We start from the raw sequence: 57,671 nt of genomic DNA, 5'->3' as shown, positions 1-57,671 counted from the left end.
AGGTCGAGATGGGTCAGCGGGTGATCGACAAAATCACCAGGCTGGCACCGAATTTCGAACGCAGCATCATCCGGCACACCACCTTTACGCCCAAGCACATGGGAACCATGTTCGGTGCGCCCGGAGGCGACTATTGCCATGGGCTGCTGAACCCCGACCAGATCGGTCCCAACCGGCCTGGCCCGAAAGGGTATCTCGGGCAGCCGATCCCGATCGAGGGGCTGTACCTCGGTAGCGCGGGATGTCACGGCGGACCGGGGATCACGTTCATCCCGGGCTATAACGCCGCCCATCAAGCGCTGGCAGACGCGGGCCGCTAGTGCCGGAGCAGCTCGTCGAGCAGCGCGGTGAACTCGTCCGGGCGCTCCGGTGTGAACGCGGGGCTGGGCCGGGTGCCCAACACGTCGAGCGTGATCAACGTCGACTTGAACGGCCGGCGCACGTCCAGCGGCAACCAGCGGCGCAGATCCGAGCTGCCCCAGATCCGGAACCGGTGCATGAACAGCCCCAGCGGCTCAGCCTTGTACCCGCGGACCTTGTTCAGCGCGATGACCTTCGAGGTGCCCGAAGGAAAGTGGTAGCGGCGCAAAGTAATTGCCTCCCGATCCAACTGGACCAGGCCGTCGTCGTAGCGCTGTTGCGTGCTCACAGCCGCGAGCACCGCAGTTCGTGGCCGCGCGCGGTGAGGCAGCGACCGTTCTCCAGGTTCCATTGCCAACCGTGCAGGTTGCAGGTCAGTGTATTACCTTCCACCACACCGAACTTCGACAGATCGGCCTTCAAATGCGGGCAGCGTCGCTGCATCTCCCAGCCGTCCAAGGTGATTGACGCGGTGTCGTCGTGGGTTTCGGCGAACCAGCCGTCGGCGTAGGCGATGCGTTCGTCGGTCAGGCATTTGAAGAACGTGTACAGGTACTCGTTGTAGCCGCCGACCCGCCACGCCTTGAACCGGGTGGACAAGAAGATGGTGTTGACCCAGTCGGGTTCGTTGTCGCGCAGCACGGTGCGCACCAATTCCGGTGGGATCTCGAAGCCGTAGCGGAACTTCTCGTCGGGAACCGCTTCGCGCACAGTGCGTTTCGGGAAATCGAGCACGACGGTTTGCGGGCCGAGTCTCAGTTCGACGGAATAGCCGATGCCGTCGCAGATCTCGTCGCTGGCCAGCATGATCGGCTCGAACGCCGCGCGCAGCGGTTCCAGCAGCGGCTCCCCGGCGGCCGGCGCCCAGCGGGCCTTCTCCGCCGCCAGCACCGGTGCCATCCGCGCCGCGTAGTCGGCGATGTAGTCCGCTTTGCCGGTGGTGAAGATCGCCTCGACTTCCTCGGTGGGCAGTGGGTGACGCAACGAATTCAACTGTGTGCCAGAGAAATCCGCGGTCGAGCCGGGCATCATCAGCAGTCCGCGGTCGTGGCCGTGGACCCGCATCTGGTCGAGGAACACCATCTGGTCGGGGAAAATGTTGGCCGGATCGCCGTGGTCGTCGTTGAGGTGGCGCAGTTCAGGATCCAAAAAGCACGGCGGCCCGGCGGACGGGATCACCCAGGTGGCGTCGACCTGCGCGATGTACTGGCGAGCGCGGTCCATCTGGCGTTGCCGCTTCTGGGTGCCGAAGGCCTCCTTGGCCCGCGCCGGCATGTCGTAGACCATCGGGTACCAGATCGCCCCGGAGTACTGCAGCATGTGCACGTCGACGTGCCCGAACGCCGAATGCAACACGTCGAGATCCACCGGCCGGGCGTCGTTCATGTTGAACACCGTCGTCTCGCCGTCGGACACCACCAGCGCCGAGTCGCCGATCGGTCCGTCGGCGGGCGCCCGCAAGGCGATGATCATGATGTCGAGGCCGCCCTTCGGTCCGCCGACCCGGTGTACTTGCGAGTCGGTGGTTTCGAAGAACCGGTGAAATCCCAGCTTTGCCAACTCATCCCGCAAGTCCGGCACCGGATACTCGGGCAGCAGCACCACGGCGTCTTTGTTGACGTGCTCGGCGAGCAGCCTGGCGTCGAAGTGGTCCTTGTGCAGATGCGAGACATAGAGGTAGTCGCAGTCGCCCAGCGCGTCCCAGTCCAGCCCGCTGTTGTCGGGGAACGGGAACCACGACGCGAAGTAGGCCGGATTGACCCACGGGTCGCACAGAATGCTGCCCGCCCGGGTCTCGATCCGAAAGCCGGCGTGGCCGACACTGGTGACCTGCATCGCGGACCAAGCCTAATCGGAATCGTAAGCTCGGCGAAGCCGGGCGCGACGGGTCGCCGCCATCAACCCAGCGGCGATCGTAAGCTCGGCGAAGCCGGGCGCGACGGGTCGCCGCCATCAACCCAGCGGCGATCGCCGGCTGCCCGGCCGACCCTCTTTTTCGAGCAGGCCGCGCGCCGGCAACCGAAACACTAGGGTTGACGGCGTGGAGCCGGTGTACGGAACTGTCATTCAGCTTGCCCGCCTGACGTGGCGATTGCAGGGTTTGCGGTTCACCGTCAGCGGGGTGGAGCACCTGCCGGAGACCGGCGGAGCCGTCATCGCGATCAACCACACCAGCTACTTCGACTTCACCTTCGCCGGGCTGCCCGCCTACAAGCAGGGTCTCGGCCGCAAGGTGCGGTTCATGGCCAAGCAGGAAGTGTTCGACCACAAGGTTTCCGGCCCGATCATGCGCGGCTGCCGGCACATCCCGGTCGACCGGGAAAGCGGCGCTGCCTCGTTCGAGGCGGCGGTAGCCGCTCTCAAGGCCGGTGAACTGGTCGGGGTGTACCCGGAGGCGACGATCAGCCGGAGCTTCGAGATCAAAGAGCTCAAGTCCGGCGCCGCCCGGATGGCCATCGCGGCCGGCGTGCCGATCATCCCGCACATTGTGTGGGGCGCCCAGCGGATCTGGACCAAGGACCACCCGAAGAAGCTGTTGCGGCCCAAGGTGCCGATCGAGGTGGCGGTCGGTGAGCCGATCCAGCCCACCTTGCCGGCGCCGGAGTTGACGAAATTGCTGCATTCCCGGATGCAGCATTTGCTGGAGCGGGTGCAAGACGCCTACGGACCGCATCCGGCAGGCGAGTTCTGGGTTCCGCACCGGCTGGGCGGCGGCGCCCCGTCGCTGGCCGAGGCCGCCCGGCTGGACGCCGAAGAAGCCACTCGGCGCGCCGCCGCCAAGGCGGCTCGCCTGCGGCCCGATGCGGGGGCTGCGCCGGAGTAGCTGTATGGAACCGGTATTCCGCGCGCTCGAGATCACCGCAAAAGCGGTCATCAAGGCCGTCGGCAGCCCGATCTCCTTCGAGGGCCTGGAGAACATTCCGCGCAGCGGCGGCGCCGTGATCGCGATCAACCACACCAGCTATGTCGACTGGCTGCCCGCCGCCCTGGCCGTGCACCACCGCGGTCGCCGGATCCGCTACATGATCAAGGCCGAGATGCAGGACGTGCGGGTAGTCAATTTCCTGATCAAGCACACCAAGACCATTCCGGTGAACCGCCAGGCCGGGGGAGAAGCGTATGCGGTGGCCGTCCAACGGCTGCGCGAGGGGGAAGTGGTGGGGTTGATGCCGGAGGCGACGATCAGCCGCAGCTTCGAGCTCAAGGAGTTCAAGACCGGCGCCGCCCGCATGGCCCTGGAGGCGCAGGTGCCGATCGTGCCGCTGATCGTCTGGGGCGCGCACCGCATCTGGACCAAGGACCACCCGCGAAACGTCGGCCGCAAAAAAATTCCGATCACAGTGGCTGCCGGTGCGCCGCTTGCGCCGCGCGGCGACGTCGAGCAGCTCGAAGCCCAGTTGCACGACCAGATGACGTCGTTGTTGCACCGGGTGCAGGAGGAATATCCGCATCCCGAGGGCGCGTTCTGGGTGCCGCGGCGACTCGGTGGCAGCGCACCTACCCTGGCAGAGGCCAAAGTTCTCGAGGAGGCCGAACGCGCCGCGCGGGCCCGCAAGCGCGCGGAGCAAGAGTTGTGAGAACCAGCGGCCGGCCGGTTAACAGGAGCATGGAATGGCAGAACCGTTCTTCCGGATGATGGAGATCGTCGTCCCGCCGCTGGTCGCGGCGAACGGCACCAAGATCACCTACCAGGGCCTCGAGAACATTCCCGAACGTGGCGGCGCGCTGGTGGCGCTCAACCACACCAGCTACGTCGACTGGCTTCCGGCGTCTATGGCCGCATATCAACGCCGACGGCGGCTGCGGTTCATGATCAAGGCCGAAATGCAGGATGTTCGGGCCGTCAACTACGTCATCAAGCACGCCAAGCTGATTCCGGTGGACCGGAGCCACGGCGCGAACGCCTACGCGGTGGCCGTGCGGGAGCTGAAACGCGGCGAACTCGTCGGCCTACATCCGGAGGCCACGATCAGCCGCAGCTTCGAACTGCGGCCGTTCAAGACCGGGGCGGCCCGGCTGGCGCTGGAGGCGCAGGTGCCGATCATTCCGATGATCGTGTGGGGCGCCCAAAGGATCTGGCCCAAAGACCACCCGCGTCACCTGTTTCGGAACAAGGTCCCGATCACCGTTGCGGTGGGTGCGCCGCTGCAACCGCGGGGCGGCGCCGACGAGCTCAACGCCCGGCTGCGCGACACGATGAAGTCGATGCTGTATCGGGTGCAGGAGGAGTACCCGCATCCCGCAGGCGCCTACTGGGTGCCGCGCCGGCTGGGCGGCAGCGCGCCGACCCCCGACGAGTCCAAGGCGCTGCGGATCGCCGAATTGATGGAGCGGGCCCGCAAAAAGGGTGTGAGCCGCCTGTGACCGCGCCGCCGCCGCTCGGCGGGAACGGCGGATTGCCCAGATGACACTGCCCGCGCTCATTGCCTGCGACGTGGACGGCACCCTGATCGACGACCGTGAACGGATCAGCCCGCGTACTCGGCACGCCGTTCACGCCGCCGTCGAGGCCGGGGCGAAGTTCATCCTGGCGACCGGCCGCCCGCCGCGCTGGGTGCAGCCGGTGGTCGACGAGCTCGGGTTCGCGCCGATGGCGGTGTGCGCCAACGGCGCCGTCGTCTACGACGCGGCCACCGACCGGGTGGTGTCGGCGCACACGCTGGCCGTCGACACCCTCGGCGAGCTGGCCGAGATCGCGACACGCGTCATTCCGGGCGCCGGGCTGGCCGTCGAGCGCATAGGCCGCAGCGCACATGACACCGCGACGCCGCAGTTCATCAGCTCTCCGGGTTACGAGCATGCCTGGCTCAACCCGGACAACACCGAGGTGTCCATCGAAGACCTGCTCAGTGCGCCCGCCGTCAAGCTGTTGATCCGCAAGGCGGGGGCCCGCAGTGACGACATGGCCGCCGAACTGGCCAAGCACATCGGGATCGAGGGAGACATCACCTACTCGACCAACAACGGGCTGATCGAGATCGTGCCGCTGGGCTTCAGCAAGGCCACCGGTATCGACGAGATCGCCCGGCCGCTGGGCATCACCGACGAGGATGTGGTCGCGTTCGGCGACATGCCCAACGACGTGCCGATGCTGTTGCGGGCCGGCCACGGCGTCGCGATGGGCAATGCGCATCCCGAGGCGGTGGCCGCCGCGAACGAAGTCACCGCGCCCAACACCGACGACGGGGTGGCCCGGGTGCTCGAACGTTGGTGGCTTTAAGCGGTTTACGCCGCCGGATGCACCGGCGAGAACCGCTCGAGCTGCACCGGCGGCCCGTCCGGCGCCGGCGGCGGCAGTTCCTGCGCGACACCATCGATGACCCGGGTGACGCGGCCCGTCTCCCGGTCGAAGTTCAGCGTGCCGTGCTGGAAGTTCTGCGTGATCCACTGCGGCTGCTGGATTTCCCCGCTGGTCGGCAGCCCCAGTGCCCCGCGCTCGTAGCCGAGCGAGGCCCAGGCTTCGTAGATCGCACCGGTGACCGGTTCGGCGCCGGTCTCCGGCGACCAGTAGATGGCGCCCTTGTCGAAGGTGGCGTAACGCGCCGAGCCGGCCGCGGTGGCTTCCGGTGAGGTCGGCACGCCCAGGAGGCTTTTCATCCCACCCATCGCCTGCCAGCGGTCGTAGATCGCGCCGCCCTGCAGCGCCGCCGCCAAGTCTTCCGGCCCGGGCGGATCGTTGAAACGCGCTGCGATATCACGGATCTCGTTCATCCGCGCGTAGGCGACGTTACCCGGGCACAGGGTGGCGCCGACGTCGCGGTGGCTGAAAATGCTCGGCAGTGTCGGCGTGGCGCCGGCCGGGAAGTGGGTGTTGGGGCCGCCGGCCGACGTCAGCGTCACGGTGCCGTGCGGATCGACATGGTCGATGCCCAGCCGCCAGCCGAGCAGCCGGCCGACGGTGCGCAGCTGGATCGGGGTCGGTGGCTCGTCGTCGAAGTTTCCGATCATCGCCACACCCCAGGTGTCGCGGTTGAACCCGCCGGTGTGCGACCCCTCGACCGCCCGGCTGATCCCGCCGGCCCGGCCCTCGAACACCTGCCCGTACTTGTCGACCAGCGTGTTGTAGGCGATGTCGCACCAGCCCAGCATTCTGGTGTGGTAGGCGTAGATGGACCGCACGATGGCGGCCGAATCCTGCGGCTCGTAGTCGTTGCTCTCCGCGGTGTGGTGAACCACCGCTGCGCGAATAGCGTTGTCGTACAGGGTATTACCGCATCGTATCGACTCGTCGGCCCCCCACTGTGAGCGGCTGATGATGTTGGGCGGCTGGCCCGGCGCGAGCACCGCCGACGGCGGCGTCCACTGCGTGTCGGCCGGTGCCTGCGGCGGAGAGATCAGTATCGCCGAAATGTTCTGCGGCAGCGGCTGTTCGACGGTCGCCGGCCGGTAGCCCAGCGCAGCCGGTGCGGGGTCCGGCGGCGCCGACGTCACCGGCGCGTCGTGGGGCCGGGTGACCGCGATCTGCACCGTCGTGGTCTTCCCGACGAACACCGGCTCGGTACCGCGCGGAACGGTCGACGCTCCGTCGGAGCCCTCGGACTCGAGTGCCTCGGCGTCACGCCAGGGTCCCCAGGAGCCGTCGGAACGTTTGGCGCGCACCCGTGCCGAGGTGCCGGTCAGATCCCCGCCGGTCAGCGCGACCATGGAAAACGGTGTGGGCTGGCTGATCTCGCGGACGGTTTCACCGCCGCCGACGCCGATCAGCGGCTGGCGGGTCAGCTGGGTGGCGTCGGCGTTGACCGGCTGATCCCGATGTCCGGTGACCGCCCAGGGCAGGATGACGACGGTCGCCGCGATCGCGGTGAACAACATCGTCGGCGGGCGACGGCTGCGCAACACAAGGCGATGTTACTTATGTGGTCTATGTTGCTTCTGTTGCGACACGGTACTACTGGGGACAAAGTTACTCTACCCGTAACGGCACCGCAGAGTTTCGGCGCTGGATCAACCAGCCCCCACTTCTGCGGTGCCGTTGGGTAACAGGATCTACATACCGGTCAGGTGACAGGGGCCGGCGGCGCCGCGGCGGCGGCCGCCGGTGCAGCGGCACCTGCGGCGCCACCTTGGATCGCTTGGGTGATCGACGGCATCACCAGGCCCTTGAGCAGGTCGATCGCCTGGCTGGCGCCGAGCTGGTTGGCGGTGCTCATCAGGTCGCTGACGATCCCGCCGCTACCGCCCGACGTCGGCGCGGCGCCCAGCGAAGGGTCGCCCAGGATCGGGTAGGTGCCACCCGCGCCCGGGTCCAACCCGATCGGTGTGCTGATCGGCACCTCTCCCGGACTGTAGCCAGGGGTCATCGCGCCGGGGTTGATCAGCGACGGGTCGACACCAGCCGGGCTGGTGAGGCCCGGAGTCGTGCCTGTTGGGCTGGTCAGGCCCGGCGTGGCGCCGGCCGGGTTGGTCAGGCTGGGTCCGTCAGGCCCGGGTTGGTCAAGCTGGGGTCGGTCAGCCCCGGGGTAGCGCCAGGAGTGGTCAAACCCGGCGTCGCACCGGGCGTCGTCAAACCCGGCGTCGCACCGGGCGTCGTGAGCCCGGGCGTCGCACCGGGTGTCGTCAGGCCGGGCGTGGTGAGCCCCGGCGTGGCACCCGGCGTCGTCAGACCCGGTGACGTCAGCCCGGGCGAGGTCAATCCGGGGCTGGTCAGACCCGGCGTGGCTGTCGCCCCGCCGCCCGCCAGGCTCGGCACCGGCGGCATGTTGATCCCGAATTGCGACAACCCCTGAGTCAGGGCAGACATCAGCTCATTGGGCAAGTCGCTCATCACCGCGGCCCGGACGAACTCGTGATGCTCGGGAGCCGGCGTGCTGTCGGCGGCCAACTGGCTGACGGTGAGATAGGCAAATGGACTCGCGACCGCCAGAGCGGCGACTGCGCTCATGGCTGTCGAGAGCCTGCGTCGACGTCGGTTCGGCACGGAAGTCTCCTCAATCTGGGCTATATGGTCCTCGGTCGTCCTGCCTGTGCAGCGCAGCAAGATGCCGACGTGATCGATGGTACTGGCGTGACTGCTGTGACTAGTGTGGCGATATCGAATCGTGAACCAATCGCGACATTCGTCACCCGGCGGCCGCCCGAAAGCCACGCCGGCGGCCGCGGGTGCTCGCCAAATACGATCTCGCGAGCTGCCGCCGCGTAACCATTGCGGTTCGGCCGCGCTCCGCCGGAGCCGCCGAGCGGGTTGTGGCCGCGCGGTCGGATACCCTATGCAGTCGATGACCGCTCGTTTCGACCTTTTCGTCGTCGGCTCCGGATTTTTCGGCCTGACGATCGCTGAGCGCGTGGCCAGCCAACTCGGCAAGCGTGTCCTGGTCGTCGAGAAGCGCCCGCACATCGGCGGTAACGCCTACTCCGAATCCGAGCCGCAGACCGGCATCGAAGTGCATAAATACGGTGCTCACCTCTTCCACACCTCCAACAAGCGGGTGTGGGACTACGTGCGGCAGTTCACCGAGTTCACCGGCTACCAGCACCGGGTGTTCGCGCTGCACGACGGGCAGGCCTATCCGATGCCGATGGGGCTGGGCCTGGTCTCGCAGTTCTTCGGCCGCTACTTCAGCCCGGACGAGGCACGCGCGCTGATCGCCGAGCAGTCCGCCGAGATCAAAACCGAGGACGCTCAGAACCTCGAGGAGAAGGCCATCTCGCTGATCGGCCGGCCGCTCTACGAGGCGTTCATCAAGAACTACACCGCCAAGCAGTGGCAGACCGACCCGAAGGAGCTGCCGGCGTCCACCATCACCCGGCTGCCGGTCCGCTACACCTTCGACAACCGCTACTTCAACGACACCTACGAGGGCCTACCGGTCAATGGCTACACCGCGTGGCTGCAGAACATGGCCGCCGACGAGCGCATCGAGGTCCGCACTCACACCGACTGGTTCGACGTGCGAGAGGAACTCCGTGCTGCGCACCCCGGCGCGCCGGTGGTCTACACCGGCCCGCTGGACCGCTACTTCGACTACGCGGAGGGCCACCTGGGTTGGCGCACACTGGATTTCGAGCTCGAGGTGCTGCCGACCGGCGACTTCCAGGGCACCCCGGTGATGAACTACAACGATCCGGACCCGCCCTACACCCGCATCCACGAATTCCGCCATTTCCACCCCGAGCGCGACTACCCCACCGACAAGACGGTGATCATGCGCGAGTACTCGCGGTTCGCCGACGATGACGACGAGCCCTACTACCCGATCAATACCGAAGCCGACCGCGCTCTGCTGGCCGCCTATCGGGCCCGGGCCAAAGCCGAGACCGAGTCGTCGAAGGTGTTGTTCGGCGGCCGGTTGGGCACTTATCAATATCTGGACATGCACATGGCCATCGCCAGCGCACTGAACATGTACGACAACGTTCTGGCGCCACACCTGCGCGAGGGCGCGCCGTTGACGAAAGCATCCGCGGATGAGTGAAACCGCTGTGAGCCTGCTGGCCCGCGTGATCTTGCCGCGCCCGGGCGAGCCGCTCGACGTCCGCAAGCTCTACCTGGAGGAGTCGATCACCAACGCCCGGCGCGCGCATGCGACAACGCGTACGTCGCTGCAGGTCGGCGCCGAATCCGAGGTGTCGTTCGCGACCTATTTCAACGCCTTCCCGGCCAGCTACTGGCGGCGTTGGACGACGCTGACCTCGGTGGTGTTGCGCGCCGAACTGACCGGCGCCGGCCGCGTCGACGTCTACCGGACCAAGGCCACCGGCGCGCGCATCTACATCGACGGCCGCAACTTCGCCGGCAGCGCACAGGTCGTCGAATTAGAGGTGGGACTGCAGCCTTTCGAAGACGGCGGCTGGATCTGGTTCGACATCACCACCGACAGCGACGTGACCTTGCACAGCGCGGGCTGGTATGCGCCGGTCCCGGCGCCCGGCGTCGCCAACATCGCGGTCGGCATCCCGACCTTCAACCGGCCCAGCGACTGTGTCAACGCGTTGCGCGACCTGACCTCGGATCCGTTGGTGGCCGAGGTGATCGGCGCGGTGATCGTGCCCGACCAGGGCACCGCGAAGGTGCGTGACCACCCCGACTTCGCGGAGGCCGCCGCCCCGCTGGGCAACCGGCTGTCCATCCACGACCAGCCCAACCTGGGCGGCTCGGGCGGATACAGCCGGGTGATGTACGAGGCGCTGAAAAACACCGACTGCCAGCAGATCCTGTTCATGGACGACGACATCCGGATCGAGCCCGACTCGATCCTGCGGGTGCTGGCGCTGCATCGCTTCGCCAAGACGCCGATGCTGGTGGGCGGTCAGATGCTCAATCTGCAGGAGCCGTCGCACCTGCACATCATGGGCGAGGTGGTGGACCGGTCGATCTTTATGTGGACCGCCGCGCCGCACGCCGAATACGACCACGACTTCGCCAAATTCCCGTTGAGCGACAACAATGCTCGCAGCAACCTGCTGCACCGTCGCATCGACGTCGACTTCAACGGCTGGTGGACGTGCATGATCCCGCGGCAGGTGGCCGAGGAGCTGGGCCAGCCGCTGCCGCTGTTCATCAAATGGGACGACGCCGACTACGGGCTGCGCGCCGCCGAGCGCGGCTACCCGACCGCGACCCTGCCCGGCGCCGCGATCTGGCACATGGCCTGGAGCGACAAGGACGACGCCATCGACTGGCAGGCCTATTTCCACCTGCGCAACAGGCTGGTGGTGGCCGCCATGCACTGGGACGGCGACATCATCGGCCTGCTCCGCAGCCACCTCAAGGCGACGTTGAAACACCTTGCCTGCCTTGAGTATTCGACTGTAGCGATTCAGAACAAGGCCATCGACGACTTTTTGGCCGGCCCGGAGCACATCTTCTCGATCCTGGAATCCGCGTTGCCTGAGGTGCACCGGATCCGCAAGGCGTATCCGGATGCGGTCGTGTTGCCGGCGGCCAGCGAGTTGCCCGCGCCCTCGCAGAAGAACACCGAGATGAAGCCGCCGGTCAACCCGCTGGCCATCGGCTACCGGCTGGCCCGCGGAATTCTGCACAACGCGACAAAGGCCGACCCGGCGCATCATCAACGGCCCCAACTGAATGTGCCGACCCAGGACGCCCGCTGGTTCAAGCTGTGCACGCTCGACGGCGCCACCGTCACCACTGCCGACGGCCGCGGGGTGGTGTATCGGCAGCGTGACCGGTCGATGATGTTCTCTCTGCTGTGGCAGTCGCTTCGGCGCCAGCGCCGGCTGGCCAGCCGGTTCGACGAGATGCGCCGGGTCTATCGCGAAGCGTTGCCGGTGCTCTCCAGCAAGCAGAAGTGGGAGACCGTCCTGCTGTCCGTAGAAGACAATGGCTGAAACTGCCGCGCCGCGAGGCGAACTGGCCGCGTTGGTGGCGATTCAATCCGCACTGTCCGGGCGCCCCGGCATGCTGGCCGCGGCGCGGGGCCTGTCGTACTTCGGTGAGCACAGCCTCGGCTGGCTGGCGGTCTCGGCCCTGGGCGCGCTGTGGCAGCCCCAGCGCTGGCGGGCCTGGTTGCTGGTCGGCGCCGGGGCGTTCACCGCGCACGCGACGGCCGTTGTGATCAAGCGGCTGGTGCGGCGCGAACGCCCGGATCATCCAGCCGTCGCAGTCAACGTCGGCACCCCGAGCCGGCTGAGCTTCCCGTCGGCGCATGCCACCTCGACTACGGCGGCGGCCATCCTCTTGGCGCGGGTCACCGGGACGCGGCTGCCGGCCCTACTGGTGCCGCCGATGGCGCTGTCGCGGATGCTGCTGGGGGTGCACTATCCCAGCGACGTGGCGGTCGGCGTGATTGTCGGTGCCGGCGTCGCAGCCGGCGCTGTCCGCGTCGAAGGTAGGTGGTGCCGATGAGTGAGGACGTGATGCCGGTGACCGGACCTCCGGCGAACCTGATCGTCGGCCTCGTCAAGGCGATCCGTCCCCGGCAATGGGTGAAGAACATCCTGGTGCTGGCGGCACCGTTGGCGGCATGGGGCACCGACGTCCGGTATGACTACGCCGCCGTGCTGGGCAAGGAGGCCGTCGCGTTCGTGGTGTTCTGCCTGGCCGCCTCGTCGATTTATCTGATCAACGACGTGCGCGATGTCGAGGCCGATCGCGAGCATCCCACCAAGCGGTTCCGGCCGATCGCCGCCGGTGTGGTGCCGGAGTGGCTGGCCTATGTCATCGCCGCGGTACTCGGGGTGGCTTCGCTGGGCATCTCCTGGTGGCTGACCCCGAACCTGGCGGTGGTGATCGCTGTCTACCTCGGCATGCAGTTGGCCTACTGCTTCGGTCTCAAACACCAAGCCGTGATCGACATCTGCATCCTTTCGTCGGCGTATTTGATCCGGGCCATCGGCGGGGGTGCGGCCGCCGATATCTATCTGTCGCAATGGTTCTTGCTGGGAATTGCATTCGCGTCGCTGTTCATGGGGGCCGGAAAGCGCTACGCGGAGCTGCAGGTGGCCGAGCGCACCGGCGCCAAGATCCGCAAATCGCTGGAGAGCTACACCAGCACTTATCTGCGGTTCGTCTGGACCATGTCGGCCACCGCTGTCGTGGTGTGTTACGGACTATGGGCGTTCGAACGCGACCGCTATACGGGCACCTGGTTCGCAGTGTCGATGATCCCGTTCACGATCGCGATCTTGCGCTACGCAGTCGACGTCGACGGCGGGCTGGCCGGCGAGCCCGAGGACATCGCGCTGCGGGACCGGGTGCTGCAGCTGTTGTTCGTGGCCTGGATCGGAACCATTGGTGCTGCGGTTATCCTCGGCTAGCCCTGCTGTCGTCCCGTCCCGTCGGCCCGCGCCAGTACCCGTGGCCCGGCCGGCATTTCCGTACGACGCCACGGTGCGGGTCAGCCTGTGGGTCAGCGCCGCGCTGATCGGCGTGTTGTTCGGCTGGGGTGCCTGGCAGCGGCGCTGGATCGCCGACGACGGCCTGATCGTGTTGCGCACAGTACGAAACCTGTTGGCCGGCAACGGGCCGGTGTTCAATGCGGGCGAGCGGGTAGAGGCCAACACCTCGGTGGTGTGGACCTATGTGGTCTATGCGGGCAGCTGGCTGGCCGGGCCGATGCGCCTGGAGTATGTGGCGCTGGTGCTGGCGCTGGTGCTCAGTGTGGCGGGCGTGGTGCTGCTGATGCTGGGGACCGGGCGGCTGTATGCGCCCAGCCTGCTGGGCCGACGCGCGATCATGCTGCCAGCGGGCGCGCTCGTCTACATCGCCGTCCCTCCGGCGCGTGACTTCGCGACCTCCGGGCTGGAAAGCGGTTTGGCACTGGCCTATCTCGGGTTGCTCTGGTGGATGATGGTCTGCTGGTCGCAGGCGTTGCGGTCGCGTCCGTGCGGCCGGGTATTCATCGGTGCGCTGGCGTTTGTTGCGGGCTGCAGCGTGCTCGTCCGTCCCGAGCTGGCGCTGATCGGCGGGCTGGCGCTGATCATGATGCTGGTCGCCGCACGGGGCTGGCGGCAACGGACGCTGATCGTGGTGGCTGGCGGGCTGCTGCCGGTGGGCTACGAGATTTTCCGAATGGGCTACTACGGGTTGCTGTTTCCCGGCACCGCGCTGGCCAAGGACGCCGCCGGCGACAAGTGGCCGAAGGGCCTGCTGTATCTGTCGAATTTCAACCGGCCCTACGCCATGTGGGTGCCGGTGGTGTTGCTGCTGGCGCTGGGACTGGTGCTGCTGACCACCCGTGCCCGCCCCTGGTGGATACGGCACACGCCGCCGCCCGGCTACGGACGGTGGGCCCGCGCGGTCCAAAGTCCGGCAGCAGTAGTGGCTTTCATCGTGATCAGCGGCCTGCTGCAGGGGTTGTATTGGATCCGTCAGGGCGGCGACTTCATGCACGGCAGGGTCTTACTGGTGCCGCTGTTTTGTTTGCTGGCGCCGGTGGCCGTGGTGCCGGTGGTGTTTCCCGACGGCACCAGATTCTCGCGGGAGACCGGTTATTGGTTGGCGGGCGCGGTTGCCGCGCTGTGGCTGGCAGTGGCGGGCTGGTCGCTATGGGCGGCCAACTCGCCCGGCATGGGCGACGACGCCACCAGGGTCACCTACACGGGGATCGTCGACGAGCGCCGCTTCTACGCGCAGGCGACCGGACACGCTCATCCGCTGACCGCCGCCGACTATCTGGACTACCCGCGGATGCGCGCGGTGCTGGTGGCGCTCAACAACACCCCGGAGGGGTCGCTGTTGCTGCCGTCGGGCAATTACAACCAGTGGGATCTGGTTCCGGTGATCCCGCCGAAACAGCCGCCGGACCCGAACAAGCCCCAAAAGGGGCCGCACGCAGTGTTTTTCACCAACCTCGGCATGCTGGGAATGAACGTCGGCCTGGACATCAGGGTGCTCGACCAAATCGGATTGGCCAATCCGTTGGCCGCGCACACGGCGCGTCTGCAGCACGGCCGGATCGGGCATGACAAGAACCTGTTCCCGGACTGGGTGATCGCCGACGGTCCGTGGGTGAAGTGGTATCCCGGCGTTCCGGGTTACCTCGACGACAAGTGGGTCGCCCAAGCCGTGGCGGCGTTGCAGTGCCCGGCGACCCAGGCGGTGCTGAACTCGGTGCGCAGCCCGATGACACCGCACCGGTTCCTCTCAAACCTGCTGCATTCCTATGAATTCACCAAGTACCGTATCGACCGCGTTCCGCTTTATGAGTTGATCCGGTGCGGCCTGGAGATCCCCGAATCCAGCGGCACGCCTTACACCGGGTTGCCGGCCTCGGGGCCGTAGCGTCTGGGCCGCAGGGGTGAGCGTCCGAATAAATCGACGGAAAATTTTTCACCGCGGCGCCCGACACTCCAACGCCGTGACAGCCCTGTGCTGACAGCAACATGGAACCAGACTGCTTACCGGCGAGAAATCGGTCGTGAGCACATTCGCCGCGAGGCCTGCCCGCCGCCGACAGCAGCCGGCCGCAGCGAACCGTCACCCCCTCCAAAGGGGCGTTCGATGAGAGAGATCGCACCAAGATGTGGTTGACTACACGGGCACTGGTGCGCCCAGCCCGGGGACGATGCAAGCCGCAACGGAGCCGGGCACCTGGACGCAGCGCACGCAGTCCGACCCGAAAGATTGGGCCAACATAAGGATGGGAAAGCACGGATGAAGCTTGTTGACAGGTTTCGTGGCGCGGCGAAGGGGATGCCGCGCCGCCTCGCGTTAGGGGCAGCCGCAGCGGCCCTGGTGCCGGGGCTGATCGGCGTCGTCGGGGGTTCGGCGACCGCCGGGGCATTTTCCCGGCCAGGTCTGCCGGTCGAATACCTGCAGGTGCCGTCGGCGGCGATGGGCCGCGAGATCAAGGTGCAGTTCCAGAGCGGTGGCGCCAACTCGCCGGCGATCTACATGCTCGACGGTCTGCGCGCCCAGGACGACTTCAACGGCTGGGACATCAACACCCCCGCCTTCGAGTGGTACTACCAGTCCGGTCTGTCGATGGTCATGCCGGTCGGCGGCCAGTCCAGCTGGTACACCGACTGGTACAAGCCCGCCTGCGGTAAGGCCGGCTGCTCGACCTACAAGTGGGAGACCTTCCTGACCAGCGAGCTCCCGCAGTACCTGCAGGCCAACAAGCAGGTCAAGCCCAACGGCGGTGCCGCGGTAGGCCTGTCGATGGCCGGTGCGTCGGCGCTGAACCTGGCGAACTACCACCCCGACCAGTTCATCTACGCCGGCGCGATGTCCGGCCTGATGGACCCCTCGCAGGGGATGGGACCGTCGCTGATCAACCTGGCCATGGGCGACGCCGGCGGCTACAAGGCTGCCGACATGTGGGGCCCGAAGGAGGACCCGGCCTGGCAGCGCAACGACCCGCTGCTCAACGTCGGGAAGACGATCGCCAACAACACCCGCCTGTGGATCTACTGCGGTAACGGCAAGCCGTCGGAGCTCGGTGGCGACAACCTGCCGGCGAAGTTCCTGGAGGGCTTCGTGCGGACCAGCAACATCAAGTTCCAGGATGCCTACAACGCGGGCGGCGGTCATAACGCGGTGTTCAACTTCCCGGAGAGCGGCACGCACAGCTGGGAGTACTGGGGCGCGCAGTTGAACGCGATGAAGCCGGACCTGCAGCGGACGCTGGGCGCGGCGCCCGGCGGTGGCGGCGGCGAGGCTTCCGCAAGCAACGCGGCCGCGCAGAACAACCCGGCGAGCCAGACGACGCCGAACCCTCAGGGTAGCCAGGGCACCCCGGTCAGCCAGGGCACCCCGGCGGCTCCGGCCGCTCCGGCCAGCCCGGGCAGCCCGGCCAGCCAGGGCACCCCGGCTGCCGCGCAAAGCGGCCACTAGGCCGATGGTGGCGACCCGCAGCGCCCGGCTGTGCCGCGCTTGCGATCGCCACTAGACCACAAGCAACGACGACTGGCGGCGGCGACCTTCTACAGGTCGCCGCCGTTAGTCGTTTCCACCCATCCTGGCGCGTCCGGTGTGGTTCACTACCTTCCGGGACGGGGCTTTTCGGGGGAATGCGGATCGATACCGAGTGAGGTGGACATGAGGGGCGTCTCGTTGCTGCTGCGGGTGTTGTGCGCTGCTGTGCTCGCAGCCGGCTTAGGTGGTGTCAGCCGACCCGCCCACGCGGCTGGCTACGAGACCCTGATGGTGCCGTCGGCGGCGATGGGCCGCGACATCCCGGTGGCCTTCCTGGCCGGCGGCCCGCACGCGGTGTACCTGCTCGACCCGTTCGACGCCGGCCCGGATGTCAGCAACTGGGTCACCGCGGGCAACGCGATGAACACGCTGGGCGGTAAGGGCATCTCGGTGGCCGCGCCCGCGGGCGGTGCCTTCAGCATGTACACCAACTGGGAGCAGGACGGCAGCAAGCAGTGGGAGACGTTCCTGTCCAGCGAGCTGCCGGACTGGCTGGCCGCCAACAAGGGCCTGGCGCCCGGTGGCCACGCCGTCGTCGGCGCGTCGCAGGGCGGGTACGGGGCCATGGCGCTGGCCTGCTTCCACCCGGACCGGTTCGGCTTCGCGGGTTCGCTGTCGGGTTTCCTGTACCCGTCGAACACCACCGAGAACGGCGCCATCACCGCCGGTATGGCGCAGTTCGGCGGCGTCGACACCCAAGGCATGTGGGGCGCAGCGCAATTGGGCCGCTGGAAGTGGCACGACCCGTATGTGCACGCCGGGTTGCTGGCGGCCAACAACACCCGGGTGTGGGTGGTCAACCCCACCGGCGGCGCGAGCGACCCGGCGGCGATGATCGGCCAGGAGGCCGAGGCAACCGGGAGCGGCCACTTCTTCTACCAGCAGTACCGCAACGTCGGCGGCCACAACGGGCACTTCGAGTTCCCCGGCGGCGACAACGGCTGGGGGTCGTGGGGCCCGGAGCTGGGCGCGATGTCCGGCGACATCGTCGGCGCCATTCGCTAGCGATCGCCCGCGGGACCCGGTGCCGGGAACCGGTACCGTAAAGCAGGGTGCGACGGGCGCTGCACGGCACGCGATGTGCAAGACGCGACGTCGGGTGTGCAATGACCAACTCTGCTGGCAGGAGACATGGCTGTGAAGAAGGGCGCCAAATCGCGGCGCAGGCGGCACCGCATCCTGGCGCTGATCGCCGCCGGCGCAACGGCGCTCGTGGTGGCGCTGGTTCTGGTGTTCGTGGTGACATACCTGCGCAAACCGGAGACCCCGCCCAGCGCGGTGCCGCCCAGCATCGTGCCGCCGACCAGCAGCTCGGCCCGCCCGCACAAGCCGCGCCCGGCGTTCCAAGACGCCAGCTGCCCCGACGTGCAACTCGTCTCTATACCCGGCACCTGGGAGTCGTCGCTGCAGGACAACCCGCTCAACCCGGTCGAGTTTCCGAAAGCCTTGCTGCTCAACGTCACTCGGCCGATCAGCCAGCAGTTCGACGCCAGCCGGGTCGAGGTCTACACCGTTCCCTACACCGCGCAGTTCCACAATCCGCTCTCCGGCGACAACCAGATGTCGTACAACCAGAGCCGCAAAGAAGGCACCGAGGGCGCAGTCAAGGCGATCACGGACATGAACGCCAAGTGCCCGCTGACCAGCTATGTGCTGATCGGTTTCTCGCAGGGCGCGGTGATCGCCGGCGACATCGCCAGCGACATCGGCAACGGCCGCGGGCCGGTCGACGAGGACCTGGTGCTCGGTGTGACGCTGATCGCCGACGGCCGCCGCCAGGAAGGGGTGGGCCAGGACATCGGCCCCAACCCGCCGGGCCAGGGCGCCGAGATCACCCTGCACGAGGTGCCGGTGCTGTCGACCATGGGTTTGACCATGACCGGCAAGCGGCCCGGCGGATTCGGCGACCTCAACAACCGGACCAACGAGATCTGCGGCCAGGGCGACCTGATCTGCGCGGCGCCGCAGGAAGCGTTCAGCATCACCAACCTGCCCACCACGCTCGACACGCTCGCCGGCGGCGCCGGCCAACCCGTGCACGCGCTGTATGCCACCACCCAGTTCTGGAGTCTGGACGGGCAGTCGGCCACGGAGTGGACCCTCAATTGGGCCCGGGGTCTGATCGAAAACGCGCCGCATCCCAAGCACGGGTAACGGTTCCGTCAAGCCGCCCGCGGTGATTTGGTCCGCGGCGCACCGGCCCTTAACATTAAGAAAAAAATAAGAACGGCTGTGGTTGGCCCGCCGGGTCGATGCAGTGCCGGATGTTACGCGCCCTTCTGTACGATCTGTGAGGTTTAGGGTTCGCGACGAACGGCGCAGGCGAAAGATTCCGGCGTCCCGCCGACCGACCCGAGTCGGGCGCAGCCGTCCGCATAGCTCTAGAGATTTGACCTTCAGACATGTGGTGACAGGAGACAGTGGCAATGGCGTACCACAACCCGTTCGTCGTGAACGGAAAGATCAGGTTCCCGGAAAACGCTAACCTGGTCCGTCACGTCGAGCGGTGGGCGGCGGTGCGCGGCGACAAGCTCGCCTACCGGTTCCTGGACTTCTCGACCGAGCGCGACGGCATCGCGCGCGACATTTCCTGGGCCGAGTTCGGTGCGCGCAACCGGGCGATCGGCGCCCGTCTGCAGCAGGTCACCCAGCCGGGCGATCGGGTCGCCATCCTGTGCCCGCAGAACCTCGACTACCTGACCGGGTTTTTCGGCATCCTCTACTCCGGGCGGATCGCGGTCCCGTTGTTCGACCCGAGCGAGCCCGGCCACGTCGGTCGCCTGCACGCGGTGCTCGACGACTGCAGCCCGTCGGCGATCCTGACCACCAGCGACTCCGCCGAGGGGGTCCGCAAGTTCTTCCGCAGCCGCCCCGCCAAGGAGCGGCCGCGTGTCATCGCCGTCGACGCGGTCCCCAACGAAGTCGCCGCCACCTGGGAAATGCCCGTCGAGACTCCGGATACGATCGCCTACCTGCAATACACCTCGGGCTCGACGCGCACGCCGACCGGTGTGGAGATCACCGCGCTGAACCTGGCCCACAACGTCGTCCAGGTGCTCAACGCGTTCGAGGGCAAGGAGGGCGACCGCGGGGTCACCTGGCTGCCGTTCTTCCACGACATGGGCCTGATCGCGATCATGCTGTCGCCGGTGCTCGGCTATCACAACACGTTCATGACGCCGGCGGCGTTCGTGCGCCGGCCGATCCGCTGGATACGGGAGATGGCGCGCAAGCCCGGCGAGACCGGCGAGGTCTACTCGGTGGCGCCCAACTTCGCCTACGAGCATGCCGCGGTACGCGGCGTGCCCAAGGACGACGAGGAGCCGCTGGACCTGTCGAATGTGAAGGCGCTGCTCAACGGCAGTGAGCCGGTCTCGGTGGCGTCGATGCGCAAATTCCACGACGCGTTCCGTCCGTTCGGCTTGCGCGACACCGTGATGAAGCCGTGCTACGGGCTGGCCGAGGCGACGCTGTTCGTCTCGATCACCCCGATGTCCGAGGGTCCGACGGTGATCCACGTCGACCGTGAGGCGCTCAACAATCATCGGTTCGTCGAGGTGGCCCCGGATGCGCCCAACGCGGTCACCCAGGTGTCTGCCGGCCTGATCGGTGTCGACGAGTGGGCGGTCATCGTCGACGTCGAGTCGGCCTCCGAACTGCCCGACGGGCAGATCGGCGAGATCTGGCTGCACGGCACGAACATGGGGATGGGCTACTGGAACCGCGAAGAGGAGACGCAGGAGACCTTTAAGAACATCCTCAAGTCGCGGACCAGCCCGTCGCACGCCGAGGGTGCTCCCGACGACGGACTGTGGGTACGCACCGGCGACTACGGCACCTATTACAAGGGCCACCTCTACATCACCGGCCGGGTCAAGGATCTCGTCATCATCGACGGCCGCAATCACTACCCGCAGGACCTGGAGTACTCGGCGCAGGAGGCCAGCCGCGCGCTGCGCACCGGTTATGTGGCCGCGTTCTCGGTGCCCGCCAACCAGCTGCCGCGCGAGGTGTTCGACAACCCGCACGCCGGGCTGAAGTACGACCCCGACGACACCTCCGAACAGCTGGTGATCGTCGCCGAACGGGCGCCGGGCGCGCACAAGCTGGACTACCAGCCCATCGCCGACGACATCCGGGCGGCCATCGCCGTGCGGCACGGAGTCACCGTGCGCGACGTGCTGCTGGTGCAGGCCGGCTCGGTTCCGCGCACCTCCAGCGGCAAGATCGGCCGGCGCGCCTGTCGCACCGCCTACCTCGACGGCAGCCTGCGCAGCGGCACCGCTTCGCCCAACGCCTTCCCCGACCAGGTGGATTGAGCCGTATGACTGAAACAGACACCGACACGCAACCAGCGGACGGCGCCGTCAAGCCCGCCCGTACCGACATGACCGTCGCCGAGGTGCGCCAGTGGCTGCGCGAGTGGGTCGCCAAAGCCACCGGGCGGTCGCCCGACGCGGTCGACGAGGCCACCCCGTTGGTGGAGCTGGGCCTGTCGTCGCGCGACGCCGTCGCGATGGCCGCCGACATCGAGGACCGCACCGGCGTGACGGTGTCGATCGCGGCCGCTTTCGAGCATCCGACCATCGAATCGCTGGCGACCTGGATCGTCGAGGGTGACCCGGAGGACACTACCGCCGGCGACGACGACGTTGACTGGACGCGAAGCGGGCCCGTCGAACGGGTCGACATCGCCGTGGTGGGCCTGGCCACCCGCTTCCCCGGCGACATGAACACCCCGGAGGAGACCTGGCAGGCGCTGCTCGAGGGCCGCGACGGGATCACCGACTTGCCCGAGGGCCGCTGGTCGGAGTTCATGGAGGAGCCGCGGATTGCCGAGCGGGTCAAAAAAGCGCGCACCCGCGGGGGCTACCTCAAGGACATCAAGGGCTTCGATTCGGAGTTCTTCGCGCTCTCCAAGACCGAGGCCGACAACATCGATCCGCAGCAGCGGATGGCGCTCGAGCTGACCTGGGAGGCGCTCGAGCATGCCCGCATCCCGGCGTCGAGCCTGCGCGGTGAGGCCGTCGGCGTCTACATCGGCACCTCGGTCGCCGACTACAGCTTCCTGGCGATGTCGGACCCGACCGTCGCGCACCCGTATGCGATCACCGGCACCGCGAGTTCGATTGTCGCCAACCGCGTTTCGTACTTCTACGACTTTCACGGCCCGTCGGTGGCTGTCGACACCGCGTGCTCGAGCTCGCTGGTCGCCACGCACCAGGCGGTGCAGGCGCTGCGCAGCGGCGAGTGCGACGTGGCCGTCGCCGGCGGCGTCAACGCGCTGATCACCCCGGTGGTCACCCTCGGGTTCGACGAGATCGGCCAGGTGCTGGCGCCCGACGGCCGGATCAAGTCGTTCTCCTCCGACGCCGACGGCTACACCCGCTCCGAGGGCGGCGGCATGCTGGTGCTCAAGCGGGTCGACGACGCTCGCCGCGACGGCGACCAGATCCTGGCCGTGATCGCCGGCAGCGCCGTCAACCACGACGGCCGGTCCAACGGCCTGATCGCCCCCAACCCGGACGCCCAGGCCGACGTGCTGCGCCGGGCCTACAAGGACGCCGGCATCAACCCGCGCACCGTGGACTACATCGAGGCCCACGGCACCGGCACCGTGCTGGGCGACCCGATCGAAGCCCAGGCGCTGGGCCGCGTCGTCGGCCGCGGCCGGCCCGCCGACAAGCCGGCCCTGCTGGGCGCGATCAAGACCAACATCGGTCACCTGGAGTCGGCCGCCGGCGCGGCCAGCCTGGCCAAGATGGTGCTGGCGCTGCAGCACGACAAGCTGCCGCCGTCGATCAACTACGCCGGGCCCAATCCGTACATCGATTTCGACGGGGCACACCTGAAAGTGCTTGACACCGTGGCAGATTGGCCGCGCTACGGCGGTTACGCGGTGGCCGGGGTGTCCAGCTTCGGCTTCGGCGGCGCCAACGCGCATGTGGTGCTGCGCGAGGTATTGCCGCGCGACGTCGTCGAGCGGGAGCCGGAGCCCGTGGAGGAAGCGACGTCCACCGAGGAGCAGCCCGTCGAGCATGTGCGCTTCGACGAGTACGGCGAGTTCATCGGTGACAACGGCGCACCGGCCGTCGAAGAAGAACCCGAACTGCCCGGCCTCACCGAGGAAGCCAGGCGGCTCAAAGAGGCTGCGGCAGAAGAGCTCGCGGCATCCGAGCAGCAGGGCCCGCTGGTGCCGCTGGCGGTGTCGGCGTTTCTGACGTCCCGCAAGAAGGCCGCGGCCGCCGAGCTGGCCGACTGGATGGAAAGCCCGGAAGGGCGGGCGTCGTCGCTGGAGTCGATCGGCCGGTCGCTGTCGCGGCGCAACCACGGCCGTTCTCGCGCAGTGGTTTTGGCCCGCGACCACGACGAGGCCATCAAGGGCCTGCGCGCGATCGCCGAGGGCAAGCAGCGGCCCAACGTGTTTTCCGCCGACGGCCCGGTGACCAATGGGCCGGTGTGGGTGCTCGCCGGTTTCGGTGCACAACACCGCAAGATGGGCAAGAGCCTTTACCTGCGCGACCCGATCTTCGCGGAGTGGATCGACAAGATCGACGCCTTGATCCAAGACGAGCGCGGCGTCTCCATTCTCGAAATGATCCTCGACGATGCGGTGGACTACACCGGCGATACCGTCGAATATCCCATCGAGGCCGTCCAACTGGTGATCTTCGCAATCCAGATCGCGCTTGGCGAGGTGCTCAAAGCGCACGGCGCAAAGCCGGCCGCGGTGATAGGCCAGTCGCTGGGCGAGCCGGGGGCCGCCTACTTCGCCGGCGGGCTCTCGCTGCGCGACACCGTCCGTATCATCGTCCCGCGCGCCCGGCTGATGGGCGAGGGCGAGGCGATGCTGTTCGGTGAGTACATCCGCCTGATGGCGCTGGTGGAGTACTCCGCCGAGGAGATCAAGACGGTCTTCGCCGACTTCCCCGACCTGGAGGTGTGCGTCTACGCCGCACCGAACCAGACGGTCATCGGCGGTCCGCCCGAACAGGTCGACGCGATCATCGCCCGCTGTGAAGCCGAGGGGAAGTTCGCCCGTAAGTTCCAGACGAAGGGCCCCAGCCACACCGCGCAGATGGACCCGCTGCTGGGCGAGTTCACCGCGGAGCTGCAGGGCATCCACCCCATGCCGCTGGCCTGCGGCTACTTCTCCACCGTGCACGAGGGCACCTACATCCGGCCCGGGGGGGAGCCGATCCACGACGTGGACTACTGGAAGAAGGGGCTGCGCCATTCGGTGTACTTCACCCAGGGCGTCCGCAACGCCGTCGAGTCCGGGTACACCACGTTTTTGGAGCTGGCGCCCAACCCGGTGGCGCTGATGCAGGTTGGCTTGACCACCGCCGCCGCGGGATTGCCCGACGCGCAACTGATTTCGACGCTGGCCCGCAAGGTCGACGAAGTCGACGCGATGACCACGGCGATGGCGCAGTTGTTCGTCTACGGCCACGACCTCGACATGCGCACGTTGTTCACCCGTGCCGCCGGGCCGGAGGACTACGCCAACATCCCGCCGACCCGGTTCCGCCGCAAGGAGCACTGGCTCGACGCACACTTCTCCGGCGACGCGTCGGTGATGATGCCGGGCAACCACGTGGCGTTGCCCGACGGCCGGCACGTGTGGGAGTACGCGCCGCGCGGCGAGACCGACCTGGCCGCTCTGGTGAAAGCCGCTGCGGCTGCGGTGATTCCGGATGCGCAGCTGACGGCGTCCGAGCAGCGGGCGGTGCCCGCCGAGAACGCCCGGCTGGTGACGACGCTGACCCGCCATCCCGGCGGCGCCGCGGTTCAGGTGCATGCGCGCATCGACGAGTCGTTCACGTTGGTCTACGACGCGCTGGTGTCCCGGGGCGGGCAAGCGGCGGTGTTGCCGACGGCGGTCGGCGCCGGTGCCGCAGTGGCTGCACCCGTCACCGCAGCGCCAACCAACGGCGCACCTGCTGCCGAGGCTGCCGAAGCCGAACCGGATGCCGAGGTCCTGCATGACAGCTTGACCGCGCGCCAGACCGGCGACTTGCGCAAGTGGTCGCCGGATTCCGGCGAGACGGTGCACGACCGGCTGGCGACGATCGTGTCGATGGCGATGGGTTACGAACCCGAGGATCTGCCGTGGGAGGTCCCGCTGATCGAGCTCGGCCTGGATTCGCTGATGGCGGTGCGGATCAAGAACCGCGTCGAGTACGACTTCGACTTGCCGCCGATCCAGTTGCAGGCGGTCCGCGACGCCAACCTGTACAACATCGAGGAACTCATCAAGTACGCGATCGAGCACCGCGACGAGGTGCAGGAGCTGCACGAGCACCAGAAGACGCTGACCGCAGAGGAGATCGCCAAGGAGCAGGCGGCATTGCTGTCCGGCGCAACGCCGGCCAGCGTGACGCAGGCTCCCGATCCGCAAGCGGAGCCGGAAACCCAAGCGGCGCCGCCGGTTTCCGATGTGCCGGTCCCGCCGCCGCCCACCGACCCCGCTGGCCCGTCGGCGCAGCCCAACCTGGCGGGGGCCGCGGCCGCGCTCAACCAGCAGGCGGTCGCGGAGGCGCTGGGTTCCGACGTGCCGCCGCGTGATGCCGCCGAGCGGGTCACGTTCGCCACCTGGGCGATCGTCACCGGAAAGTCGCCGGGTGGCATCTTCAACCCGTTGCCGACGCTCGACGACGACGCGGCCGCCAAGATGGCCCAACGGCTTTCCGAGCGCGCCGAGGGCCCGATCAGCGCCGAGGACGTCAAGTCCGCGCAGACCATCGAGGAGCTCGCCACCACGGTGCGCGAGTACCTGGAGGCAGGCCAGATCGACGGCTTCGTGCGCATCCTGCGGGCCCGGCCGGAAGGCTCCGCCAAGGTCCCGGTGTTCGTGTTCCACGCCGCCGGCGGGTCGACGGTGGTCTACGAGCCGCTGCTGAAGCGGCTGCCGGCCGACACGCCGATGTACGGATTCGAGCGCGTCGAGGGCACCATCGAGGAGCGGGCCGCGCAGTACGTGCCCAAACTCCTTGAACTGCAAGGCAATGGGCCCTTTGTGCTGGCCGGATGGTCGCTGGGTGGGGCGCTGGCCTACGCCTGCGCGATCGGCCTGCGGCAGCAGGGCGCCGACGTGCCGTTCGTCGGGTTGATCGACGCGGTGCGCCCGGGCGAGGAGATCCCGCAGACCAAGGAGGAGACCCGCAAGCGCTGGGAGCGTTACGCCCGCTTCGCCGAGCGCACCTTCAACGTGCAGATCCCTGAAATCCCTTACGAGCAGCTGGAAGAACTCGACGACGAGGGCCAGGTGCGCTTTGTCCTCGAGGCGGTCAAACAGAGCGGCGTGCAGATTCCGGGCGGCATCATCGAGCACCAGCGCACGTCGTATCTGGACCAGCGGGCCATCGACACCGCCCAGATCCAGCCCTACGACGGGCATGTCACGCTCTACATGGCCGACCGCTATCACGACGACGCGATCATGTTCGAGCCGCGCTACGCCACCCGTAAACCCGACGGCGGGTGGGGCGAGTACGTTTCGGACCTCGAGGTGGTGCCGGTGGGCGGTGAACACATCCAGGTGATCGACGAGCCGATCATCGCCAAGGTCGGCGCACATATGACCCAGGTGCTCAACAGGATCGAAGCTGAGGAGAAGGCGCGCAAGTGACCACCAAGACGACCGCCGAACTGCTGGCCGAACTCCGGGAAAAGCTGGAGCTGGCCAAGGAACCCGGCGATCCGAAGGCAATCGCCAGGCGCGACAAGAAGGGCCTCCCGAGCGCCCGCTCCCGCGTCTATGAACTGTTGGATCCGGGCAGCTTCCTCGAGACCGGCGCGCTGGCCCGCACTCCGGGCGATCCCAACGCGCCCTACAGCGACGGCGTGGTCACCGGCCGCGGGACCATCAACGGCCGGCCGGTCGGGGTCTTCTCCCACGACCAGACCGTGTTTGGCGGCTCGGTCGGTGAGATGTTTGGGCGCAAGGTCGCCGACCTGATGGAGTGGTGCGCGATGGTGGCCTGCCCGATCATCGGCATCAACGACTCCGGCGGCGCCCGCATCCAGGACGCGGTGACCTCGCTGGCGTGGTACGCCGAACTGGGCCGGCGCCACGAGGCGCTGTCCGGGTTGGTGCCGCAGATCTCCATCATCCTCGGCAAATGCGCTGGGGGAGCGGTGTATTCGCCAATCCAGGACGACCTGCTGGTCGCGGTGCGCGACCAGGGCTACTTCTTTGTCACCGGACCGGACGTGATCCAGGAAGTCACCGGCGAAGAGGTCAGCCTCGACGAACTCGGCGGCGCCGACGCCCAGGCCCGCTACGGCAACATCCACCAGGTCGTCGACTCCGAGGCGGCGGCGTTCCAGTACGTGCGCGACTTCCTGTCGTTCCTGCCGTCGAACTGCTTCGACAAGCCGCCGATCGTCAACCCCGGTCTGGAGCCGGAGATCACCCCGACCGACCTGGAACTCGACTCGATCGTGCCGGACTCGGACAACATGGCCTACGACATGCACGAGATCCTGCTGCGGATCTTCGACGACGGCGACTTCCTCGACGTCGCCGCGCAGGCCGGGCCGGCGATCATCACCGGGTTCGCCCGGGTCGACGGGCGCCCGGTCGGCGTGGTGGCCAACCAGCCGATGCACCTGTCGGGCTCGATCGACAACGAGGCCTCCGACAAGGCGGCGCGGTTCATCCGCTTCTGCGACGCGTTCGACGTGCCGCTGGTGTTCGTCGTCGACACGCCCGGATTCCTGCCCGGCGCCGAGCAGGAGAAGAACGGCATCATCAAGCGCGGCGGGCGGTTCCTGTACGCCGTCGTGGAAGCCGACGTGCCGAAGGTGACGATCACGGTCCGCAAGTCCTACGGCGGCGCCTACGCGGTCATGGGCTCGCGGCAGCTGACCGCCGACTTTAACTACGCGTGGCCCACCGCGCGCATCGCGGTGATCGGCGCCGAGGGCGCCGCGCAACTGTTGATGAAGCGGTTCCCCGACCCACACACGCCCGAGGCGCAGGCGATCAAGAAGTCCTTCATCGACAACTACAACCTCAACATGGCGATCCCGTGGATCGCCGCCGAGCGCGGGTTCATCGACGCGGTCATCGAACCGCACGACACCCGGCTGCTGCTGCGCAAGTCGCTGCACCTGCTGCGCGACAAGCAGATCTACCGGCGGGTGGGCCGTAAGCACGGCCTGATCCCGGTCTAACCGCGAGCCAGCCAGTCGGCAAGAGCATCGCCGACGGCAGTGGCGCCCATCGCGTTAGGGTGAAGTGGCTCAGCAGGATTGACGGGCACAAACCCCTCGACGTAGCGGTCGGCCGGTGGGGCGCACATGTCGTGACCGACCGACAGCGGCCGGGTGTCGAAGTAGTCGATGCCCTTGTCCGCCGCGACCTGCTCCTGCCGGTCGTCGAGCTCGTTGACCTTAGCCTCGAAATAGTCGGCATCCTGCGGCAGCACCGGCTGTTCGGGGAAACAACCGCCGGGCCGGATGTAGGCCGGATAGCCCACGAGCACAATCCGCGCCCGCGGCGCCGTGGCCCGCACGGCGTCGAGCATCGCCGCCCACACCGGGACATGCGCGGTGATGGCCGCCGAGATGCTGTCGACGCCGCCGCTGACGAATTTGTCTACGCAGGGCGGTGCATCCAACGACGCGGCCCGGCAGTGGGCCGCTTGACCGGCCAGCCCGACGTCGTTGCCACCGATGGTGATGGTGATCAGGGTGGTATCAGCGCCGATCGCTTCGATCTGCGGCGGCACCGGGCCGCTGGAGGTCGGCTGCGACCGGCCGACAACGTCTTGGGTGGTTGCGCCGCTGCAGGTTACGTCGATGAAGCTGGTTGGTCTGATACGCCGGGTGAGCACCGAGGGATAGTCGTTGGTCGACCTCTGGCACCCGGGCGGCCCCGCGGGTTCGGGGACGCCGGGCGCGGCGGCCACGGAGTCGCCCATCGCGACGTAGTTGCGCTGTTGAGGCGGCTGGGCTTCAGTGGACGGCGGGACGCTGCACGCGACCGCCAATCCACCGAACAACACCGTAAGAGTGGCCAGCCTCCAGCTCGACCTCACTGCTGCTCGTCGGAATCCTCGGACTCTTCCTGCACCTTCTTGCCCGTCGCGGTGGACTCTTTGAGCTCCTGCTTGGCCTGTTTGGCCTCGTCGGCAAGCTCGTCGACGGTTTCGTCGCCTTCTTCAGCACGCATGACGTCCAAAGTACCCATCATCGGCCGCCGTCAACCGCGACCCGCCCTGCCGAACGTGGAGTTGTTGCACGCGAATCACGAAAAACCGTGCAACAAATCCACTTTCGGCGGCAATTACGGCTTGATCCGGATCTGTCCGGGCGACCACCATCCGGTGCGGGTCGCGGTGCCCAAGTCCAGCTGCGCCGGCTCGGCGTTGACGATCGTGTCGAACTTGCGCAGCGATCCCCAGTCGCGGGCCCAGTCTCGCGACAGGTAGGTGGCCATCACGTGCGCACGCAGCAGCACGTCGGTGATGCCCAGCAATCCGCCGTTGACGCCGTCCTCCCAAGTGTCGGTGTCCTGCTTTTTCGCCGTGTAGTCCGGGGTGATGCGGAACCTAGGGATCTCGGTGACACCGTGGGCGTGCAGCATCGGCTGCTGGCACGGGAAGGCCAGCCCCACCGCCCAGTCCATCAGCACCGGCTGCGACGAGCCGACGTACTCCTGTAGCGAGCGCAGCTCCGGCACCCGCGGCGGGGTCACTGCGATCCAGTCCTCCGGGGTTAGCGACAGATCCTCGGCGACAACCCGGACTGCCACCGCGTCGGCGGGCATCTTGTCGCGGGCGAACCGCAGGTTGCGCCATGCCTTGGGCTGTTCGCCGTACAGGTCGTCGGGCACCAGCCGCCCGGCCGGCGTCAGGTCGGCGCGGGCGTATTCCAGTACCACGGTCTGCCCGTTGGTGTGCCCGTGCAGCACGCTGTTGCCGGCGATCTTGCCCGCGGCCGTGACGACCACCAGCGGATGGCCGTCGTCGCGCTTGGGCAGCTGGTACCACGCCGAGGCGAGCCGGCTCTCCTGCTGCGGGCCGGTCGTGTAGCTGCCGGCCACTGGAACTCGGGCGGGGTCGAGGCCGTACGGCAGCGGCACCGTCGAGCCGTTGACGCCCGGCGTCTTGAGCTTGGTCGGGGCGTCCCAGTCGTAGTCGACGCCGGGCTGGGGCGGCGATGCCATTCGGATCGCCTCGGCCACAGTGTGTTCCGGTACGCCGTCGGGAGTGAAGCCGACGGGGCTCGGCCCCCCTAATGGACCCAGCGAACCGTAGTCGCCGGGCAGCGCCGCCATGAAGCCCGCGTTGGTATCGGGTTCGACCAGCACGTCGTCGGCCAGGCCACAGCCACCGGTGAACGCCCGCAGATTGGCCCAGCCGTTGGAGTAGGTCGGATATTGGCGCACGATCCCGGCCACCATCGATGCGATGAACACGCACACCATGAAGCCCGCCGCGATCGGCACCGGTGCGACCGTCAGCGCGCGTCCCAGCCGGCCCTCACCGCGGTCACGGGGAGCGAAGTGCAGCCAGGTGGCATACAGTGCGGTCAGCGCGAATAACGCGAAAAAGATTGTGCTGATGGTGATTCCGTCGATCTTCGGCATCGCGCTGTTGAACGGTACGCCGTAGCTGGACACGTACCACCAGCCGTTGGTGGTGGCGAAGCACAACGCCAGCAGGAAAAACACCGCGGCCACGAATGCCATCCGGTTGCGTGACCAGCGCAGCACCTTTGGCGAGACCAGCACGGTGGTTAGTGCCGCCATCGCTGCACCGACGGCAGCGAAGAGGCCGAAGTGGTGCACCCACTTGGTGGGGGTGAACATCAGGAAGAACATCGTGCCGAAGATGACACCCATCAGACGCCACGCCGGTCCGCGGGCCACGCCCGGAACACGCTTGCGGCGCAACATGATAAACAGCGCGGCGAGCAGGCACAGGAAGGTGATCAGAAAGCCGAACCGCCGCGACAGCGATCCGTCGACGGTAGGCAGGATCAGGTAGTAGTAGCGCAGGTTCTCGGTGTACCAGGCCTGGCTGGGCCCGATCGCGCTGCGAATCCTGGTGGCCTCGAACACCGTTGACAGTGTCTGGTCGGCGAACACGACCGGCAGGATCATGAAGCCGGCCGCCAGCAGCGGGGCCACCAGTGGCCAGGTGCCGACAAGACGATGCCGTCGCACCAGGATCCGCAGGATCGGGCGACCACCGGCCACCAGCGCGGCCACGGCGATCAGGCCGGTTGGCTGAATCCCGAGCGTGAACGCGGCGGCGACGATCGCCAGCGCCGCGGGCGTCATCCGCCCCGAGTACATCGACCGCTCGATCAGCACGTAGGTGATCAGCGAGCCCACCGCGATGATGCCTTCGGGACGCAGGCCGTTGTTGAACGGCATCCACGCCGCGAGCAGCACCAGGCCCGCGGCCCACAGCGCGGCCTTGCTCGACGCCACCGCCGGTCCCAGCCGGGGCAGCACCTCACGGGAAAGCAGCAACCAGCACAACAGCCCGGCGACCAAGTCCGGCAACCGAATCCAGATGCTCTGGTCGCTGACATGGGTCATCAGCGCCAGCAGGTTGTAGTACCAGCCGAAGGGGTCTTCAGGGCTGCCGAACCAGCGGAAGTAGTTCGACATGTAGCCGGCGTGATCGGCAACGCGGGCCATTCCCAGGATGTAGCCGTCGTCGGAGGAGTTGGCCCCGATCACGTGCCAGAGCAGGAACACGAAGGTCACCGTCGCGTCGGCCAGACTGAAGCCGTGCCAGCGGCCCGGGATCAGCCGGCGCATCCGGCGCCCGTCCATCCGGTCGAGTCGCCACAGCGCAACCAGCGCGACGACCGTCGAGGCGATCGCCAGCACGATCGCGGTCAGCTTTAAAACCGTTGGTCTGGTGGAGAATCGGGTGTCGATGGTCGCCGACAGCCGCAGCCCGGGCGGCGCCGGCCCGGTCAGGTCGGTGAACACTCCGACGATCTGCGGGCGCAGGTTCGGGTCGGGAAAGCCCGACGGCTGCCCTGGTGGCCCGGGCAGCCCGACGAAGGTGGCGAAAGTGCCGGCGTGCGTAGAGGTGATCTCGACGCGCTGACACTGGGCACCGGCCACCAGGGCGCGCGGCGCGCTGGCGATCACCACGTTGCGATCGGTGACGTCGACCCGCTGGCTGGTGACATTGACGAACAACCCGTTGAGCGAAGCGTCCTTGCCCTGCTTGGGCGCGGTGCCCAGCACCAGCCCGCCCTTCGGCGGCAGCGTGCTGACCACCCCGCACGGCACCGTCACCGTCACCGCGACCGGCGTCTGCGAAATCAACGGCGCGGTCACATTTTTGAACTGGCCCTGTTGCGGCCAGTTCAGCGTGGCGGTGGTCTGCACGACGGGCAACAGCGGTGTTGCGACCGACAGCACAAAGCCGATCAGCCCGGCGATCGTCGCCACCCAGCGCGCGACCTGCACGTCACGGTCGGCGGTTTCGGTAACGGCGGGTTCCTGCGTCACGGTCATGGCAATGCTCGAATCGGTCCTTGTCGGCTCCAGCCGTACACGGTGGCGACGCCCTGTTGGATGACGGCGTTCGGCGCCCGATCGGCCGGCACGAAGCGGTGGTAGGACTCCACCGAGCCCCAGTCCCGGTACCAGTCGTCGCGCAGGTAGGTCGGGATGGTCGACGTCCACAGCAGCGCGGTGGTGAACAGGAACGGGCCGCCGTCCTCGGCCGACTGCCACAGGTTCGACGACGCCGCGGTCTGCTTATGGTCGGGCAAAATTCGGTAGTCCGGAAGTTCCGCAACGCCAAGGTGTTCGGCGAACGGCCGCTGGCACGGGAAGTTCGCGGCGGTCGCGATGTCCATCAGCACCGGAGCCTGCGAGCCGATCAGCTGCTGCAGGGTTTGCAGCACCGGAACCCGCGGCGGCGTGAACGCGAACCACTGCTCGGAGCTCAGGTTGGGGTCGTAGGCGACGATGCGTGCGGCGTTCGCCTGGGGCGGCGCCGTCGTCAATGGGAACCGCAGGTTGCGCCACGCCGGCTGCGGACCGAGATCGATCGGATAGACCTGGCCGAGGGGTTGCGTTGAGCCATCAGGGTTTCGAACGCCCCACTCCAGCTTCAGCTGCTGCCCGTAGGAGAAGTCGCCGTCCTCCTTGTAAGACCAGATCGCGCCGGCGGCGGAGACGACCACCAGCGGCCGGTCGGGGGTGCGCGGCGGCAGCTGGTACCACGCCGACGTGGCGGTGGCGGCCAGGCTGTTCTCGCCGTAGCTGCCCATCACCGGGGTGCGCGCCGGGTCCAGGCCGAACGGCAGCGCCGCTTTGGAGCCGTTGACACCGACCGCGCCGTAGCCGCCGGCGGTGCCCGCCGAGTCGCTGATCGCGGCGTTGGGCTTGTTGGGCGAGGCGTCGGAGTTGACCAGGCCCGGCTTGGACACCACCGGATCCGACTGCAGGTCCTTGCCGACGCCGTTGGGGCTGAAGCCGACGGGGTTCACGCCGCCCAGCGGTCCCGCCGGTCCGTATTGCTGCCCCGGAAAGGGTTGCAGCAGGCCGGCATTGGTGTCCGGCTCGGCCAGCACGTCGTCGGCCATGGCGCAACTGGTGTCGGACAGACCGGTCTTCAGCGCGGCGAGGTTGGCCTTGGCGGTGGTGTACATCGGGTAGCGGACGGCGGCGGCCTTGGCCATCGAGCCCACTTCGGCCAGCACCATGATCGCCGCCACCACCAACAGCGGGGTGGACGCCAGGATGCGGTTGCGGCGGGTGGCTTTGATCTCGGTGTGCCCGGCGTAGTCCATCCGGAAATGCTGCCAGGCGGCCAGCAGTCCGGTGGCGATCGAGGCCGCCAGGAACATCGACGTCACAGGATGACTGGCGATCACCGGCTGGATGTCGAACCACGGCACCCCGTAGTTGCCGACGTAAAACCAGCCGTTGATGCCGGAGGTAGCCCAGGCCAGCACGAACAGCAGCCCGGTGATGTACAGCGTCAGGTTGCGGCGGCTGTGCAGGCCGACCCGGGCGAACGCGAACCCGGTGACCGCGCCCAGCGCGCCGGCCAGCCCGGCGAACGTGCCGAACTGCACCGCCCACTTCGTCGGCGTGAACGTCAGCAGCAACAGGCCTGCCGCGGTGGTGCCGATCAGCCGCCACACCGCCCCGCTGGCCAGACCCGCCACCCGGCCGCGCCGCAGCAGCACGACCAGGGCGCCGAACAGGCAGAAGAACAGCACCAGCCACGCGAAGCGCCGGGTCATCGAGCCGTCGGCGTTGCTCTCCACCGTGACGAAGTAGTAGCGCAGCCACTCCTGGTACCACGCGATCGTCGGGCCGACCTTGTACTTGATGCGCGCCGACTCGCCGACCGTGGCCAGCGTCTGTGACCGGAACACCACGACGGTGATCAGCGACAGCGATGCCGCCAGCACCGCGAGGGGCGCCAGGAGCCCGTCGGCCGGTCGGCGCGCGGCGATGATCCGGGCGATCGCCCGGGACCCGGTCAGCAGCGCGGCCACCGCGATCAGCCCCTGCGGCGCCAGCGTCGCGGTCAGCATCGCCACGATGATCGCCACCGCCGCGGGGACCAGCCGCCGGCTGGCGATTGCGCTTTCCACCAGCGCCCAGGTGGCGATCACGCCCAGCGCGATCAGCGGCTCGGGTCGCAGACCGTTGTTGAACGGCAGCCAGGCGGCCAGGAACACCGCGCCCGCGGTCCACACCGCCACCCGATTGGATGCCAGGCCGCCCTTGCCGGGGCCCAGTCGCCGCAGCACATAGCGGCTGATGATCAGCCAGCAGACGATCCCGGCCAGGGTGGCCGGCAGCCGCATCCACACCCCCGCGGTGCTCACCGTGGCCAGGTGCGCCAACACCGCCGGATACCAGTCGAACGGCGCCTCGGTGGTCCCGAAGAACCGGTAGTAGTTGGCGATGTAGCCGGCCTGCCTGGAGACCCGCGCGATGGTCAGGTTGTAGCCGTCGTCCGAGGAGGTGGCGCCGATGACGTGCCACAGCAGCAGGGTGCCGACGACACCGATGTCGGCGAACCACGTGGCGATTCCCGCCCGCCAGATGTGCCGCCAGTTGCGAGGCGCGCGACGCCCGGATTGCCGGTCCAAAGTCCCGAGCGCGACGAGCGCGGTCAGGACCGACAGCGCGCCCAGGCCCATCACGGCCTTCTTCAGCATGGTCGGGGCGGTGATGAACCGGGTGTCGATGTCGACGCGGACCGACAGCCCCGGTTGGGCGGGCACCTTGAGATCGGTGAAGACGCCGCCAACCTGAGGCTTCTTCTCCGGCGCGAGTTTGCCAGCCGCGCCGGGGATCCCGACGAAATCCGCGGCCGCACCGCCTGCGTCGGCCCAGATGTGCAGCACACTGCAGGCGCCGGCGGCGATTGCGGGGCGCGGCGCGACCGCGGCCACCGTGTCACGGAACGCGACGACGACGCTGTCTTTGTTAGCGCGGACGAACAGCCCGTTCTTGCCGGTCTCGAAACCGTCGGAGGGCAGCGTCGAGAGAACCAGGCCGCCGCCGGCGGGAAGAGTGGCGATCGCCTGGCAGGGGATGGAGATGTCCAACGCCCGCGGCGCGCCCGACACCAGCGGCGCGGTGATGTCGGTGACGTGGCCGTCTTTGCTGCCCTGCGGCCAGAGGACCGTCGCGGTGGTCTGTTTGACCGGAAGCAGCGGCACCACGCCGCACAGCAGTACCCCGGCGATTCCCGCGACGACGGCGATCAGCCGCGCGATTCGCTGCGTCGATCGCTCATCGTCGTCGTGGGGCACGAGGGTCGATCGTAGGCGACCGTCCTGCGACGATGCTCGCCGCCGCGCGGCGCGCTGAGGACCCGGACAAATAGGACGGTGCTATGGCTGCTGACGATGCTGCCCGGAACGGCGGATCACCGGCGATAAACTCCGACCGTGACCGACCCGCACACGAGTCATGTTTCGCCGGCCGACCAAGAAAGCGACCGAGCCAGGCAAAACAAAATACTGCGAAGGCTTGCTCTTTCTTTGTCGGGCGGCACTGCGGTGTTCTGTGCGGGAGCAGCAATTGTTGCTGTGGTACATGGCCGCTATTTGCTGACAGCCTTGCTGGTCGGTGCGACGACGTTGTGCGTCATCCCGTTCGTTCAGTGGCTGTACATCGCGAGGTTTGCGCCACGCGCTATGGCGGACTCGTCCGGTACAACGCTGCGTCTCGATCGGCGTCTCGACGTGCTTAGTGCGGTCCTGATGCTCGACGCGGCCGTGGTCTTGGGATCCTGGGCAGTCCTCGGACACCTGCACATAGTGACTGTGCCTTTTCCTGAAGAACTCCATCGCGATTACTTGATCATGTTCGGTGGCCCCGCGTTGGTATGCGCCGTTTTGGTGTGGCTGATGATCAAACGCCGGGGCGGGGGCTATGTACGACTGACCCCGCAGGGATTTGTTTTCGCGGAAGGCCTCGTTGCCAAGAGAGGTACGTGGTCCGACGTCACCGCAGTCACCGACGTGGCTCCGAAGCGTTCCTATGGTTGGGGTCCGTTCAAGCTCACTTTCTCGCATGCTTACGCGTTGTGCCCCATCACCATCGCGATGGCTAACGGGAAACTGATGACCGTGAAGCAGGCGGGCCTTTACGCGACCGATGGCGATGCGCTGAGAGAGGTGGTGCGGTTCTATTGGCAGCACCCCGGTTACCGGGTCGAGCTGACGGACGGCCGAGCATTACAGCGATTGCGGGATGCGCAGTTCGAGGCTTGACTGACTGGCATTTCGTGTGAGGCAACCCATCCGAGGATTGGTAGCCTGAGCGATAGTTGCGCTAGCCAGGTGCTTCGGCGAGGGGATTTTGCGTGGGCGACCTCAGGGACATCTACGAGAGTTTCAACTTTTGGAAGGGTCTTGCCTACGACCACCCAAAAGGCGTCGAGAAGGACACCGCGTGGTCGCTGACAGGAATCGGTGCTGACTTTGTCGGTTTCACCCACACCTTGGGGACGCAACTCGGCAAAAAGCTGGGCGCGACCATCCCCGAAGCCGCAGAACTGCCCGTGATCGAAAACGGGCTGCTGGCAATGATGGCCATGGCCAACATGCTCGGATTTGGAGACCCGGAAACGGGAAACGGATTTGCGAAGGGCGCTAACGCATTCAATCGGATCGGCGAAACGCTGGGATCTACCCACCCGCCGGACAGCTGGGAGGGGTCCGCGTCGGAAACATACGGCGAGCGAAACAAAGAGCAGCAGCAGCGCGCGGCCGAGATGGCGGAAAATGACAAGACGGTGAAAGAAGTCCTGCACCGCGAGTCCGAGCAGGTCGAGAAGACAAGGGAAACAATCGACCACAACTCGACCGTCCTCACGCTGTCCATCATCCCGGCATTGACCGCGATGCTTTGGAATATCCCGCCGGGCAGCGGCGAAGCAGTCTCGCTCGGCATCCAAGTCGCTGCCGTCGCCGCCACCTTGCCTCCCTGCCTTCAAGCGTTTGAACGCATGACTTCCGACGCCGCGCACAATGCGACGCTGATCCGACGGGCTGGCGCCGGATACGACCGCATCGCGGCCGACGCGCATCCGACCGGCGCCCAGTAGCCCACCGCAGAAAGGAATTACGCATGGGCGGCGAATTACAGGTAAGTCCCGGCGATTTGCGCAAGTTGTCGACTCAGCATCGCCAGGTCGCCAGCGATGTCGCCGCAGCCGATATGGCGACCCGGGGCACCGGCGTGAATGTCGGCAGCTCACACGGCTTGGTGTGCTCGTTGACCGCTGCGGCGGTATTGGCCGCTGAACAGTCCCGCACCAAGGCGGCTAAGGGCATGCAAGCGGTGTCGCATGACCTTGCCGGGAAACTGGATTCAGCCGCTGCCCAGTACGAGGCCACCGACCGGCAAGAAGGCGGCCACCTCGACGGGCAGATGCATCCGGGCTAATGCCAAGCGCGTCATCACTTCTTGCTGGGAATGACGATGACGACGATGAGCGTGATGATGCTGAAGAACAGACCCAGGATGCCCCAGCCGAACGGGTTGCGTCCCTTCATGCCGGCAATCAGCCCGCACACGATCGCGGCGATGATGCTTCCGATGGCAACGAATATCCCCTTGATACCCCGCAAAATGAGGCCCGCGGCTTGAGGGTCTGCCTGGGCGGCGAGAATCAGCGAATGCAACATTGCGAACCTTCTTTCAGGGTGATCAGCCGTGCGGCGCCTCGGAGACCTTGCTGTCTTGCTTGCCGACTGTTTGACAATAGGTCGTCACGGACAGGCGAGTCGTCGAGATCTGGAGTTCGCTGGGCTGCGACCCGTTCTTGTCCTTGAGCATCTTGCTGATCTCTTCGTCTCGCTTTTTCTCGTCCTGGCTGGTGAAGTCCTTGCACTTGGTGTCGCCGCCGGTGTTCACAACTTCTGAGGCTGAGCATCCGCTGAACAGCAACATGGTGACCGCGATCGCCGCGCATGCAATAGGTTTCATCGTTGACCTTCCTGTGGTTGGTGTTGATCGAAAGCACCTGTGGGGATTTGAGCGGCTTGCAGCACGACCATCGCCCGGGACTGCAACGGCACAACCGTGCCGCATTCGCGCGGATTGTCGTCGTCGAGATCGGCCGTCGCAGTGTCGAGCACTACCTGCCACGCCGGGCTGAATTCCCGTGCAGGCAGCACGAAATCGATCGGCTCATGGTGGGCGTTGAAGCACAGGAAGAACGAGTCGTCACTCACCCGCTCACCGCGAGCATCGCGGTCGGGAATTCCTACGCCATTGAGGTACACGGCGATCGCCTTGCCGAAACCGGCGTCCCAGTCGTCGTCGCCCATCTCCGATCCGTCTGGCTTGAACCAGGAAATGTCCGGCAGGCCCGGTGCGCCGCGCCGGCGCACCGGCCGTCCGTCGAAGAAGCGGCGGCGGCGAAAGACCGGATGCGCGGCACGAAGCGCCGACACCGTCGCCGTGAAGTCGATGAGTTCAGCGTCGGCCTTGTCCCACTGAATCCATGTCGTCTCGTTGTCCTGGCAGAAACCGTTGTTGTTGCCGCCTTGCGAGCGGCCCAGTTCATCGCCGTGGCAGATCATCGGAACGCCTTGCGACAACAGTAGCGTGGCCAGGAAATTACGTTGCTGACGCGACCGCAGCGCGTTGATGTCGGAGTCGTCCGTCGGTCCCTCCACCCCGCAGTTCCACGATCTGTTGTGAGATTCGCCGTCCTGGTTGTTCTCGCCGTTGGCCTCGTTGTGTTTTTCGTTGTACGACACCAGGTCTCGTAGCGTGAACCCGTCATGGGCGGTGACGAAGTTGATCGACGCCACCGGCCGGCGCGCGGTTCGTTCGTACAGATCCGCCGAGCCGGTCAGCCGCGAGGCGTATTCACCCAGGGTGGCCGGTTCCCCGCGCCAGTAGTCGCGCACGGTATCGCGATACTTGCCGTTCCACTCGGTCCACTGCGGCGGGAAGTTGCCGACTTGGTAGCCGCCGGGGCCGACGTCCCACGGTTCGGCGATCAGCTTGACCTGGCTGACGGTCGGATCTTGTTGCACCAGCTCGAAAAAGGTGGACAGCCGGTCGACGTCGTAGAACTCGCGGGCTAGCGTCGAGGCCAGATCGAAGCGGAACCCGTCGACGTGCATCTCGGTTATCCAGTACCGCAACGAGTCCATGATCAGTTGCAGGCAGTGTGGGTGGCGGACGTTGAGGCTGTTGCCGCAGCCGGTGTAGTCCATGTAGTAACGCGGATCGTCGTCCACCAGGCGGTAGTAGGCGGCGTTGTCGATCCCGCGCATACAGATCGTGGGCCCCAGGTGATTGCCCTCGGCGGTGTGGTTGTAGACCACGTCCAGGATGACCTCGATGCCGGCTTCATGCAGCGTGCGCACCATGGTCTTGAACTCGTTCACCTGACTGCCGGGGCTGCTGCCCGAGCCGTACTTGAAGTCGGGGGCGAAGAACCCAATGCTGTTGTAGCCCCAGTAGTTCGACAATCCCTTGTCGAGCAGCGTGGAATCGTTGGCGAAGTGGTGCACCGGCATCAGCTCGATCGCGGTGATGCCTAATTTCTGCAGGTGCTCGGTGATCACCGGATGGGCGATGCCGGCGTATGTTCCGCGAAGCGGCGCCGGGATGTCGGGATGGCTTTGGGTCAAGCCCTTGACGTGTGCCTCGTAAATGACGGTATCCGCGTAGGCGTGGCGGGGCGGACGGTCGGCGTCCCAGTCGAAAAATGGGTTGATCACTACCGATTTCGGCATGTGCGCCGCCGAGTCCTCGTCGTTGCGGCTGTCCGGATCGCCAAAGGTGTAACCGAACAGCGACTGATCCCACTCGAAGTTGCCGTCGATCGCGCGGGCGTAGGGATCCAGCAACAACTTGTTCGGATTGCACCGGTGGCCTGCCGCCGGATCGTAGGGACCGTGCACCCGGTATCCGTACCGCTGGCCGGGCGCAACGTCCGGCAGAAAGGCATGCCATACGAAGCCGTCGACTTCGGTCAGTGCCACCCTGGTCTCTTCGCCGTCGTCGGCGAAAAGACACAGCTCCACACCTTCTGCTACCTCACTGAAGATCGCGAAGTTGGTGCCCGAGCCGTCATACGTCGCACCCAGCGGGTAGGCCTCCCCGGGCCAGCGCCGCACCGCCGGGTCGACTGCCGAGCTGGTCATTTCGCTCATCGATAAATCCCGACTCTCCCTAGCGTCGCCACAACAGCCGGGACCGAATACCCCGCTGGGACGTCCGCAAACCGGCTAGCTACCGAACTTTGTCGGTGAGCTGCGACATTGCCGCCTCGAGCGTTGTCTCGACGGGCAGCAACTCATCCAGTCCGCAGGCAGCAACCGCGCGCGTGGTTTCCGGCCGATCGCTGACCAGGTACAAGCGCACCCGCGGTGTTTAGACCGCTCCGCCTCGTGAGCCAACATGGCGTAGGCGCCGGCGCCAATGAAGTCGAGGTCGCAGACGTCGACCATCAGTGGCCCCGGCGCGACGGCGCAGGCCGCCATGTTGGTCAGCAGGTGCTGCCACTCTGTTTCATTGCTGGCGTCCACTTCGCCGCCGACGCAGACGGTTACAGCCGAGCCGTGCGCTCGGCGGTCGCTCGCAACCTGCGTGGTGTACGACGAGAACTCTCAGTATCGGAGCCCATGGTGCCTTCTTGGTAGTGCGGGTCATGAACAATGCCCGTCCTACACATCTGAAGACAGGACCAAGGTTTCGTGCTGGCTGAGGTCCGGATAACCACCGACAGTTTAGAGGGTCGGATCGCTGCAAGGGCAACGGTTCCGGTTCAGGTCTTGCGCAGGGGGGCGGGACTCCACAGCCCGCTGCGGGTGGCCGTGCCCAAGTCGAGGCGGGCCGGCGTCGCATCCGGGTAGTACGGAGTCAACTGCTGCAGTGTGCCCCAGTCGCGGAACCAGTCGTCCTTCAGATAGGTCGACACGGTGGTGGCGCGGTCCAGCAGCTCGGTGACACCCAGCGGCCCACCGCCGTTGTTGTCCATCACCGGAGAGTTGGCCTCGGCGCCGAACCGGTCCGGCAGGATCCGCCACTTGGGCGCCTCGATGACGCCGTTTTGATGACCGAACGGCCGCTGGCAGGGAAACGCCAGACCGACCAGCCAGTCCAGCAGCACCGGATCGGTTGAGCCGACCACCTGCTGCAGCGTGCGCAGCCGCGGAATCCGGGGCGGCGTCACCGCAATCCAATGCTGCGGTGCCAGGTCGTCGTCGGTGGCCACCACCCGCACCTGGGTGGCGCTGTCCGGGAGCGCCGCCAACGGCGCCCGCAGGTTGCGCCATGCCGGCGCGGCCCCGACATCGGCGAATCCCGTTGAGCCGGCCGGTTTTCCGTCATCGCCGGCCCATTGCACCTGCACCTCGCCGGGGTCGAACCGGCCCGCCGCCGACACCACCAGCAGCGGCCCGACCTCATTCCGCGGCGGCAGCCGATACCAGGCCGAGCGCAGCAGCGCCGGCACCTGTACGCCGGAGCGCCAGCTGCCCAGCACCGGGGTGCGCGCCGGGTCGAGGTTGTACGGCAGTCGTGCCCGCGACCCGTTGATCCCCGGCGCGGCGGTGGTCCCGCCTTCGGTGCCGGCCTCGCTGCTGGTGACCATGCCGTCGTCGCTCACGAAACTGCGGTCGCCGGGTCGTTCCATCACCGGATCGGCGGACACGTCGGCGGGAATGCCGTTGGGGTCGAAGCCTTCGGCGAAGGCCGCGCCCAGCGAGTCCTTGAGCGCCACCCCGACCGGCGTGAGCATGCCGGCGTTCGGATCCTGCTCGACGAGCACGTCGTCGGCCATCCCGCAGGTCTTGCCTGTCAGCGCTTGCAGATTGGAGCGGCCCACCGACCATGCCGGGTATTGGTCGGTCATCCCGAGTGTCAGCGACAAGACCTCGAAGAGGACCAAGAACCAGGCGGCAATCCCCAACGGCGACTGCATAATTCGGGGCAGACGGCGCTCAGACGACTCGCTGTTGTTGACGAAGTGGAACCAGGCGGCCAGCAGCAGCACCACTACCGTCAGCCCGAGCAGCACGGTGGTGAAGCCAAAGTGCCACTCCGGGAAAGCATTCGACCATGGCACGCCGAAATTCGAGACGTACCACCAGCCGTTGACGCTGGCGAACGACAGCGCCACCACGAAGAGCACCAGCGCGGCGAACATGGTGCGGTTGCGTCGCGAGCGCATGGCCGCCGCGGTTACCGCGACGGCAGCCAGCGCTCCCAGCGAGCCGGCCAGCCCGGCGAACACGCCGAAGTGGTGCGTCCACTTGGTGGGGGTGAACATCATCGCGATGAACGAGATGATCGTGATCCCGATGATGCGACGGCTGGGCCCTGCGGCGGTGCCCGGAATCCTGCCCTTGCGCAACGACATTGCCACCGACACCGTCAGCGCGACCAGCAGCGCCAGCACCGCGAAGCGACGGGCCACCGATCCGTCGGGGCTGGCCATGAACAGCCGCTCGTAGCGGATGTGCTCGTCGAACCAGGAGAGGCTGGGCCCGACGGCGGATTTGAGCATGTTGGCCTGGATCTCGCCGGCGAATGTCTGGTCCCGGAAGATCAGGATCACGGTGACGCTGACCGCCGCCAGGATCGGCGCGACCAGCGGCAGCACGCCGAAGCGTTTGGTGCGGCGGTGCAAGATCGTGCGCAGCGGCCCGATGGCCACCAGCAGCGCGCCGATCGACGCGATGCCCGTCGGCCCGGAGAACAGGGTCAGCGCGCCGATGATGCAGGCGACTGCCACCGGCAGCAGCCGGCTGGTGGCCACCGCCCGCTCCACCGAACACCAGGTCAGCAGGATGCCCAGCGCGATGATCGGCTCGGGCCGCAGCCCGTTGTTCAGCGGCAGCCAGAACGCGAGGAACACGCCGGCCGCCGTCCACGCCGCGGCGCGGCTGTGCTTGACGGCATCACCGAGCCGGGGGATCACTTCGCGGCTGATCACCCACCAGCAGGCCAGCGCCATCAGCAAGGTGGGCAGCCGCATCCAGATGCTGGCGGTGGTGACGTGCGCCCACAGCGCCAGCAGGTCGTAGTACCAGCCGAACGGCGCCTCGGGAGTGCCGAACCAGCGGTAGTAGTTGGCCATGTAGCCGGCATGCTCGGACACCCGGGCCATGGTCAGGATGTAGCCGTCGTCGGCGGTGTTGGCCCCGACGAAATGCCACCACACCAGCACCGCGGTGACCAGGGCGTCGAGCCCGCTGATCGACCACCAGCGCGGCGGCAGGAAGCGGCGGTGCCGGGTGGAGTCGGAGGTGTCCAGGATGTGCAGCGCCACCAGCGCGGCGATCGTCAGGGCGACCCCGAGGATCATCGCGCCCAGCTTGAGCGGTGTCGGGGCGCTGCTGTAGCGGGTGTCGATTGTCGCCGACAGTTGCAGGCCTGGCGGCGCCGGGCCGGACAGGTCGGTGAAGACGCCGACGATTTGCGGCCGGAAGTCGTAGCCGCCGCGTTCGCCGCGCAGCGGCTCGCCGGGATGTTCGGCGTTGGGGCCTTGGCGTAGCCCGACGAATTCGCCGGTGACCTTGTCGGCGTGCGCGGTGAAGGTCAGCTTCTGGCAGGCCGGGCTGAGCACCTGGCTCAGCGGCGCCACCACCACCGGTGTGTTGCGGACGATGACCAACAGATCGTCGTTGACCCGCTCGATCAACAGCCCGCGGTCGACGGCTTTCGGGGCCTGCTTGGGCACCGTGGACAACAGCACCGTCTTGGTCTTGCTCAGCTCGGCGGCGGCCTGGCACGGGACGGTGATGTTGAGATCGGTGGCGACGTAGCCGATCAGCGGCGCTTCGACGCTGGCCAGCACACCGTTTTGCGGCCAGTTCAGTTCGGCGGTGGTCTGTTTGACCGGCAGCAGCGGGGTGGCAATGGCCAGCAATGTCCCGAGCAAACCGGCGACGACGGCGACGACACGGGCGGCCCGATAGTTTGCTCCCACGCCAGTCGATTGGCGCCGCTCTCCCCCGCGAGCGGGCGGTGCCCCCGCCTCATCGCTGCTGCTGTCTATATCGTCGACGGCGCGGCTCACGGGGCTAGATCGTAGTTGCCCGGCCTGGGCGGACTCGTTGGCCATTAGCGCGCGGTCCGGACGGCCAGGACGAACGGGCCGATGTCTTTGACGGTGAACCGCGGGTCGGCGAACAGGGCGGCTTTGAAGTCCACGGTGTAGCGACGGACGTTGGGCTGGTTGGGGTAGACGTCTTCGGCCAGCCGCAATGTGTAGCTGTCGTTGGCGCCGCGGCGCATCAAAAAGACGGTCGGCGGCTGCCACGGCAGGGTGTCCAGGGCATGCGCGAGCTGGTCGGCGGTCTTGAGTTTCGACCAGCTTTTGATTGCCGCGGCCCGCTTGTCGAATTGCGCCAGCGGGTTGGCGTAGTGCGACGTCAAACCCTGAAAACCCCAATACGGGTAGTAGGACAGGAAGCTGTAATCGGCTGTGAGCACGACGGTTTCGTCGCGCGGCCTGCCGGTGAGCTGGGCGATGGTGGCGTCGATGGCGGGATAGTACTTCTCGGCGCTGGGCGGGCGGCGATCGCCGCGGTGGCCGTGGCCGTCGGTGTCGGTGTAGGCGATGGTGATGTCGGGGCGCAGCACGCCGGGGATGTCTTGGCTGAATCCGATCGCGCCGGCCAGCCCGAGGGCAACCGCCACCGGCAGCACGCTGCGGCTGCGCCCGGCCAGCGCGCGGGCGGCTTCGACGAAGCCGAACGCTCCGGCGGCGGCCAGCAACACGGTCAGCGTCGGCTGCAGCCGAAACGACAGCAGCGTAGTGCGGGCCAGGGTGGTGAGCATCGACAGCAGCGACCACAGGTAGACCGCGACGACGCCGATCGCCAGCGCGCCGGCCCGCGTCGACGTGCGGGCTCGCACCACCAGCCACAGCGTGCCCAGCATGCACAGCGCGCCCAGCAGCGTGAACTGCAGCATCGGGAACGTCAGTTCGGCGCCGTCGGCCGGCAGGTAGTGCTGCGCGCTGCCGGTGTTGCTGACCGGGTCGCGGGCGGCGCGCAGCACGAACGGCAACCAGGTGGTCGCCCCGATGGCGGCCGCGATGACGGCGATGACGGCCAGCCTGATCAGCGGGTCGATACGACGCCGGGTTACGGCCAGCAGCACCGCCATCAGCGTCATGGTGAACGCGCTGTAGGCGGACAGCAGCGTGTAGAAGGTCGCGGTGAAGCCGAGGAAGATCCCGGCGCCGATCACCGCCGTCCAGCCGCCGGCTTTGGCAGCGAGCGTGAAGTTAGGTTCACGTTCGTCGTCCAGCGTGAAGTTAGGTTCACGGTCGGCGGGCCGGGCGCCGCCGCCGCGCAACCCCGACCACGTCAGCACCAGCACCGGCGGCAGCAGGACCGTGATCATCGCCGAGTAGGGCTCGGGGGAGCTGTAGGCCAGCGTCACTGCGGCGGTGGCGGCGGTCACGATCACCGCGTATTCGGAGCGGATCATCCGCCACCACAGCACCAGCGCCACGGCGACCGCAATTGTGATCGAGGTGATCGCCCACGGCTTGTACATCTCCCAGGCCGGTGCTCCAATGAGCGCGGCGGCCCGTCCACCGATCCAGAACCAGCCGGGCGGATAGAACGGCGGCAGGCCTTTGTAAGTCATGTCCTGTAGCGCCGCGCTGTCGGTGAGCCGGGTCAGGTATTCGGTGCGGAATTGCTGGTCCACCGAGATGCCGTGCAGGTACAGCTTGGTGGCGCCCAGCGGCATCCCCAGTGTCACCACCGAAAACGCCGAAACGAACACCAGGGCCGCCAGCCGGGCCAGCCAGCGCGCTGTGCCGCGCCGCCACAGCCAACCCGCGCCAACGAGCCCGGCCAGGCAACCGACCTGGCCCACAGTGGTCAGCGCGTGCAGTTGGTTCGACGACGGGTACGCCGGCCAGTTCACGCTGGCGATGGCTCGCAGTGAGACGACCGAGACCACGACGGCCAGCGCAGCGGCGAGCAGCATCTGGCCGATGGTGGCCAGCGCGTTCCGCATGCTCAGATGGGTAGCTTGCGGAAGATGGGCCGCGGGATGTGTCGCAACACCATCATCACATAGCGGAATGCTCCTGGCGCCCAAACTAATTCCTTACCTTTCGCGGATGCGGTGACCGCGAGGTTGGCGACGTATTCTTTGTCGACGGTCAACGGCGCTTCTTTGATGTGGGCGCTCATCCGGGTCCGTACCTGACCGGGCCGGATCACCAGCACGCGAACGCCGTACTCGCGCAACGCCTCACCGAGGCCCAGGTAGAAGCCGTCCAGTCCGGCCTTGGTGGAGCCGTAGACAAAGTTGGAGCGCCGGACCCGCTCGCCGGCGGCGGAGCTCATCGCGATGATCTGGCCGAAGCCCTGAGCGCGCATCTTCTCACCGAGCAGCACACCTACCGAAACCGCTGCGGTGTAATTGACTTCGGCGATCTGCACGGCTTTGCGCTGGTTCTGCCAGAGTTCTTCAGCGTCGCCGAGCAGCCCGAATGCGACGATCGCGACGTCGACATCGTCGTCGGCAAAAGCCTGCTCGATCACCTTGGGGTGACTGTCGGTGTCGAGCGCGTCGAAGTCGATCACTTCGACGGCCTTGGCGCCGGCGGCTTTCATCTGTGCTGCGGCGGCATCGCGGCCGGGGTCGTCGGGCATGCAGGCCAACACAATTCGGGCATGCGCGTTCTGCAGGTAGCGCTCGCAGATGGCGAGCCCGATTTCGGAGGTTCCCCCGAGTAGCAGGATGGTCTGCGGATTACCTACGGCGTCAAAGACCATCTACAGCAGCTCCAAACGTCGGGCCATGTCGGATACGAACACCCCGGTCGGATCGACTTTGCGGCGCACCGCAATCCACTCGTCGATGCGCGGATACATGGCGTGGAACATCTCGGCGGTGGTGCGGGAGTCCTTGGCGGTGTAAACGCGGCCGCCGAATTCCAGGACACGACGGTCGAGTTCATTGAGAAATGCGCCCAGTCCGGGCTTGATCTGGAAGTCGACACAGACGTTCCAGCCTGGAATGGGAAAGCTCAGCGGCGCTTGGTTGCCCGGGCCGAAAAGCTTGAACACGTTGAGGAACGAGTAGTGGCCGGACTTCTGGATGTCGGACATGATGCCCTTGAACTGCTCGACGGCGTCGGTGGGCACCACGAACTGGTACTGGCCAAAACCCGCAGGACCGTAAGCACGGTTCCACTCTCCGACCATGTCGAGCGGGTGGTAGAACTGCGTGAGGTTTTGGGCTTTGCCGCGATAGGTTCCGGACTTTCGGTACCACAGCTCGGTCATTGCACCGAAGATCAGCTTGTTACCCAGTCCGCTCGGAAAAATGTCTGGTGTTGTAAAGTATTGCGGCGCATCGAATTTCAAAGGATCGCGCTGCAATTTTTTCGGCAATTGGTCAAGCCGGGCCAGTGAGCCGCGGGAAATCACGGCGCGCCCGAGCTTCGGCGGAGGGCTGATCGCGTCGAACCAGGCCGATGAATAGGTGTAGTTGGCCTCGCTGCCGTCGCTGTGGAAGGCGATGGTCTCGTCGAGCCCGGCGGTCACGTCACCATCGGCGATGAAATACGCCGTCTCGGTCGGGGTCATTTCGATGGTGGCGCGTAGCACGATGCCGGTCAGCCCGTTGCCACCCACGGTTGCCCAGAACAGTCCGGCGTCTTCGCCGTCGGGAGTGAGAGTGCGAATGCTGCCGTCGGCCATCAGCAGATCCATGGACCGCACATGTTCACCGAAGCTGCCCGCGCTGTGGTGGTTCTTGCCGTGGATATCGCAGGCGATCGCACCGCCGATGGTGACCTGCCGGGTGCCCGGCAGCACCGGAACCCACAACCCGAACGGCAGTGCGGCTTTCATCAGCTGGTCGAGGTTGACTCCCGCATTAACGTCGACAAGGCGAGTGTCGGCGTCCATCGAGTGGATACGGTTCAGCGCCGTCATGTCGATGACCAACCCGCCGCCGTTTTGCGCGTTGTCGCCGTAGGAGCGGCCCAGGCCGCGCGCGATCACCCCGCGGTCGCCCGCGTTGGCCACCGCCTTGGCGATTTCGTCCGGGTCGGGGGTGGAAAGCACCGTGGCCACCGAGGGGGCCGTGCGGCCCCAACCGGTGAGGCGTTTGGTCGTCAACATCGTCAAAGAGGGTACCGCCTGGGCGGGCGCCGTCAGCGCAGCCGGAAGATCACCGAGCGCTGCACGACGAAGTTGATCACCGAGGCGGTGCCCTGTGCGATCACGAAGGCGACCGGCACCGCCCAGGCGCGGTAGTCCAGCAGCGCCAGGCACAGGTGGTTGAGCCCGACCTGTACGGCGAAGGTGACGCCGTAGAGCCCCATGACGACCAGGAATCGGGCGGTGCTCGGCTCGGCCTGGAATGTCCATCGGCGGTTGATCAGGTAGGCCGTGATGGTGCCGGCGACAAAGCTGGTCGCCTTCGCCAGGTCGACCTGCAGGCCCGCCGTCTTGTAGAGCAGCACGTAGAGCCCGAAGTCGACGATCGCCGAGAGGCCGCCGGTGACGACGAACCGCCACACCTGCGTGCTCAGACTCAGGTGCGCGCGCGGCGGGGCGATCTCGGCCATCGCGGGGAGTCTACGGGTCGGGTGGGCTACGTCGGGTATTTGACGTCGAGCAGCTCGACCTGGCTTTCGCCTGCAGGCGTCGTGTAGGTGACCTTGTCGCCCGGTTTGCGGCCCGACAGTGCCATGCCCAATGGACTGCCGGCCGTCAGCGTCTCGGCTTCACGGCCGACCGGGGTCTCCTCGACGACGGAGATCACGTGCATGGTCACCACCGAACCGTCGGCGAACCGCACGGTCACCTCGGTGCCTCCGGGCAGTGTGCCGGTTCCGTTCGACGGCGAAGGCCCGGTTCGCAGCAGCCGGTCGAGTTCGACGATCCGCTCGTCGAGGCCGGCCAGCTCGTCGGCGCGCTGGATGGCGTCGGCGGCGTCGGCGTGATCGCTGACGCTGCCGCGGTCGTTTCTGACCTCGACCTCGAGGCGTTCGCGTCGTTCCCGGAGCCGATCCAACTCCGCGGCAATGCGTTCGCGCGACGCATCCGAAAGCCCCGTAGATTCGACTTCCTCGCTCACCTTCGAACCTGTCCTCAGGGCGCAGCGGTGATTACGGCCGGAGCGCCTCGATTGTTGTCTTCAGTTTGGTCCTGATTATTCCTATGGCGAATCGGCGTGGTGGCGTTTCGCTCTCACGAGTGGCGACGGCCTCTGCGTCCGCGAAACACGTCCTCGACCTTCTCGCCGGCGCCCTTCAGCTCCGATTTGGCTCGATCCCCTATGCCACGATTTTCGAGCCTGCGGTTACCGGTGACGCGGCCGATGGTTTCCTTCGCCCTGCCGGTCAGCTCCTGCAGCTTGTTTCTGGCTTTGTCTTCCGCACCCATAGTCAGCCCTCCGTCCGTCGGGTCCATCGGATACCCACCGAGGCGTGCGCTCAACCGGCGCCGAGATCGCCGCCACGGTCGTGGTTTGCCTCAGAACCACAGCCATGGTGGCGATCTCGTGAGGCTTTACACCCAGTACGGCACGCGGGCGCGGTACTGCCGCATGGCGAACGCCGCGAAAATCCAACCCACGACCGTCAGCACCACCACCACCGCCCAGTGCCGCAACTCCTGGTGGGCGCCCAGCAGCGGCGCCCGCACGATATCCAAGTAGTGCAGCAGCGGGTTGAGTTCGACGATCTTGCCCCACCGGCCCGCGCCCTGCTGCCGCAGCGTGTCGTCGTTCCAGATGATCGGCGTCATGAAGAATAGCAACTGCACGACGGAAAACAGCAGTGGGCCGATGTCGCGGTAGCGGGTGGCGAGGATGCCGAAACACAGCGACACCCATACCGCGTTGAGCACGATCAACCCCAGCGCGGGGATCACCGACAGGTCGGCCCACGACCACGGCTTGGGATAGATGATCGCGATCACGACGTAGATCACGATGTTGTGGGCGAACAGGATGACCTGCCGCCACACCAGCCGGTAGACGTGCAGGCTCAGCGGCGCCGGCAATTGCTTGATCAGGCCCTCGTTGGCGACGAACACGTCGGCGCCTTCCATGATCGCGGCGTTGATCAGGTTCCAGACGATCAGCCCGAGCGTGACGTAGGGCAGGTGTACCGCCAACTCGAGGTGAAACAGCTTGGAGTACAAGCCGCCCATCGCGACGGCGGTGGTGCCGGTGGCGATCGTGATCCAGAACGGGCCGAGCACCGAGCGGCGGTACCGCTGCTTGATGTCCTGCCAGCCCAGGTGCAGCCACAGCTCGCGACGGCGGAAGCCGTCGACCAGATCACGCCAGGCTCGCGTCAACGTCTTGGACTCCGATGCGATGTCGGTGATCGTCATGGCCTGCCGAACCTTTCGCGACGGCCCAAGCGCCGCAACCGAATCCACTCCGCGAGGCCCTTGATGTCGCGGCGCGACACCAGGAAGAACCAGCCGAACCGCAGCCACTCCTGCAGCAGCAAGCGCCGCAGTCCCGGCTGCGCGAGCAGGTAGCCGCGGTTGCGGTAGGTGTAGAACCGCTTGGCCGGGTCTTCCGGATATTGGGTGTGCATCCGCCCGCCGAGGATCGGCTTGAACTCGGCCGATCCGCAGGGGTGCAGATAGGCGGTGTTAAGGCAGGTCCCGAACGGCAGACCGGAGCGCACCAGCCGGCGATGCATTTCCACCTCGTCGCCGCGGATGAAGAGCCGGAAGTCGGGAACCCCGATCGCGTCGAACGTCGACGCGCGAAAGAGCGCGCCGTTGAACAACGATGCGATGCCGGGCAGCAGCTCCTGACCGTCCTCGGTGCGCAGCTCGGCCGCGAAGCGCCGCCACACCAGCCCACGGCGCAGCGGGAACGCCAGCCGCGCCGGCTCGTCGACGTTGCACACCATCGGCGACACCTCGGCCAGGGCGTGCTTCTCGGCGCACGCCAGCAGGGTGGCCAGCACCCGGGTGTCGGCCGGGTGGCCGTCGTCGTCGGCCAGCCACACCCAGTCAGCGCCCAATGCCAAGGCATGTAGGATGCCGAGCGCGAAACCGCCTGCGCCGCCGAGGTTTCGGCGCGACCCCAGGTATGTCGTCGGGATCGGCTGGCCGGTCACCAGCTCGCGGACCCGGTCTTCGTTGGCGTTGTCGACCACGATCAGGTGATCCGGCAACCGGGTCTGCGTAACGAGCGCATCCAGCGACTTGGCCAGCTCGTCGGGTCGCCGGTGGGTGACGACGACGGCGCAGATCATCCGGGAACCTCGTCGAGCACCTCGCGCACGTGCCGGGCGGCGTCCTCGCCCTCGTAGGCGCGCACGACGTCCTCGATGCCGCCGGTCATCCGGATGGTGCCGTGGTCGATCCACATCGCGGTCTTGCACAACCGCGCCAGGAACTCGTTGGAATGGCTTGCGAAAACCAGGATTCCCGAACGCTCCACCAGCCGCTGCAGCCGCGTCTGGGCCTTTTTCAGAAACTCGGCGTCCACCGCGCCGATGCCCTCGTCGAGCAGCAGGATCTCCGGGTCGATGCTGGTGACCACACCCATGGCGAGGCGCACCCGCATACCGGTGGAATAGGTGCGCAGCGGCATCGACAGGTAGTCGCCGAGTTCGGTGAACTCGGCGATCTCGTCGACCTTGGCGAGCATCTGGCGGCGCGTCTGTCCCAGGAACAGGCCTCGGATGATGATGTTCTCGTAGCCGGAGATCTCCGGGTCCATCCCCACGCCGAGATCGAAGACCGGCGCCACCCGGCCGGTGACCGACGCCGAGCCGCGGGTGGGTTCGTAGATGCCCGAAAGTAGCCGCAGCAGAGTCGATTTCCCGGCGCCGTTGTGCCCGACCAGCCCCACCCGGTCGCCCAACTCCAACGACAGGGTGATATCGCGCAGCGCCTCGATGACGACGACGTTGGAGGTGTTGCGCCCGATCGTGCCGCCGGCCTTGCCCAGGAAGGTCTTCTTCAGCGAGCGCGACTTGGCGTCGAAGATGGGAAACTCCACCCACGCGTTGCGCGTCTCGATGTGAGGTGCCGCCACGGACGTCTACTTACAGGTATTGCCCGGTGCCCGACTGACCGTGTCCGCCGCGGCTGACCCCCGGCGGCAGCGCGCCGTGGCGCATCTGCTCGAGCTGCGCGCGGGCGGCCATCTGCTGGGCGAACAACGCCGTCTGGATCCCGTGGAACAGGCCTTCCAGCCAGCCGACCAGCTGGGCCTGCGCGATCCGCAGCTCGGCGTCTGAGGGCGTGTTGTTGCTGAACGGCAGCGTCAACCGGTCGAGTTCTTCGCGCAGCTCCGGCGCCAGCCCCTCTTCGAGCTCGCGGATGCTGGTGGCGTGGATCTCGCGCAGCCGGTTGCGGCTGGCGTCGTCGAGCGGGGCGGCGCGGACCTCCTCGAGCAGTTGCTTGATCATCGTCCCGATCCGCATCACCTTGGCGGGCTGCTCGACCAGGTCGGTCAGCGACTGGTCCTCGTCGTCGTCGGTCCGCTCGGCCATCAGCCGCGGGTCCACGCCGATGATCTCGACGTTGTCGTCGCTGTTGTCGGTACTCAATGCAGTCACCATCCTCGTCATGATTCAGAAAGTCGTCGGGGCGCCGCGCCACTCGTAGATCCGGGCTTCGCCGTTGTCATAGATCTTCACCCACGACTTGGACTTCTCGAGTGAGACTAACCCGTCGGGCATTGCGAATCCCCGGACCGTCGGCGTGCTGGTCAGGACGTAGCGGATATTGAGTACCCGAATCGCCTCGGCCGCCCGCGGGTCGGTGTCGGCGTCGTCGGCGTAGGCCCAGAAGTTGAACCGGTGGTAGCCGGGGCCCTGCTGTTGTGGGTAGTCGTAGTGGGTCCACAGCGGGTGCAGGCCGGCCACCGCGTACATCCAGGCCGTGCCGTCGGTGTTGCCGTTGCCGATCAGGGTGTCCCGGGCGCCGGGCAGCCTGGCCAGATACGCCATCGCCTCCAGGTCCCGCTGGTCGACCATCACCGAGTCGTACTTGTCGCCGAATAGAAACCGGTGCCGCGGAAAGTAGTGCCAGGTGCTGACCAGGATGGCTGCCAGCAGCAGCGCTGCGGTGGCCGAGGCCAGCGCCGGGGCGGGCAGCCGCCGGCCCGCCAGCAGCCGGACCAACAATGTGACCACGGTGAACAGCCCGACACCCGCCATCAGCATCAGAGGCAGCGTCGTCGCCGCCGCGATCCGGCGCGGATCTTTGTAGAAGAACTCGCCGAACCCGCCGGCCAGCCGTCCGATCGGGCCGCCCAGCGGTGTTCCGGCGTCGACGTTCACCACGATCAGCAGCAGCCACACCGCCAGCGGCCACCAGATCCTGCGGACCAGCAGGACGAACCCGCCGACCGCCGCGACCAGGATCAGCGCGTACTGCACCGGGAAGTCGTTGAGGTGGCGGGAATGCTGGAACACCGCGTCGAATAGTCCGCGCTTCTTGGACAGGTAGGTCAGAAAGGAGTGTCCCGCGATGATGTCTTCCTGTTGCTTGACCGCCCAGAACTGCGGCAGCAGCACCAGGGCGGTCGGCACCGCGACGGCGGCCAGAGTCCATACGTCGGCGAGCCGGCCGCGCACCGGCTGCCACAGCGCCTCCAGCAGCCACCACGCCGCCAGCAACAGCACGACGACGACGCCGCCGGTGATGTGCACCGAGAACACCCCGACGAGCGCCAGCACCGCCAGCGGGATGCGGTCGCGGTGCCGCAGCGTGGACGTGATCAGCGCGAACGCGGGCACCGCGAGCCCGTAGGCGGTCAGGTTGGGCATCGCGGCGGTGTCGAACTCGACGTAGGGAATCGCGGTGAACGACGCCGACAGCGCCGCCGCGGTGGCGGCCGCGCCGGCGGTGCGCCACTCGCTGGTGTGGGCGCGCAGTACCCGCCAGGTGAGCACCGCCGCGCTGACCGGAAACAGCCAGATGGCCGCCGCCAGCGAGCTCAGCGTGTAGCCGGTGGTGGCGGCCACGCCGGTCAGCTGGCAGTCCACCGCGGCCAGGGCGTGAAACGCCGACGGGTAGTACAGCAGCGCGTGGGTCTCCACGTTGCGCAGCTCACCCATGTGGGTCGACGACGCCTGCCCGGTGTCGAGGATGAATTTGACGGTGTTGGCATGCCAGACCGCGTCCCAGGTGCTGGGGATCGATTGCCAGTGCGGGATGCCGCGTAGCGCCGCGTACCAGATCAACAGCACACCCAGCAACACACCGGCGGCCACCGTGGCGGCCGCCCAGCCGGTCACCGCCCGCGCTTCGCCTTCGGCGTCGCGGTAGCGGGCCAGCAGCACCCGCAAACCTGCCACCAGCACGGTGACAACGACCAGAGCCGCGAGCGCTGTCCAAGCGTTCCAAGGGATTCCGACGGCGCCGAACGGGATGATGGCCAGCGCCACAACGCCGTAGGTCAGGGCGGGGCCAACCGCGATCGAGATGGGCCAAGTTAGCTGAGCGCTGCGTGCGACGATTGCCCCCGGCACCATCAGCAAAAACAAGGCAATTAGCGTTCCGAAGGTCAGCCCCACTCGACTAGTATGGCTGGCCGGGTGACCTGGCTCGGGACGGCGGGGACGTATCTGGGCGCCCCGCTACTGTCGCGGTTTGCGGAATTGCGGGAACTCTAAGGTGGCTGGCATGGCATACGACGTCGCCCGAGTGCGCGGACTACACCCCTCGCTGGGTGATGGTTGGGTGCACTTCGACGCGCCGGCCGGGATGCTGATCCCGGACTCGGTAGCCACCACCGTGTCGACGGCTTTCCGCGGCTCGTTCCCCAGCCCCACCGGCCCGCACCCGTCGGCGCAGCGCAGCGCCGCCGTGTTGGAGGCGGCACGCCAGGCGGTGGCCGATCTGGTCAACGCGGACCCGGGCGCAGTGGTGCTCGGGGCCGATCGCGCGGTTTTGCTGTCGTCGTTGGCCGATGCGTCGTCGTCGCGAGCGGGCCTGGGTTACGAGGTGATCGTCACGCGCCTCGACGACGAGGCGAATATCGCGCCGTGGCTGCGCGCAGCAAACCGGTTCGGGGCAAAGGTGAAGTGGGCCGAGGTCGACATCGAGACCGGTGAGCTGCCGACCTGGCAGTGGGAGAGTCTGATCGGCAAGTCGACGCGCCTGGTTGCGGTGACGTCGGCGTCGGGGACGCTGGGCACCATCACCGATCTGCGCGTGGTGACCAAGCTTATCCACGACGTCGGTGGTTTGGTGGTGGTCGACCACTCCGCCGCCGCACCGTATCGACTGATCGACATCAACGAGATCGACGCCGACGTGGTGGCCGTCAACGCGGTCGGCTGGGGCGGTCCGCCCGTCGGGGCGTTGGTGTTTCGCGATCCGGCCTTGATCAACTCGTTCGGCTCGGTGTCGACGAATCCGCACGCCACCGGCCCGGCGCGACTTGAGCTCGGCGTGCACCAGTACGGACTGCTGGGCGGTTTGGTCCGCAGCATCGAATATCTGGCCTCACTGGACGAGTCAGCCCGCGGTACCAGGCGCGAAAGACTGGTCGTGTCAATGGAATCCGCGGCTACGTACATGAACCAGATATTCGACTATCTGATGACGTCGCTGCGCTCGCTGCCCCTGGTGGTGGTGATCGGCCAGCCCGAATCGCGCATCCCGGTGGTCAGTTTCGCCGTGCACGAGGTGCCCGCCGAGCGGGTGGTACAGCGGTTGGCGGACAACGGAATTCTGGCGATCTCCAATGCCAGCTCGCGGGTGCTCGACGTGATCGGCGTCAACGACGTCGGTGGCGCGGTGACCGTCGGGCTGGCGCACTACTCGACGATGGCCGAGGTCGACCAATTGGTGCGCGCCCTCGCCTCCCTTGGGTGAGCAGACGCAGAATCGTACGATTCGCTGCGCGAACGTGCGATTCTGCGTCTGCTCGCGGGCGCTACAGCGTGAGCACGATCTTCCCGGTCACCCGTCCCGCCGACAGCATCCGATGAGCCTCCGCGGCTTCCTGGATCGGCATGCGCGCGCCAATGACAGGACGAACGCGGCCGTCGGCAATCATCGGCCACACTGACTCCACCACCGCGGCGACGATGACGCTCTTGCCGTGCGGGCCGTCGACGGGTCGGCCCCGAAGCGCGGTTCCGATGACCCGTGCCCGTTTGCTGATGAGCTTGCCGAGGTTGAGCTCGCCCTTGACGCCGCCCTGCAATCCGATGACTACCAGCTGACCGTCGTTGGCCAGCGCGTCGATATTGCGGTCCAGGTAGGCGGCGCCGATGATGTCCAGGATCATGTCTGCGCCGGCGCCGTCGGTCGCCTCTTTGACCCGGGACACGAAGTCCTCGTCGCGATAGGCGATGGTCACCTCGGCGCCAAGCTCGCGGCACAGTTGCAGCTTGGGCGCCGATCCCGCGGTGATCGCGACCCGCGCGCCCAGGACCCGGGCGACCTGGATGGCGTGGGTGCCGACACCGCTCGCGCCGCCGTGGATCAGGATTAGCTGGCCCTCGCGCAGGTGCGCCGTCAGCACCAGGTTGGACCAGACCGTGCACGCCACTTCGGGCAGCCCGGCGGCGTCGGCCAGGTCGACACCGTCGGGAATCGGGAGAACCTGACCAGCGGGAACGGCGACGTATTCGGCGTAGCCGCCGCCCGCCAGCAAAGCGCAGACTTCTTGCCCGACGGACCAGCCGGTGACGCCGTCACCCACCTCGGCGATCACCCCCGACACCTCCATGCCGAGCAGCTCGCTGGCGCCGGGCGGCGGGGGGTAGTGACCGGCGGCCTGCAGCACGTCGGCCCGGTTGACGCCGGCGGCGCTGACCTTGACCAGTACCTCACCGTGTGCCGGCTTGACGTCGGGCACCTGCTGCCACAGGAGTTGATCGGCGGACTCGGCAACGATCGCATGCATGGCCGCCACGCTACTACCTGCGAATTCCGACTGTTCCAAAGCCGCTGTGTCGCATAGCATGACGTAATGGGCGGCCTCATCGACGGCCGGACAGCCAGTGATATGCCCGGGCTGGATATCGCTGAACAAAAGTCGTGGCAGAACTTCCTGGATTCCGCGTTGCGGTTGTATGCGACGCTCAACCGCCGACTGACCGAAACGCACCAGCTGTCGCTGTTCGACGTGCGGGTGCTGGAGATGCTCGACAGCGCGCCCGCCGGGTCGGTGCGGATGGGGGATCTGGCCGAGGCGTTGTCGTCGCTGCCGAGCCGGCTGACTCGGCAGATCCGTCGCCTGGAGGTCCAGGGGTTGGTGCGGCGCGAGGCCAGCCGCGACGACCGGCGCGGGGTAGTGGCCACGATCACCGACGACGGCAGAACGGCGGCGCACGAGGCCATGGTCACGTACGCCCAGGGCGTGCGGACCCATTTCCTCGGCCAGTTGTCGCGGTCGCAGATCGCCGCGATGGGCGAGAACTGCCGGCGCATCAGCACCGCGCTGAAACTGTCCGGTCGGTCATCGAAGATCTAGCTGCGGGTCGCCGCGGAAAACTACCGCCCCGATACGCTTGTCGGCGGTGGCGTGGCAGAGCGGCCTATTGCACTCGCCTTGAAA

Annotated in this window: 44 protein-coding genes, 1 tRNA gene and 1 pseudogene (2 of these 46 cut by a window edge); 22 read left to right on the top strand and 24 right to left on the bottom strand. The window is 67.1% G+C overall.

Annotation, left to right across the window (positions count from 1 at the left end; all coding sequences use genetic code 11):
• Positions 1–320, top strand: partial view of a phytoene desaturase family protein gene (locus AWB95_RS20305; protein WP_062541614.1) — the final stretch only. Its footprint begins 1,243 nt before the window's first position; 320 of the gene's 1,563 nt are visible here — the last part of the coding sequence; the start codon falls outside the window, past its left edge; the stop codon is at positions 318–320.
• On the opposite strand, the gene AWB95_RS20300 is transcribed toward AWB95_RS20305, so the two are convergent.
• The gene (locus AWB95_RS20300; RefSeq protein WP_062541619.1) at positions 317–649 is read right to left on the bottom strand and encodes a hypothetical protein; all 333 of its coding nucleotides are present in this window, start codon (positions 647–649) and stop codon (positions 317–319) included. The genes AWB95_RS20305 and AWB95_RS20300 overlap by 4 nt on opposite strands.
• A complete protein-coding gene (locus AWB95_RS20295; RefSeq protein WP_062541613.1) occupies positions 646–2,196 on the bottom strand; it encodes an MBL fold metallo-hydrolase in 1,551 nt (516 codons plus the stop codon). The genes AWB95_RS20300 and AWB95_RS20295 overlap by 4 nt, the downstream gene beginning before the upstream one ends.
• 205 nt (positions 2,197–2,401) lie before the next feature.
• Between AWB95_RS20295 and AWB95_RS20290 the strand changes: the two genes are divergently transcribed.
• The 4 genes from AWB95_RS20290 to AWB95_RS20275 are packed head-to-tail and all read left to right on the top strand — an operon-like array spanning position 2,402 to position 5,581.
• Positions 2,402–3,184: a lysophospholipid acyltransferase family protein gene (locus AWB95_RS20290; RefSeq protein WP_062541612.1), complete on the top strand. Its 783-nt coding sequence runs from the start codon at positions 2,402–2,404 to the stop codon at positions 3,182–3,184.
• A gap of 4 nt (positions 3,185–3,188) precedes the next feature.
• Positions 3,189–3,938: a lysophospholipid acyltransferase family protein gene (locus tag AWB95_RS20285; protein WP_085168563.1), complete on the top strand. Its 750-nt coding sequence runs from the start codon at positions 3,189–3,191 to the stop codon at positions 3,936–3,938.
• 34 nt (positions 3,939–3,972) lie between these two features.
• Positions 3,973–4,725 carry a lysophospholipid acyltransferase family protein gene (locus tag AWB95_RS20280; protein ID WP_062541611.1) on the top strand — a complete coding sequence of 251 codons (753 nt, stop codon included), beginning with the start codon at positions 3,973–3,975 and terminating at the stop codon, positions 4,723–4,725.
• 40 nt (positions 4,726–4,765) lie between these two features.
• On the top strand, positions 4,766–5,581 hold the full coding sequence (locus tag AWB95_RS20275) for a Cof-type HAD-IIB family hydrolase (protein ID WP_062541610.1): 816 nt from the start codon (positions 4,766–4,768) through the stop codon (positions 5,579–5,581).
• Between the two features lie 5 nt (positions 5,582–5,586).
• Here AWB95_RS20275 and AWB95_RS20270 read toward each other — a convergent pair whose 3' ends face one another.
• Positions 5,587–7,197 carry an N-acetylmuramoyl-L-alanine amidase gene (locus AWB95_RS20270; RefSeq protein WP_062541618.1) on the bottom strand — a complete coding sequence of 537 codons (1,611 nt, stop codon included), beginning with the start codon at positions 7,195–7,197 and terminating at the stop codon, positions 5,587–5,589.
• Positions 7,198–7,358: 161 nt separating this feature from the next.
• Positions 7,359–8,278 (bottom strand): annotated as a pseudogene (locus AWB95_RS20265) (hypothetical protein).
• Between the two features lie 289 nt (positions 8,279–8,567).
• Here AWB95_RS20265 and glf point away from each other — a divergent pair.
• From glf to AWB95_RS20210, 11 genes are all read left to right on the top strand, one after another.
• The gene (gene glf, locus AWB95_RS20260) at positions 8,568–9,773 is read left to right on the top strand and encodes a UDP-galactopyranose mutase (RefSeq protein ID WP_169714714.1); all 1,206 of its coding nucleotides are present in this window, start codon (positions 8,568–8,570) and stop codon (positions 9,771–9,773) included.
• Positions 9,766–11,649 carry a glycosyltransferase gene (locus AWB95_RS20255; protein ID WP_062541844.1) on the top strand — a complete coding sequence of 628 codons (1,884 nt, stop codon included), beginning with the start codon at positions 9,766–9,768 and terminating at the stop codon, positions 11,647–11,649. The genes glf and AWB95_RS20255 overlap by 8 nt, the downstream gene beginning before the upstream one ends.
• Entirely contained in the window at positions 11,642–12,166 is a 525-nt protein-coding gene (locus tag AWB95_RS20250) for a phosphatase PAP2 family protein (RefSeq protein WP_085168562.1), read from the top strand. Before AWB95_RS20255 ends, AWB95_RS20250 begins: the two co-directional genes overlap by 8 nt.
• A complete protein-coding gene (locus AWB95_RS20245; RefSeq protein WP_062541569.1) occupies positions 12,163–13,077 on the top strand; it encodes a decaprenyl-phosphate phosphoribosyltransferase in 915 nt (304 codons plus the stop codon). The genes AWB95_RS20250 and AWB95_RS20245 overlap by 4 nt, the downstream gene beginning before the upstream one ends.
• A gap of 40 nt (positions 13,078–13,117) precedes the next feature.
• Positions 13,118–15,043: a terminal beta-(1->2)-arabinofuranosyltransferase gene (aftB, locus tag AWB95_RS20240; protein WP_232315763.1), complete on the top strand. Its 1,926-nt coding sequence runs from the start codon at positions 13,118–13,120 to the stop codon at positions 15,041–15,043.
• A gap of 372 nt (positions 15,044–15,415) precedes the next feature.
• Positions 15,416–16,597 (top strand): esterase family protein, encoded by a 1,182-nt coding sequence (locus AWB95_RS20235; RefSeq protein WP_085168561.1) that lies wholly within the window; start codon positions 15,416–15,418, stop codon positions 16,595–16,597.
• A gap of 204 nt (positions 16,598–16,801) precedes the next feature.
• Positions 16,802–17,683 carry an esterase family protein gene (locus AWB95_RS20230; RefSeq protein ID WP_085168560.1) on the top strand — a complete coding sequence of 294 codons (882 nt, stop codon included), beginning with the start codon at positions 16,802–16,804 and terminating at the stop codon, positions 17,681–17,683.
• 126 nt (positions 17,684–17,809) lie between these two features.
• Entirely contained in the window at positions 17,810–18,832 is a 1,023-nt protein-coding gene (gene culp6 / locus AWB95_RS20225; RefSeq protein WP_062541165.1) for a carboxylesterase Culp6, read from the top strand.
• A gap of 272 nt (positions 18,833–19,104) precedes the next feature.
• Positions 19,105–20,997 (top strand): long-chain-fatty-acid--AMP ligase FadD32, encoded by a 1,893-nt coding sequence (fadD32, locus tag AWB95_RS20220; protein WP_085168559.1) that lies wholly within the window; start codon positions 19,105–19,107, stop codon positions 20,995–20,997.
• 5 nt (positions 20,998–21,002) lie between these two features.
• The gene (gene pks13 / locus AWB95_RS20215) at positions 21,003–26,309 is read left to right on the top strand and encodes a polyketide synthase Pks13 (protein WP_085168558.1); all 5,307 of its coding nucleotides are present in this window, start codon (positions 21,003–21,005) and stop codon (positions 26,307–26,309) included.
• The gene (locus AWB95_RS20210) at positions 26,306–27,859 is read left to right on the top strand and encodes an acyl-CoA carboxylase subunit beta (protein WP_062539466.1); all 1,554 of its coding nucleotides are present in this window, start codon (positions 26,306–26,308) and stop codon (positions 27,857–27,859) included. The genes pks13 and AWB95_RS20210 overlap by 4 nt, the downstream gene beginning before the upstream one ends.
• Here the strand turns inward: AWB95_RS20210 and AWB95_RS20205 are convergent.
• The 4 genes from AWB95_RS20205 to AWB95_RS20195 form a co-directional block, all read right to left on the bottom strand.
• Positions 27,856–28,725, bottom strand: coding sequence for an SGNH/GDSL hydrolase family protein (locus AWB95_RS20205; RefSeq protein ID WP_139818527.1), 870 nt, complete (start codon positions 28,723–28,725; stop codon positions 27,856–27,858). The two genes, AWB95_RS20210 and AWB95_RS20205, sit on opposite strands and share 4 nt — an antisense overlap.
• Positions 28,722–28,859 carry a hypothetical protein gene (locus tag AWB95_RS23375; RefSeq protein WP_157011455.1) on the bottom strand — a complete coding sequence of 46 codons (138 nt, stop codon included), beginning with the start codon at positions 28,857–28,859 and terminating at the stop codon, positions 28,722–28,724. The genes AWB95_RS20205 and AWB95_RS23375 overlap by 4 nt, the downstream gene beginning before the upstream one ends.
• A gap of 114 nt (positions 28,860–28,973) precedes the next feature.
• Positions 28,974–32,177: an arabinosyltransferase domain-containing protein gene (locus tag AWB95_RS20200; RefSeq protein WP_062539468.1), complete on the bottom strand. Its 3,204-nt coding sequence runs from the start codon at positions 32,175–32,177 to the stop codon at positions 28,974–28,976.
• Positions 32,174–35,452: an arabinosyltransferase domain-containing protein gene (locus AWB95_RS20195; RefSeq protein WP_085168556.1), complete on the bottom strand. Its 3,279-nt coding sequence runs from the start codon at positions 35,450–35,452 to the stop codon at positions 32,174–32,176. Before AWB95_RS20195 ends, AWB95_RS20200 begins: the two co-directional genes overlap by 4 nt.
• 138 nt (positions 35,453–35,590) lie before the next feature.
• Here AWB95_RS20195 and AWB95_RS20190 point away from each other — a divergent pair, with 138 nt between their 5' ends.
• The 3 genes from AWB95_RS20190 (at position 35,591) to AWB95_RS20180 (ending at position 37,595) form a co-directional block, all read left to right on the top strand.
• Complete coding sequence (locus tag AWB95_RS20190) at positions 35,591–36,418, top strand: hypothetical protein (protein WP_139818526.1); 828 nt, start codon at positions 35,591–35,593, stop codon at positions 36,416–36,418.
• A 92-nt stretch (positions 36,419–36,510) separates the two neighbouring features.
• Positions 36,511–37,254 (top strand): EspA/EspE family type VII secretion system effector, encoded by a 744-nt coding sequence (locus tag AWB95_RS20185; RefSeq protein ID WP_232315567.1) that lies wholly within the window; start codon positions 36,511–36,513, stop codon positions 37,252–37,254.
• A 23-nt stretch (positions 37,255–37,277) separates the two neighbouring features.
• Complete coding sequence (locus AWB95_RS20180) at positions 37,278–37,595, top strand: ESX-1 secretion-associated protein (protein WP_062539122.1); 318 nt, start codon at positions 37,278–37,280, stop codon at positions 37,593–37,595.
• 14 nt (positions 37,596–37,609) lie between these two features.
• Here the strand turns inward: AWB95_RS20180 and AWB95_RS20175 are convergent, their stop codons facing one another.
• From AWB95_RS20175 to AWB95_RS20105, 15 genes are all read right to left on the bottom strand, one after another.
• Entirely contained in the window at positions 37,610–37,837 is a 228-nt protein-coding gene (locus tag AWB95_RS20175) for a hypothetical protein (RefSeq protein ID WP_062539121.1), read from the bottom strand.
• Positions 37,838–37,859: 22 nt separating this feature from the next.
• The gene (locus AWB95_RS20170; RefSeq protein ID WP_062539120.1) at positions 37,860–38,138 is read right to left on the bottom strand and encodes a hypothetical protein; all 279 of its coding nucleotides are present in this window, start codon (positions 38,136–38,138) and stop codon (positions 37,860–37,862) included.
• Positions 38,135–40,327, bottom strand: coding sequence for a glycogen debranching protein GlgX (gene glgX, locus AWB95_RS20165; RefSeq protein WP_062539119.1), 2,193 nt, complete (start codon positions 40,325–40,327; stop codon positions 38,135–38,137). The genes AWB95_RS20170 and glgX overlap by 4 nt, the downstream gene beginning before the upstream one ends.
• Positions 40,328–40,941: 614 nt before the next feature.
• Positions 40,942–44,244, bottom strand: coding sequence for an arabinosyltransferase domain-containing protein (locus AWB95_RS20160; protein ID WP_084706987.1), 3,303 nt, complete (start codon positions 44,242–44,244; stop codon positions 40,942–40,944).
• Entirely contained in the window at positions 44,244–46,160 is a 1,917-nt protein-coding gene (locus AWB95_RS20155) for a galactan 5-O-arabinofuranosyltransferase (RefSeq protein WP_085168555.1), read from the bottom strand. The genes AWB95_RS20160 and AWB95_RS20155 overlap by 1 nt, the downstream gene beginning before the upstream one ends.
• A gap of 2 nt (positions 46,161–46,162) precedes the next feature.
• Positions 46,163–46,927, bottom strand: coding sequence for a decaprenylphospho-beta-D-erythro-pentofuranosid-2-ulose 2-reductase (dprE2, locus tag AWB95_RS20150; RefSeq protein ID WP_062540302.1), 765 nt, complete (start codon positions 46,925–46,927; stop codon positions 46,163–46,165).
• Positions 46,928–48,283 carry a decaprenylphosphoryl-beta-D-ribose oxidase gene (dprE1, locus tag AWB95_RS20145; RefSeq protein WP_062540303.1) on the bottom strand — a complete coding sequence of 452 codons (1,356 nt, stop codon included), beginning with the start codon at positions 48,281–48,283 and terminating at the stop codon, positions 46,928–46,930.
• 32 nt (positions 48,284–48,315) lie between these two features.
• Positions 48,316–48,732: a GtrA family protein gene (locus AWB95_RS20140; RefSeq protein WP_062540304.1), complete on the bottom strand. Its 417-nt coding sequence runs from the start codon at positions 48,730–48,732 to the stop codon at positions 48,316–48,318.
• Positions 48,733–48,758: 26 nt separating this feature from the next.
• Positions 48,759–49,244 (bottom strand): GreA/GreB family elongation factor, encoded by a 486-nt coding sequence (locus AWB95_RS20135; protein ID WP_062540305.1) that lies wholly within the window; start codon positions 49,242–49,244, stop codon positions 48,759–48,761.
• 113 nt (positions 49,245–49,357) lie between these two features.
• Positions 49,358–49,552, bottom strand: a complete 195-nt coding sequence (locus AWB95_RS20130) for a CsbD family protein (protein WP_062540306.1) — start codon at positions 49,550–49,552, stop codon at positions 49,358–49,360.
• Positions 49,553–49,678: 126 nt separating this feature from the next.
• Positions 49,679–50,509: a galactan export ABC transporter permease subunit Wzm/RfbD gene (wzm, locus tag AWB95_RS20125; protein WP_062540307.1), complete on the bottom strand. Its 831-nt coding sequence runs from the start codon at positions 50,507–50,509 to the stop codon at positions 49,679–49,681.
• Positions 50,506–51,393 carry a galactofuranosyltransferase GlfT1 gene (glfT1, locus tag AWB95_RS20120; RefSeq protein ID WP_062540308.1) on the bottom strand — a complete coding sequence of 296 codons (888 nt, stop codon included), beginning with the start codon at positions 51,391–51,393 and terminating at the stop codon, positions 50,506–50,508. The genes wzm and glfT1 overlap by 4 nt, the downstream gene beginning before the upstream one ends.
• On the bottom strand, positions 51,390–52,181 hold the full coding sequence (gene wzt / locus AWB95_RS20115) for a galactan export ABC transporter ATP-binding subunit Wzt/RfbE (RefSeq protein ID WP_062540309.1): 792 nt from the start codon (positions 52,179–52,181) through the stop codon (positions 51,390–51,392). The genes glfT1 and wzt overlap by 4 nt, the downstream gene beginning before the upstream one ends.
• 10 nt (positions 52,182–52,191) lie before the next feature.
• Positions 52,192–52,722 carry a bacterial proteasome activator family protein gene (locus AWB95_RS20110; RefSeq protein WP_180276006.1) on the bottom strand — a complete coding sequence of 177 codons (531 nt, stop codon included), beginning with the start codon at positions 52,720–52,722 and terminating at the stop codon, positions 52,192–52,194.
• Positions 52,723–54,672: a DUF6541 family protein gene (locus AWB95_RS20105; RefSeq protein ID WP_085168554.1), complete on the bottom strand. Its 1,950-nt coding sequence runs from the start codon at positions 54,670–54,672 to the stop codon at positions 52,723–52,725.
• A gap of 109 nt (positions 54,673–54,781) precedes the next feature.
• Here AWB95_RS20105 and AWB95_RS20100 point away from each other — a divergent pair, with 109 nt between their 5' ends.
• Positions 54,782–55,978, top strand: coding sequence for a cysteine desulfurase-like protein (locus AWB95_RS20100; RefSeq protein ID WP_062540658.1), 1,197 nt, complete (start codon positions 54,782–54,784; stop codon positions 55,976–55,978).
• Positions 55,979–56,039: 61 nt separating this feature from the next.
• On the opposite strand, the gene AWB95_RS20095 is transcribed toward AWB95_RS20100, so the two are convergent.
• The gene (locus AWB95_RS20095; RefSeq protein ID WP_193830650.1) at positions 56,040–57,017 is read right to left on the bottom strand and encodes an NAD(P)H-quinone oxidoreductase; all 978 of its coding nucleotides are present in this window, start codon (positions 57,015–57,017) and stop codon (positions 56,040–56,042) included.
• 66 nt (positions 57,018–57,083) lie between these two features.
• On the opposite strand from AWB95_RS20095, the gene AWB95_RS20090 reads away from it, so the two are divergent.
• Positions 57,084–57,587 carry a MarR family winged helix-turn-helix transcriptional regulator gene (locus tag AWB95_RS20090; protein ID WP_062540660.1) on the top strand — a complete coding sequence of 168 codons (504 nt, stop codon included), beginning with the start codon at positions 57,084–57,086 and terminating at the stop codon, positions 57,585–57,587.
• Positions 57,588–57,632: 45 nt separating this feature from the next.
• Positions 57,633–57,671: transfer RNA gene (locus AWB95_RS20085), tRNA-Ser, on the top strand; it runs 48 nt beyond the window's last position.

This window comes from Mycobacterium celatum (genome assembly GCF_002101595.1).
GTDB classification, from domain to species: Bacteria; Actinomycetota; Actinomycetes; order Mycobacteriales; family Mycobacteriaceae; genus Mycobacterium; species Mycobacterium celatum.
This window is presented reverse-complemented; position numbering and strand designations above follow the sequence as displayed.

Coding starts and splice junctions, on each gene's coding strand:
- AWB95_RS20295 (WP_062541613.1), bottom strand. CDS start 2,196: ATGCAGGTCACCAGTGTCGGCCACGCCGGCTTTCGGATCGAGACCCGG.
- AWB95_RS20285 (WP_085168563.1), top strand. CDS start 3,189: ATGGAACCGGTATTCCGCGCGCTCGAGATCACCGCAAAAGCGGTCATC.
- AWB95_RS20280 (WP_062541611.1), top strand. CDS start 3,973: ATGGCAGAACCGTTCTTCCGGATGATGGAGATCGTCGTCCCGCCGCTG.
- AWB95_RS20275 (WP_062541610.1), top strand. CDS start 4,766: ATGACACTGCCCGCGCTCATTGCCTGCGACGTGGACGGCACCCTGATC.
- glf (WP_169714714.1), top strand. CDS start 8,568: ATGCAGTCGATGACCGCTCGTTTCGACCTTTTCGTCGTCGGCTCCGGA.
- AWB95_RS20255 (WP_062541844.1), top strand. CDS start 9,766: ATGAGTGAAACCGCTGTGAGCCTGCTGGCCCGCGTGATCTTGCCGCGC.
- AWB95_RS20250 (WP_085168562.1), top strand. CDS start 11,642: ATGGCTGAAACTGCCGCGCCGCGAGGCGAACTGGCCGCGTTGGTGGCG.
- AWB95_RS20245 (WP_062541569.1), top strand. CDS start 12,163: ATGAGTGAGGACGTGATGCCGGTGACCGGACCTCCGGCGAACCTGATC.
- AWB95_RS20235 (WP_085168561.1), top strand. CDS start 15,416: ATGAAGCTTGTTGACAGGTTTCGTGGCGCGGCGAAGGGGATGCCGCGC.
- AWB95_RS20230 (WP_085168560.1), top strand. CDS start 16,802: ATGAGGGGCGTCTCGTTGCTGCTGCGGGTGTTGTGCGCTGCTGTGCTC.
- culp6 (WP_062541165.1), top strand. CDS start 17,810: ATGGCTGTGAAGAAGGGCGCCAAATCGCGGCGCAGGCGGCACCGCATC.
- fadD32 (WP_085168559.1), top strand. CDS start 19,105: ATGGCGTACCACAACCCGTTCGTCGTGAACGGAAAGATCAGGTTCCCG.
- pks13 (WP_085168558.1), top strand. CDS start 21,003: ATGACTGAAACAGACACCGACACGCAACCAGCGGACGGCGCCGTCAAG.
- AWB95_RS23375 (WP_157011455.1), bottom strand. CDS start 28,859: ATGCGTGCTGAAGAAGGCGACGAAACCGTCGACGAGCTTGCCGACGAG.
- AWB95_RS20200 (WP_062539468.1), bottom strand. CDS start 32,177: ATGACCGTGACGCAGGAACCCGCCGTTACCGAAACCGCCGACCGTGAC.
- AWB95_RS20180 (WP_062539122.1), top strand. CDS start 37,278: ATGGGCGGCGAATTACAGGTAAGTCCCGGCGATTTGCGCAAGTTGTCG.
- AWB95_RS20175 (WP_062539121.1), bottom strand. CDS start 37,837: ATGTTGCATTCGCTGATTCTCGCCGCCCAGGCAGACCCTCAAGCCGCG.
- AWB95_RS20170 (WP_062539120.1), bottom strand. CDS start 38,138: ATGAAACCTATTGCATGCGCGGCGATCGCGGTCACCATGTTGCTGTTC.
- glgX (WP_062539119.1), bottom strand. CDS start 40,327: ATGAGCGAAATGACCAGCTCGGCAGTCGACCCGGCGGTGCGGCGCTGG.
- AWB95_RS20160 (WP_084706987.1), bottom strand. CDS start 44,244: ATGGCCAACGAGTCCGCCCAGGCCGGGCAACTACGATCTAGCCCCGTG.
- AWB95_RS20155 (WP_085168555.1), bottom strand. CDS start 46,160: ATGCGGAACGCGCTGGCCACCATCGGCCAGATGCTGCTCGCCGCTGCG.
- dprE2 (WP_062540302.1), bottom strand. CDS start 46,927: ATGGTCTTTGACGCCGTAGGTAATCCGCAGACCATCCTGCTACTCGGG.
- dprE1 (WP_062540303.1), bottom strand. CDS start 48,283: ATGTTGACGACCAAACGCCTCACCGGTTGGGGCCGCACGGCCCCCTCG.
- AWB95_RS20140 (WP_062540304.1), bottom strand. CDS start 48,732: ATGGCCGAGATCGCCCCGCCGCGCGCGCACCTGAGTCTGAGCACGCAG.
- AWB95_RS20130 (WP_062540306.1), bottom strand. CDS start 49,552: ATGGGTGCGGAAGACAAAGCCAGAAACAAGCTGCAGGAGCTGACCGGC.
- wzm (WP_062540307.1), bottom strand. CDS start 50,509: ATGACGATCACCGACATCGCATCGGAGTCCAAGACGTTGACGCGAGCC.
- glfT1 (WP_062540308.1), bottom strand. CDS start 51,393: ATGATCTGCGCCGTCGTCGTCACCCACCGGCGACCCGACGAGCTGGCC.
- AWB95_RS20100 (WP_062540658.1), top strand. CDS start 54,782: ATGGCATACGACGTCGCCCGAGTGCGCGGACTACACCCCTCGCTGGGT.
- AWB95_RS20095 (WP_193830650.1), bottom strand. CDS start 57,017: ATGCATGCGATCGTTGCCGAGTCCGCCGATCAACTCCTGTGGCAGCAG.
- AWB95_RS20090 (WP_062540660.1), top strand. CDS start 57,084: ATGGGCGGCCTCATCGACGGCCGGACAGCCAGTGATATGCCCGGGCTG.